At 74.7% G+C, this 56869-nt stretch carries 52 protein-coding genes and 5 pseudogenes (2 of these 57 cut by a window edge); 15 read left to right on the forward strand and 42 right to left on the reverse strand.

Annotated elements, in window-relative coordinates:
* From OKX07_RS15020 to OKX07_RS15110, 19 genes and pseudogenes are all read right to left on the reverse strand, one after another.
* Window positions 1-503 carry the 5' portion of an RDD family protein gene (locus tag OKX07_RS15020; RefSeq protein WP_265628829.1) on the reverse strand. 1033 nt of this gene lie to the left of the window's left edge, so only the first 503 of its 1536 coding nucleotides appear in the window; the start codon lies at window positions 501-503; the stop codon falls past the left edge of the window.
* A 70-nt stretch (window positions 504-573) separates the two neighbouring features.
* On the reverse strand, window positions 574-1341 hold the full coding sequence (locus OKX07_RS15025) for a PP2C family protein-serine/threonine phosphatase (RefSeq protein WP_265628784.1): 768 nt from the start codon (window positions 1339-1341) through the stop codon (window positions 574-576).
* A gap of 13 nt (window positions 1342-1354) precedes the next feature.
* Window positions 1355-2362: a polyprenyl synthetase family protein gene (locus OKX07_RS15030; RefSeq protein ID WP_265628785.1), complete on the reverse strand. Its 1008-nt coding sequence runs from the start codon at window positions 2360-2362 to the stop codon at window positions 1355-1357.
* Window positions 2363-2458: 96 nt separating this feature from the next.
* On the reverse strand, window positions 2459-4198 hold the full coding sequence (gene nuoN / locus OKX07_RS15035) for an NADH-quinone oxidoreductase subunit NuoN (RefSeq protein ID WP_265628786.1): 1740 nt from the start codon (window positions 4196-4198) through the stop codon (window positions 2459-2461).
* A pseudogene (locus OKX07_RS15040) lies at window positions 4195-5750 on the reverse strand (NADH-quinone oxidoreductase subunit M). The gene nuoN and the pseudogene OKX07_RS15040 overlap by 4 nt, the downstream one beginning before the upstream one ends.
* A gap of 30 nt (window positions 5751-5780) precedes the next feature.
* Window positions 5781-7766: an NADH-quinone oxidoreductase subunit L gene (nuoL, locus tag OKX07_RS15045; protein ID WP_265628788.1), complete on the reverse strand. Its 1986-nt coding sequence runs from the start codon at window positions 7764-7766 to the stop codon at window positions 5781-5783.
* A gap of 11 nt (window positions 7767-7777) precedes the next feature.
* On the reverse strand, window positions 7778-8077 hold the full coding sequence (gene nuoK, locus OKX07_RS15050) for an NADH-quinone oxidoreductase subunit NuoK (RefSeq protein ID WP_203671178.1): 300 nt from the start codon (window positions 8075-8077) through the stop codon (window positions 7778-7780).
* Window positions 8074-9036 (reverse strand): NADH-quinone oxidoreductase subunit J, encoded by a 963-nt coding sequence (locus tag OKX07_RS15055; RefSeq protein WP_265631934.1) that lies wholly within the window; start codon window positions 9034-9036, stop codon window positions 8074-8076. Before OKX07_RS15055 ends, nuoK begins: the two co-directional genes overlap by 4 nt.
* Window positions 9036-9719, reverse strand: a complete 684-nt coding sequence (gene nuoI / locus OKX07_RS15060; RefSeq protein WP_265631935.1) for an NADH-quinone oxidoreductase subunit NuoI — start codon at window positions 9717-9719, stop codon at window positions 9036-9038. The genes OKX07_RS15055 and nuoI overlap by 1 nt, the downstream gene beginning before the upstream one ends.
* Window positions 9720-9834: 115 nt before the next feature.
* Entirely contained in the window at window positions 9835-11211 is a 1377-nt protein-coding gene (gene nuoH / locus OKX07_RS15065; RefSeq protein WP_265628830.1) for an NADH-quinone oxidoreductase subunit NuoH, read from the reverse strand.
* On the reverse strand, window positions 11208-13865 hold the full coding sequence (locus tag OKX07_RS15070; protein WP_265628831.1) for an NADH-quinone oxidoreductase subunit G: 2658 nt from the start codon (window positions 13863-13865) through the stop codon (window positions 11208-11210). Before OKX07_RS15070 ends, nuoH begins: the two co-directional genes overlap by 4 nt.
* The gene (gene nuoF / locus OKX07_RS15075) at window positions 13862-15196 is read right to left on the reverse strand and encodes an NADH-quinone oxidoreductase subunit NuoF (RefSeq protein WP_265628790.1); all 1335 of its coding nucleotides are present in this window, start codon (window positions 15194-15196) and stop codon (window positions 13862-13864) included. The genes OKX07_RS15070 and nuoF overlap by 4 nt, the downstream gene beginning before the upstream one ends.
* Window positions 15196-16077 (reverse strand): NADH-quinone oxidoreductase subunit NuoE, encoded by an 882-nt coding sequence (gene nuoE / locus OKX07_RS15080; RefSeq protein ID WP_265628791.1) that lies wholly within the window; start codon window positions 16075-16077, stop codon window positions 15196-15198. The genes nuoF and nuoE overlap by 1 nt, the downstream gene beginning before the upstream one ends.
* A complete protein-coding gene (locus OKX07_RS15085) occupies window positions 16077-17429 on the reverse strand; it encodes an NADH-quinone oxidoreductase subunit D (RefSeq protein ID WP_265628832.1) in 1353 nt (450 codons plus the stop codon). The genes nuoE and OKX07_RS15085 overlap by 1 nt, the downstream gene beginning before the upstream one ends.
* Window positions 17429-18304: an NADH-quinone oxidoreductase subunit C gene (locus OKX07_RS15090; protein WP_265628793.1), complete on the reverse strand. Its 876-nt coding sequence runs from the start codon at window positions 18302-18304 to the stop codon at window positions 17429-17431. Before OKX07_RS15090 ends, OKX07_RS15085 begins: the two co-directional genes overlap by 1 nt.
* Entirely contained in the window at window positions 18301-18852 is a 552-nt protein-coding gene (locus OKX07_RS15095) for a NuoB/complex I 20 kDa subunit family protein (RefSeq protein WP_265628794.1), read from the reverse strand. The genes OKX07_RS15090 and OKX07_RS15095 overlap by 4 nt, the downstream gene beginning before the upstream one ends.
* A gap of 75 nt (window positions 18853-18927) precedes the next feature.
* Window positions 18928-19290, reverse strand: coding sequence for an NADH-quinone oxidoreductase subunit A (locus tag OKX07_RS15100; protein ID WP_265628795.1), 363 nt, complete (start codon window positions 19288-19290; stop codon window positions 18928-18930).
* Between the two features lie 82 nt (window positions 19291-19372).
* Window positions 19373-20673, reverse strand: a pseudogene (locus OKX07_RS15105) (geranylgeranyl reductase family protein).
* A gap of 280 nt (window positions 20674-20953) precedes the next feature.
* Window positions 20954-21645: pseudogene (locus OKX07_RS15110) on the reverse strand (demethylmenaquinone methyltransferase).
* A gap of 113 nt (window positions 21646-21758) precedes the next feature.
* Between OKX07_RS15110 and OKX07_RS15115 the strand changes: the two are divergent.
* Window positions 21759-22808, forward strand: coding sequence for a TRM11 family SAM-dependent methyltransferase (locus OKX07_RS15115; protein ID WP_265628833.1), 1050 nt, complete (start codon window positions 21759-21761; stop codon window positions 22806-22808).
* A gap of 111 nt (window positions 22809-22919) precedes the next feature.
* Window positions 22920-24197 carry an isochorismate synthase gene (locus OKX07_RS15120; RefSeq protein ID WP_322746791.1) on the forward strand — a complete coding sequence of 426 codons (1278 nt, stop codon included), beginning with the start codon at window positions 22920-22922 and terminating at the stop codon, window positions 24195-24197.
* Between the two features lie 211 nt (window positions 24198-24408).
* Here OKX07_RS15120 and OKX07_RS15125 read toward each other — a convergent pair whose 3' ends face one another.
* From OKX07_RS15125 to OKX07_RS15135, 3 genes are all read right to left on the reverse strand, one after another.
* On the reverse strand, window positions 24409-26109 hold the full coding sequence (locus tag OKX07_RS15125; protein WP_265628834.1) for a trypsin-like peptidase domain-containing protein: 1701 nt from the start codon (window positions 26107-26109) through the stop codon (window positions 24409-24411).
* A 107-nt stretch (window positions 26110-26216) separates the two neighbouring features.
* Window positions 26217-27788: a 2-succinyl-5-enolpyruvyl-6-hydroxy-3-cyclohexene-1-carboxylic-acid synthase gene (gene menD / locus OKX07_RS15130; RefSeq protein ID WP_322746792.1), complete on the reverse strand. Its 1572-nt coding sequence runs from the start codon at window positions 27786-27788 to the stop codon at window positions 26217-26219.
* A gap of 386 nt (window positions 27789-28174) precedes the next feature.
* Window positions 28175-29131 (reverse strand): o-succinylbenzoate synthase, encoded by a 957-nt coding sequence (locus tag OKX07_RS15135; RefSeq protein ID WP_265628801.1) that lies wholly within the window; start codon window positions 29129-29131, stop codon window positions 28175-28177.
* A 130-nt stretch (window positions 29132-29261) separates the two neighbouring features.
* On the opposite strand from OKX07_RS15135, the gene OKX07_RS15140 reads away from it, so the two are divergent.
* Window positions 29262-30245: a 1,4-dihydroxy-2-naphthoyl-CoA synthase gene (locus OKX07_RS15140; RefSeq protein WP_265628802.1), complete on the forward strand. Its 984-nt coding sequence runs from the start codon at window positions 29262-29264 to the stop codon at window positions 30243-30245.
* A gap of 32 nt (window positions 30246-30277) precedes the next feature.
* Here the strand turns inward: OKX07_RS15140 and OKX07_RS15145 are convergent, their stop codons facing one another.
* The 3 genes and pseudogenes from OKX07_RS15145 to OKX07_RS15155 all read right to left on the reverse strand — a co-directional run.
* Entirely contained in the window at window positions 30278-30466 is a 189-nt protein-coding gene (locus OKX07_RS15145) for a hypothetical protein (protein WP_265628803.1), read from the reverse strand.
* A gap of 157 nt (window positions 30467-30623) precedes the next feature.
* Window positions 30624-31121 carry a DUF3048 C-terminal domain-containing protein gene (locus tag OKX07_RS15150; RefSeq protein WP_265628835.1) on the reverse strand — a complete coding sequence of 166 codons (498 nt, stop codon included), beginning with the start codon at window positions 31119-31121 and terminating at the stop codon, window positions 30624-30626.
* Between the two features lie 59 nt (window positions 31122-31180).
* A pseudogene (locus tag OKX07_RS15155) lies at window positions 31181-31711 on the reverse strand (DUF3048 domain-containing protein); the annotation flags it as partial.
* A 220-nt stretch (window positions 31712-31931) separates the two neighbouring features.
* Here OKX07_RS15155 and menE point away from each other — a divergent pair.
* Window positions 31932-33089: an o-succinylbenzoate--CoA ligase gene (gene menE / locus OKX07_RS15160; RefSeq protein WP_265628806.1), complete on the forward strand. Its 1158-nt coding sequence runs from the start codon at window positions 31932-31934 to the stop codon at window positions 33087-33089.
* 29 nt (window positions 33090-33118) lie between these two features.
* Window positions 33119-33988 (forward strand): 1,4-dihydroxy-2-naphthoate polyprenyltransferase, encoded by an 870-nt coding sequence (locus tag OKX07_RS15165; protein ID WP_265628807.1) that lies wholly within the window; start codon window positions 33119-33121, stop codon window positions 33986-33988.
* A gap of 89 nt (window positions 33989-34077) precedes the next feature.
* Here the strand turns inward: OKX07_RS15165 and OKX07_RS15170 are convergent, their stop codons facing one another.
* A complete protein-coding gene (locus OKX07_RS15170) occupies window positions 34078-34371 on the reverse strand; it encodes a DUF4229 domain-containing protein (RefSeq protein WP_265628808.1) in 294 nt (97 codons plus the stop codon).
* A 41-nt stretch (window positions 34372-34412) separates the two neighbouring features.
* On the opposite strand from OKX07_RS15170, the gene OKX07_RS15175 reads away from it, so the two are divergent.
* Window positions 34413-34838, forward strand: a complete 426-nt coding sequence (locus tag OKX07_RS15175; RefSeq protein WP_265628836.1) for a PLD nuclease N-terminal domain-containing protein — start codon at window positions 34413-34415, stop codon at window positions 34836-34838.
* A gap of 53 nt (window positions 34839-34891) precedes the next feature.
* Here OKX07_RS15175 and ccsB read toward each other — a convergent pair whose 3' ends face one another.
* From ccsB to OKX07_RS15205, 6 genes are read right to left on the reverse strand one after another with little or no spacing between them, the layout of a single operon-like run.
* Window positions 34892-35917: a c-type cytochrome biogenesis protein CcsB gene (ccsB, locus tag OKX07_RS15180; protein ID WP_265628809.1), complete on the reverse strand. Its 1026-nt coding sequence runs from the start codon at window positions 35915-35917 to the stop codon at window positions 34892-34894.
* Window positions 35914-37656, reverse strand: coding sequence for a cytochrome c biogenesis protein ResB (gene resB, locus OKX07_RS15185; RefSeq protein WP_265628837.1), 1743 nt, complete (start codon window positions 37654-37656; stop codon window positions 35914-35916). The genes ccsB and resB overlap by 4 nt, the downstream gene beginning before the upstream one ends.
* Window positions 37653-38591 carry a cytochrome c biogenesis CcdA family protein gene (locus tag OKX07_RS15190; RefSeq protein WP_265628838.1) on the reverse strand — a complete coding sequence of 313 codons (939 nt, stop codon included), beginning with the start codon at window positions 38589-38591 and terminating at the stop codon, window positions 37653-37655. The genes resB and OKX07_RS15190 overlap by 4 nt, the downstream gene beginning before the upstream one ends.
* Window positions 38588-39304 carry a TlpA disulfide reductase family protein gene (locus tag OKX07_RS15195; protein ID WP_322746793.1) on the reverse strand — a complete coding sequence of 239 codons (717 nt, stop codon included), beginning with the start codon at window positions 39302-39304 and terminating at the stop codon, window positions 38588-38590. Before OKX07_RS15195 ends, OKX07_RS15190 begins: the two co-directional genes overlap by 4 nt.
* A gap of 1 nt (window position 39305) precedes the next feature.
* The gene (locus OKX07_RS15200) at window positions 39306-39962 is read right to left on the reverse strand and encodes a histidine phosphatase family protein (RefSeq protein WP_265628839.1); all 657 of its coding nucleotides are present in this window, start codon (window positions 39960-39962) and stop codon (window positions 39306-39308) included.
* 57 nt (window positions 39963-40019) lie between these two features.
* The gene (locus OKX07_RS15205; protein WP_416220792.1) at window positions 40020-40616 is read right to left on the reverse strand and encodes a MarR family winged helix-turn-helix transcriptional regulator; all 597 of its coding nucleotides are present in this window, start codon (window positions 40614-40616) and stop codon (window positions 40020-40022) included.
* Between the two features lie 113 nt (window positions 40617-40729).
* Here OKX07_RS15205 and OKX07_RS15210 point away from each other — a divergent pair, with 113 nt between their 5' ends.
* On the forward strand, window positions 40730-41275 hold the full coding sequence (locus OKX07_RS15210) for a YceI family protein (RefSeq protein ID WP_265628812.1): 546 nt from the start codon (window positions 40730-40732) through the stop codon (window positions 41273-41275).
* Between the two features lie 81 nt (window positions 41276-41356).
* Here the strand turns inward: OKX07_RS15210 and OKX07_RS15215 are convergent, their stop codons facing one another.
* Window positions 41357-42055 (reverse strand): redox-sensing transcriptional repressor Rex, encoded by a 699-nt coding sequence (locus OKX07_RS15215; RefSeq protein ID WP_265628840.1) that lies wholly within the window; start codon window positions 42053-42055, stop codon window positions 41357-41359.
* Window positions 42056-42110: 55 nt separating this feature from the next.
* Window positions 42111-42389, reverse strand: a complete 279-nt coding sequence (locus OKX07_RS15220; RefSeq protein WP_265628841.1) for a glutaredoxin family protein — start codon at window positions 42387-42389, stop codon at window positions 42111-42113.
* 81 nt (window positions 42390-42470) lie between these two features.
* On the opposite strand from OKX07_RS15220, the gene OKX07_RS15225 reads away from it, so the two are divergent.
* The gene (locus OKX07_RS15225; RefSeq protein WP_265628813.1) at window positions 42471-43334 is read left to right on the forward strand and encodes an HAD family hydrolase; all 864 of its coding nucleotides are present in this window, start codon (window positions 42471-42473) and stop codon (window positions 43332-43334) included.
* On the forward strand, window positions 43331-43882 hold the full coding sequence (locus OKX07_RS15230; RefSeq protein ID WP_265628814.1) for a GNAT family N-acetyltransferase: 552 nt from the start codon (window positions 43331-43333) through the stop codon (window positions 43880-43882). The genes OKX07_RS15225 and OKX07_RS15230 overlap by 4 nt, the downstream gene beginning before the upstream one ends.
* 58 nt (window positions 43883-43940) lie before the next feature.
* Here the strand turns inward: OKX07_RS15230 and OKX07_RS15235 are convergent, their stop codons facing one another.
* The 4 genes and pseudogenes from OKX07_RS15235 to OKX07_RS20470 all read right to left on the reverse strand — a co-directional run bounded on the left by OKX07_RS15235 (window position 43941) and on the right by OKX07_RS20470 (window position 47115).
* Window positions 43941-44963, reverse strand: a complete 1023-nt coding sequence (locus OKX07_RS15235; RefSeq protein WP_265628815.1) for a LacI family DNA-binding transcriptional regulator — start codon at window positions 44961-44963, stop codon at window positions 43941-43943.
* Window positions 44964-45155: 192 nt separating this feature from the next.
* Entirely contained in the window at window positions 45156-45254 is a 99-nt protein-coding gene (locus tag OKX07_RS15240; RefSeq protein ID WP_003792170.1) for a 30S ribosomal protein bS22, read from the reverse strand.
* Window positions 45255-45496: 242 nt separating this feature from the next.
* Window positions 45497-45733 carry a helix-turn-helix domain-containing protein gene (locus OKX07_RS15245; protein WP_265628816.1) on the reverse strand — a complete coding sequence of 79 codons (237 nt, stop codon included), beginning with the start codon at window positions 45731-45733 and terminating at the stop codon, window positions 45497-45499.
* A gap of 164 nt (window positions 45734-45897) precedes the next feature.
* Window positions 45898-47115, reverse strand: a pseudogene (locus OKX07_RS20470) (acetoin utilization protein AcuC).
* A gap of 124 nt (window positions 47116-47239) precedes the next feature.
* On the opposite strand from OKX07_RS20470, the gene OKX07_RS15265 reads away from it, so the two are divergent.
* From OKX07_RS15265 to OKX07_RS15275, 3 genes are read left to right on the forward strand one after another with little or no spacing between them, the layout of a single operon-like run.
* Window positions 47240-48613, forward strand: a complete 1374-nt coding sequence (locus OKX07_RS15265) for a TrkH family potassium uptake protein (protein WP_265628818.1) — start codon at window positions 47240-47242, stop codon at window positions 48611-48613.
* Complete coding sequence (locus OKX07_RS15270) at window positions 48606-49313, forward strand: potassium channel family protein (protein WP_265628843.1); 708 nt, start codon at window positions 48606-48608, stop codon at window positions 49311-49313. Before OKX07_RS15265 ends, OKX07_RS15270 begins: the two co-directional genes overlap by 8 nt.
* 47 nt (window positions 49314-49360) lie before the next feature.
* Window positions 49361-50422 (forward strand): PPK2 family polyphosphate kinase, encoded by a 1062-nt coding sequence (locus tag OKX07_RS15275; RefSeq protein ID WP_265628844.1) that lies wholly within the window; start codon window positions 49361-49363, stop codon window positions 50420-50422.
* Window positions 50423-50453: 31 nt separating this feature from the next.
* Here OKX07_RS15275 and OKX07_RS15280 read toward each other — a convergent pair whose 3' ends face one another.
* Together OKX07_RS15280 and OKX07_RS15285 are read right to left on the reverse strand one after the other, a co-directional pair.
* Window positions 50454-50942: a hypothetical protein gene (locus OKX07_RS15280; RefSeq protein ID WP_265628845.1), complete on the reverse strand. Its 489-nt coding sequence runs from the start codon at window positions 50940-50942 to the stop codon at window positions 50454-50456.
* Between the two features lie 76 nt (window positions 50943-51018).
* Complete coding sequence (locus tag OKX07_RS15285) at window positions 51019-52305, reverse strand: hypothetical protein (protein ID WP_265628846.1); 1287 nt, start codon at window positions 52303-52305, stop codon at window positions 51019-51021.
* Between the two features lie 148 nt (window positions 52306-52453).
* Between OKX07_RS15285 and OKX07_RS15290 the strand changes: the two genes are divergently transcribed.
* The 3 genes from OKX07_RS15290 (at window position 52454) to OKX07_RS15300 (ending at window position 55178) form a co-directional block, all read left to right on the forward strand.
* The gene (locus OKX07_RS15290; protein WP_265628847.1) at window positions 52454-53320 is read left to right on the forward strand and encodes an alpha/beta fold hydrolase; all 867 of its coding nucleotides are present in this window, start codon (window positions 52454-52456) and stop codon (window positions 53318-53320) included.
* 59 nt (window positions 53321-53379) lie between these two features.
* Window positions 53380-54354 (forward strand): hypothetical protein, encoded by a 975-nt coding sequence (locus OKX07_RS15295; protein WP_265628848.1) that lies wholly within the window; start codon window positions 53380-53382, stop codon window positions 54352-54354.
* A gap of 320 nt (window positions 54355-54674) precedes the next feature.
* Entirely contained in the window at window positions 54675-55178 is a 504-nt protein-coding gene (locus OKX07_RS15300) for a hypothetical protein (RefSeq protein ID WP_265628849.1), read from the forward strand.
* A 55-nt stretch (window positions 55179-55233) separates the two neighbouring features.
* On the opposite strand, the gene araA is transcribed toward OKX07_RS15300, so the two are convergent.
* A complete protein-coding gene (gene araA, locus OKX07_RS15305) occupies window positions 55234-56742 on the reverse strand; it encodes an L-arabinose isomerase (RefSeq protein ID WP_265628850.1) in 1509 nt (502 codons plus the stop codon).
* Window positions 56739-56869, reverse strand: the final stretch of a protein-coding gene (locus OKX07_RS15310) for an L-ribulose-5-phosphate 4-epimerase (RefSeq protein ID WP_265628851.1). Its footprint extends 622 nt past the window's final position; 131 of the gene's 753 nt are visible here — the last part of the coding sequence; its start codon lies off the right edge, out of view — the gene reads right to left on this strand; it ends in the stop codon at window positions 56739-56741. Before OKX07_RS15310 ends, araA begins: the two co-directional genes overlap by 4 nt.

Below are 56869 nucleotides of genomic sequence, written 5' to 3' on the forward strand. Positions count from 1 at the left end.
AGCGTCGCACCGCGCAGCCCCTCGGCGAGGACCTGCGCAACCCCGACGACCAGCCCGATCAGACCCGCCACGAGGGTCGCGTCGCCGCCGACCACCCCCGCAACGAGCAGACCGATGCCGGCGGCCGCGGCCGCGACGAGCACGTCGATCGCGTACGCCAGCACGCGGGTGCCGATCGGCGGCACGGCGGCCGCAGCCCGCGGGGGAGCCGCGCGCTGCGGGCGGGCGGCCGCGCGCACGTCGCGGGCAGCCGCGGCGGCGTCGAAGGCGGTGCTGCGCGCGGCGGGTGCCGCGGGCATCGGCCTGTCCGTCGCGGAGACGGCGAGGGTCGCGGCCGGGACGCCCGGCCGGACGACGGGGTCCGACGGCGGCGGCAGCGCCGACCCGGCGCCGGCCGGCTCGTCGACGTCCGGCCCGTCGTCCTCACCCGAGGTGGGACGCGCGATCAGCGGGACACGGGCCCCGCAGACGGAGCAGGACTCGGCGTCGGGGGCGAGCGGCATGCCGCACGATGCGCAGCGCGGAGCTGAGGCGCGGGTGCTCACGGGCGGTCCTCCGGGGTCGGGTGCGCGGTCATCGTGCCACGTCGGCGCGCCCGCCCGCGCCTGCGATCGGGGTGACGGCGACCGCGTCCACCACGACGACCGTCACGTTGTCCTGCGCACCCGCCGCCAGCGCCTCCCGGACCAGGCGGTCGGCCGCCGCGCGGGGGTGCCGCTCGGCGCGGAGCACCGCCTGGACGCGACCGTCGGGCAGCACGTCCGTCAGGCCGTCGGAGCACACGACCATCCGGTCCCCCACGCTCACGGGGAACATCCGCAGGTCGGGGTCGACCCACGACGCCCCGCCGCCGAGCACCCGCGTCACGACGTGCCGGCGGGGGTGCCGCGGTGCGTCCTCCACGGCCACCAGTCCCTGCTCCACCAGCTCGGCCACCTCGGAGTGGTCCCGGGTGAGCTGCTCGAGCATGCCCCCGACCATGCGGTACGTGCGCGAGTCGCCGACGTTGAGGACGAGCCAGCACGCCACGCCCGCGTGCTCGGTCACGACCACCCCCGTGAGCGTGGTCCCGGGGCGCCGCTCCCCCTCGACCGGCAGCTCGCGGACCCGCCGGTGCGCGTCCTGCACGACGCGCGTCACGTCCTCGAGCGAGGGGGCCACCCCGGCCAGGGTGCTGACGACGTCGACCGCGAGCCGCGACGCGACCTCGCCGGCCTCGTGCCCGCCCATGCCGTCGGCGACGACGAACAGCCCGTCCTGCGCCCACGCCGTGTCCTCGTTGGTCTCGCGCGCCGCCTGGTCCGTGGCGACGGCGGACCGGAGCCGAACGCCTGCGACCATCACCGCGCCCGGGTCACGAGGCCCGGTCGACCAGCGCGTCGGCGAACGCCACGAGGGCGTCCTTCACCGGGCCGGACGGCAGCGGGCCGAGCTCGGAGACGGCCTGCCGTGCGAGGTCCACGGCGCGCCGGCGCGTGAGCGCGACGACCTCGTGCTCGCGGAGCACCGCGACCGCGGCGGCCAGGTCGGCGTCGTCCGACAGGTCGGAGTCGAGCAGCGCGACGGCGGCGCGGTCGGTCGAGCCCACGGGCGTCGTCGCCGCACGGGAGCGCAGCAGCAGCGCGGGCAGCGTCGGGACGCCCTCGCGCAGGTCGGTGCCGGGCGTCTTGCCCAGCGTCGTCCCGTCGGAGGTGAGGTCGATGACGTCGTCGGCGAGCTGGAAGGCGACCCCGATGGTCTCGCCGAACTGGGTGACGGTGCGCACCTCGGCGGGTCGGCAGCCGGCCATCATGGCGCCGAACCGCGCCGAGGTCGCGATGAGCGACGCCGTCTTGTCGGACAGCACCTGCAGGTAGTGCGCGACGGGGTCCTCGTCGGGCCGCGGACCGACCGTCTCGTGCAGCTGGCCGAGGCACAGCCGCTCGAACGTCTGGGCCTGGATGCGCACGGCCTCCGGCCCCAGCCCGGAGACGATCGACGACGCCCGCGCGAACAGCAGGTCACCGGTGAGGATCGCCACCGAGTTGCCCCACACCTCGTGCGCGGAGGGTGCACCGCGGCGCAGCGGCGCGGAGTCCATGACGTCGTCGTGGTACAGCGTCGCGAGGTGCGTCAGCTCGACGACGGTGGCCGCGTCGACCACCTCGCGCCGGCCGCCGTCCCCGAGCTCGGCCGTCAGCAGGGTCAGGAGCGGGCGCAGCCGCTTGCCCCCCGCGTTGACCAGGTGGCTCGACGCGTCGTGCGCGATCGGGTCGGCGTACGTGACGGCGTCGCGCAGCAGCTCCTCGACGATCAGGAGCCGTCCCGTCAGTCGCTCGGCGAGCGCGGCGTCGTGGAGCGGGAGGGCGAGTGCGGTCGTCACGGGACGAACCTATCCGCACCGCGGCCGGACGACCGACCCGGGACCGGAGGATGTCCGGGTGATCCGGGTTCCTGCCCGCCGCCGGCCGCGGGCAGGTCACGGCAGCAGCACCGCCACCGAGGCGATCGTGTCGAGCACCGCGGAGGGCGCGACGCCCAGGACGACCGTGAGGATGGCGCAGACGGCGACGGCGACCACCGTCAGGCCCTCGCCGGCCGCCACCGTCGTCGTCGTGGCGGGCCGCTCACCATCCGCGGCGAGGACCGCGGCCGGCGCGGACCCCGCAGCGGCGCCCGGCCCGACGGCGACCTCGGACAGGGCTGCCGGGGCTCGCTGCGGACCGCGGTCCGCACCGGTCGCGACGGCCGTGCCGTCGGCGTCGTCCGCGTCGTCCGTGTCGTGCGACTCGGTGAAGAACATCAGCACGATGATCCGGACGTAGAAGAACGCCGCGGCGGCCGACGCGAGCACGCCGACCAGCGCGAGCTGCCAGGCCCCGCCCTCGACCGCGGACGAGAACACCGCGAACTTGCCCACGAACCCCGCGGTGAGCGGGATCCCGGCGAAGGACAGCAGGAACAGCGTGAACGTGACGGCGACCACGGGGTGGCTCCGGCCCAGGCCGGCCCACTGCGACAGCCGCGTGGCCTCCCCCAGGACCACGGGCGCGCCGTCGTCGTCCGTCCCCTGCTCGCGCACGAGCGCGATGAGGCCGAACGCGCCGACGGTGGCCGCGCCGTAGGCCAGCAGGTAGAACAGCACGGCGGTGATGCCGGAGTCCTGCAGGGCGACGATGCCCGTCAGGACGAAGCCCGCGTGCGCGATCGAGGAGTACGCCAGCAGCCGCTTGACGTCGGTCTGGACCAGCGCCGCGACGGTCCCGACGACCATCGTGAGGATGGCGACGACCCACAGGACCACCTCGAGGTCCCAGGCCATGCCGGGCAGCATGCCGTAGACGACACGCAGCAGCGCACCGAACGCCGCGACCTTGGTGCACGCGGCCATGAAGCCCGTCACCGGGGTCGGCGCGCCCTGGTAGACGTCGGGCGTCCACATGTGGAACGGGACCGCGCCGACCTTGAAGAACAGCCCGGCGAGCAGCATCAGCGCACCCACGACGAGCAGACCCTCGAGCCCGTTGGGCGTCGCGGTCGCGGCCGCGATGTCGGCGTACCGCAACGAGCCGGAGTAGCCGTAGAGCAGCGCGATGCCGAACAGCATGATCGCCGAGACGAAGGCCCCGAGCAGGAAGTACTTCATCGACGCCTCCTGCGACAGCAGGCGACGGCGGCGTCCCATCCCGGACAGCAGGTACAGCGGCAGGGACAGGACCTCGAGCGCGACGAACAGCGTCAGCAGGTCGGTCGTGGCCGGGAACAGCATCATCCCGCCGGTGGCGAACAGCAGGAGCGGGTACACCTCGGTCTGACGCAGACCCTTGCGGCGGGCGAGCTCCTCGTAGTCCGAGCCCGGCACCGCGGCGGCGGCGGGCGCGAACGCGTCCTCGCCCCCGGCGACGCGGTCCGCGAAGACCAGCGTCGAGAGCAGCGCGAGCAGGGCGATCGTCGCCTGCAGCACGAGCGTGGGTCCGTCGACGACGAGGGAGCCGCCCAGCACGTCCGTCCCGCCCGTGCGCTCGACGTCGGACCAGAGAGCCGCGACGGCGAGCAGGGCACCGGCGAGCGCCGCCAGCGTCAGCACGAGCTGGACGAGACGACGACGCGCGGCGGGGACGAACGCCTCGACGACGACGCCGAGGACGGCCGCGACCAGCACGACCAGCACGGGGACCGTGGGCCCCCAGGCGATCTCGGGGGCGGTGAAGCCGCTCACTGGTCACTCCCTTCCGCACCGGCGGGGGTCGCGGTGGTGGTCGTGGGCTCGACGTCGTCGACGCCGAGCTGCGCGATGCTCTCCTGCGCCGGCGGCCGGACCAGGTCGAGGGCCGGGCCGGGGACGAACCCGAGGACGAGCATCAGCGCCACGAGCGGCCCGATCACCCACCGCTCGCGTGCCCCGACGTCGGCCATGTCCGCCAGCTCGTGGCGGACGGGCCCGGTGAACACCCGCTGGTAGAGCCACAGCACGTAGATCGCGGCGAGCACCACGCCCAGCGTCGCGACGATCGCCGCCGCCGGGTGGCGCGGGTACGTGCCGACGATGACGAGGAACTCGCTGACGAACGTCGACAGGCCCGGCAGGGACAGCGCCGACAGACCGACGACCAGGAACAGGCCGGCCAGCACGGGCACGACCTTCTGCAGGCCGCCGAAGTCGACGATCTGCTGCGACCCGCGCCGCGCCGCGAGGAACCCGACGAGCAGGAACAGCGCACCCGTCGAGAGCCCGTGGTTGACCATGTAGAACGACGAGCCGGCGATCGACGTCGACGTGAACGCGAAGATCCCCAGCACGATGAACCCGAAGTGCGACACCGAGGTGTACGCGACCAGCCGCATCATGTCCTTCTGGCCGATCGCGAGCAGCGCGCCGTACAGGATCGACACCACCGCGAGCACGATGATCACGGGCGCCGCCCAGCGCGAGGCCGCGGGGAACAGCGGCAGGCACAGCGTGAGCATGCCGAACGTGCCGACCTTGTCGAGCACGCCGACGAGCAGCGTCGACGTGCCGGCGGGGCCTGCTGCGCCGCGTCGGGCAGCCACGTGTGCACCGGGAACATGGGGGCCTTGATGGCGAACGCCAGGAAGAACGACAGGAAGATCCACTTCTCGACCGTCGGGTCGAGGTCGACGCCCACGAGGTTCTCGATGAGGAAGCCCTCGGGGCCGCCCGGGCCCTGCAGGTACAGCGCGATGACGCCGACGAGCATGACGAGACCGCCGGCGAGCGAGTACAGCAGGAACTTCACCGCGGCGTAGCGCCGCTGGGCGCCGCCGAACGCGCCGATCATGAAGTACACGGGGATGAGCATCGCCTCGAAGACGACGTAGAACAGGAAGACGTCGCGGGCGGCGAACACGAGCACGATGAACGCCTCGAGCAGCAGCACGAGCGCCAGGTAGTGCCGCAGCCGGTCGGTCGGGCCGTCGGTCGAGCCCTGCTCGCGCCAGGCGGCCAGCACGACGAGCGGCACCAGGACCACGGACATGCCGATGAGCGCGAGGCCGACGCCGTCGACGCCGAGCGCCCACGACACCCCGAGCGCGGGGATCCACGGCACGGTCTCGACGAGCTGGTGCGTGGCCGCGTCGCCCGTGTCGAAGGCCGCGAAGGCCGCGACGGCGAGCACCACCTGCGCGAGGGCGAAGCCGAGCGCGACCGTGCGGGCACGCGCGCGCGCGCCGGCGGGCAGCAACCACAGCGCCGCGGCGCCGAGCAGCGGCAGCACCACCAGCGCGGTGAGCCAGGGGAAGTCAGACATCAGTTTCCAGGTCTCCTGTCGACTCTGCGATCAGCCGCGCGCGGCCAGGACGACGAACGCGAGCACGACCACGCCGATGACCATGACCGCGGCGTACGAGCGGGCGAACCCGTTCTGGGCGCGGCGCACGATGTCACCGACGGCGACGGTGGTGCGTCCCAGGCCGGTGACCGCACCGTCGACCACGGCCTTGTCGCCGTACACCAGCGACCGCGTGAGGTACTGCCCCGGTGCGACCAGGAGCGTGTCGTTGACCGCGTCCTGGTGCAGGTCCACGCGGGCGGCCCGCGTGAGCGCGGTCCCCAGCGGGGGCGTGACGGGCACGGTCGTGATCGCGTAGCGGCGCCACGCGAGGACGAGCCCGAGCGCGACGGCCGCCAGCGTGAGCCCGATGATCAGCGGCACCGCCAGCACCGGCTCCTCGTGCTCGGCGTGCCCGACGGACGGCTCGAGCCACTCGACGAACCCGACGCGCGACAGGATCAGGCCCAGGGCCACCGACCCACCCGCCAGGACGATCATCGGCCACGTCATGAGCGCCGGGGACTCGTGCGGGTGCTGGTCGGCGCCGCTCTTCGTCGCGCTCCAGCGCTTCTGCCCCTCGAACGTCATGAAGAACAGCCGCGACATGTAGAACGCGGTGATGCCCGCACCGATCAGGGCGACGCCGCCGAACACCCACGCCCGCCACGGCTGACCGTCGACCGGGACGAACGCGGCCTCGATGATCTTGTCCTTGCTGAAGAACCCGGCGAACGGCGGGATGCCGAGGATCGCGAGCCAGCCGGCCATGAACGTGAAGTACGTGATCTTCATGTACCGGCCCAGGCCGCCGAAGCGGCGCATGTCGACCTGGTCGTCCATGCCGTGCATGACGGACCCGGCGCCGAGGAACATGCCGGCCTTGAAGAAGCCGTGCGTCACCAGGTGGAAGATCGCGAACGCGTACCCGATCGGCCCGAGGCCTGCGGCCAGCACCATGTAGCCGATCTGCGACATCGTCGACGCCGCGAGGGCCTTCTTGATGTCGTCCTTGGCGCAGCCCACGATCGCACCGAACAGGAGCGTGACCGCGCCGACGATCGCGACGACGAGCTGCGCCGTCGGGGCCGCCGTGAAGACCGCACCGGACCGGATGATGAGGTAGACGCCCGCGGTGACCATCGTCGCCGCGTGGATGAGCGCCGACACCGGCGTGGGGCCGGCCATCGCGTCGCCCAGCCAGGACTGCAGCGGGAACTGCGCCGACTTGCCGCAGGCCGCGAGCAGCAGCGCCAGGCCGATCGCGGTGAGCGTGCCCTGCGACACGTCGCCGGACGCCGCACCGGTCTCGACGGTCGCGAAGTCCAGGCTGCCGAACGTCGCGAACAGCAGACCCATCGCGACGAGCAGCCCGACGTCGCCGACACGGTTGGCGACGAACGCCTTCTTGGCGGCCACCGCGTACGGCGTGTGGTGGTTCCAGAACCCGATGAGCAGGTACGACGCCAGACCGACGCCCTCCCAGCCGACGAACAGCAGCACGTACGAGTCCGCGAGGACCAGCAGCAGCATCGCCGCGACGAACAGGTTCAGGTACGCGAAGAACCGGCGGCGCGCGGCGTCGTGCTCCATGTACGCCACGGAGTAGACGTGGATGAGCGTGCCGACGAACGTCACGAGCATGACGAACGTGAGCGACAACGGGTCCACGCGCAGGCCGGCGTCAATGCTCAGCGCGCCGGCGTCCAGCCACGTCGCCAGGTGCACGTCGTGCACGCGCTGGCCCGCGGGCTGCCCGAGCACGGCCAGGAGCAGCACCACGCCGACGACGAACGCGCCGGCCGAGGCCAGGACGCCGAGCCAGTGGCCCCACCGGTCGGCACGCCGGCCGAGCAGCAGCAGGACCGCGGCCGACAGCAGGGGCAGCGCGACGAGCCAGACGGCGGCCTGCGCCCCGGCCCACTCGGGGGCGGCGACGACCGGGTCGACCGCCGGCAGCACGGCAGGGGCGGTCAGGGAGATCAGGGTGTGCACGTCGGAGCCCTTCAGCTCTTCAGCAGGTTGACGTCGTCGACCGACGCCGAGCGTCTGGTCCGGAAGATCGTGACGATGATCGCCAGGCCGACGACCACCTCGGCCGCCGCGACGACCATGACGAAGAACGCGAGCACCTGGCCGGAGAGGTTGCCGTGGATGCGCGAGAACGTCACGAGCAGCAGGTTGGTGGAGTTGAGCATGAGCTCGACGCCCATGAAGACGATGATCGCGTTGCGTCGCAGCAGCACGGTCGTCGCGCCGATCGCGAACAGGATCGCGGCCAGCACCAGGTAGTGGGTGAGGCTCACCGGCCGTCCTCCTCGTCGTGCGTCGGGGTGGTCGGCAGGTCCGCCGGGGCACCCGTCGCGCCCTCACGCTCGCGGACGGTCACCGCACCGTCGACGGGCCCGTCCTGCTCGCCCCGGTAGTCCTCGTCCGACGTGAACGTGCCCGCGCCGGAGGCCCAGCCGCCGGCGAGGACGCGGTCGATCCGCGCGGCGTACTCCCGCGCGTCCGCCTCCTGGCCGCGCACGCGCAGCACGCGCGGCACCGAGTTCTCCAGCGGCGTGCCGTCCGGTCCGAGCGCGGGGACGTCCATGGCGTTGTGCCGTGCGTACACGCCGGGGGCCGGCAGCGACACGGGGTGGCCGCCGGTCCGCAGCCTGCGCTCCGCCTGCTCGCGCTGCCCGACCTTCGGCACGAGCCGCTGGCGGTGCGTGAGGATGAGTGCGCCGAGCGCCGCGGTGACCAGCAGCGCGCCGACGACCTCCATCGCGAGCACGTGCTGCCCGAAGACGACCTCGGCGATCGCCTCGGGGTTCGACGGGGTGTTCGCCTCGACCAGCCCCGTCGGCGGCCCGTACGTCGCGCGCCCGACGACGCCGACCAGCACGACGGCCAGGCCGAGACCCGCGAGGACGCCGGTCCAGCGCTGCCCGCGGATCGTCTCGACGAGCGAGTCCGAGCGGTCGACCCCCACGAGCATGAGCACGAACAGGAAGAGCATCATCACGGCGCCGGTGTAGACGACCACCTGCACGACACCGAGGAACTCGGCGCCCTGCGCGACGTACATGAACGCCAACGAGATCATGACGAAGACGACCGCCAGCGACGCGTGCACCGCCTTGCGGGCGAAGAGCAGACCCAGCGCGGCGAGCACCATGAGCGGGCCGAGGGTCCAGAACAGGACGGCCTCGGCCGTGCTCGCACGGCCTGCCTCGTCCAGGGCGCCGGCGGCCGCCGGCAGCACGGTGTGCAGGGTGATCACCGGGCACCCCCCTGGCGGTGCGCGCCCGCCGTGATCTCGCGCTGCGCGAGCCGCGTCGCGCCGAGGTCGGGGACCGTCGCGCCCTTCGCGACGTTCTCCGGCAGCGTCGGGTCGTCGGGACGGTGCTCGGCGACCCACGCGACCTGATCGTCGGTGGTCCCGGTCACCTCGCCCCGGTAGTAGTCGGTGTCCGTGGACCCCTCGGGCATCGGGTGCGGGGCCGCGAGCTGGCCGGAGCGCAACGGTGCGAGCAGGTCCTGCTTCTCCCAGATCATGCCGGGCCGCGTGGGCCCCGCGAGCTCGTAGTCGTTGGTCATCGTGAGCGCGCGCGTCGGGCAGGCCTCGATGCACAGCCCGCAGAAGATGCAGCGCAGGTAGTTGATCTGGTAGACGCGGCCGTACCGCTCGCCCGGCGAGTACTGCGCGTCGGGGGTGTTGTTGTCACCCTCGACGTAGATCGCGTCCGCGGGGCACGCCCACGCGCACAGCTCGCAGCCGATGCACTTCTCGAGCCCGTCGGCGTACCGGTTGAGCTGGTGGCGCCCGTGGTACCGGGGCTTGGTCGGCACCTGCTCGCGCGGGTACTGCTCCGTCACCGTCGGCTTGAACATGTTGGCGAACGTCACGCCGAACCCCGCGACGGGCGCGAGCAGCTCGGCCAGGCCGGAGCGCGGCTCGATGAGCGAGCGGTAGCCCTCGACGGGACGGCCGACGTCGCCGGCGCGCGGGGTGCGCTGCACCTGCGCACCGGTCGTCGGGGTCGCCTCGTCGGGCGCGGGCCTCTTCTTGCGCTGCTCAGCCACCGCGCACCTCCAGCGGGGTCTCGGGTGCGGACGGGTCGGACGCGTCGGACGCCGCGAGACGGCGCTGCGCGCGCGGCGACGGGGGAAGGACCTGACCCGGCAGGGGCGGCACGGGGTAGCCGTGCTCGAACGGGTCGATCTCCTGCGGGCCCGTCGGCTCGGCCTCCGGCGGCGCCTTCTTGTCCGGCACCAGGAACGAGGCGACCAGGCCCACGACGACGACCCCTGCGAGGACGAACAGCAGCGTGCGCAGGTCGACGTCCCACAGCTGGCGCGCGGCCTGCACGAACGTGACCGCGACGACCCAGGCCAGGGCGGCCGGGATGAGCACCTTCCAGCCGATCTTCATGAACTGGTCGTACCGGAACCGCAGCACCGAGCCGCGGATCCACACGAACAGGAACATGAACAGCCACACCTTGGCGACGAACCACAGGACGGGCCACCAGCCGGTGTTGAACATGCCGTCGTTGATCGCGGAGATCGGCCACGGTGCACGCCACCCGCCGAAGAACAGCGTCGTGGCGACCGCCGAGACGTTGAGCATGTTGATGTACTCGGCGAGGAAGAACCACGCGAACTTCATCGAGGAGTACTCGGTGGTGTACCCGCCGACGAGCTCGCCCTCGGCCTCGGGGAGGTCGAACGGCAGGCGGTTGGTCTCGCCGACCATCGAGATGACGTAGATGACGAACGCCGGCAGCAGCGGCAGGAACCACCACACCTGCGTCTGGGAGTCGACGATCTGGGACGTCGACATCGACCCGGCCATGATGAACACGCTGACCAGGGACAGGCCCATCGCGAGCTCGTACGAGATGACCTGGGCCGTCGACCGCACGCCGCCGAGCAGCGGGTAGGTCGAGTTGGACGACCAGCCGCCCAGCACGATGCCGTACACGCCGACCGAGGCGCAGGCCAGGATGTACAGGACCGCGACGGAGAAGTCCGTGAGCTGCAGCGGCGTGATGACGCCGAAGATGTTGACCTCGGGCCCGAACGGGATGACCGCGTACACCAGCAGCGAGCAGAGCACGGCGATCATCGGCGCGAGGATGTAGACGAGCTTGTCGGCCGCCTTGACGGTGACGTCCTCCTTGACGAGGAGCTTCATCGCGTCGGCGAGCGACTGCAGCAGACCGAGCGGCCCGTGCACGTTGGGGCCGGGACGCACCTGCATGCGCCCGACGACCCGCCGCTCGAACCAGATCGCGATGAGCACGCTCGTCAGCAGGAACACGATGAGGGCGACGGCCTTGAGCAGCCACACCCAGAACACGTCCTGGCTGAAGTCCGCCGTGACCGGGGCGACGGCACCGTCGCCGACCACCGCCGGCAGCGCGGCCAGCACCCCTGGCAGCCCGCTCATGCCCGCTCCTCCTCGTCCACGCGGACGCCGGCGACGGCCTCCGCGGCGTTCCCGGTCACGGTGGCGCCGGCCTGGGCCGTCAGCCGCGCCGGGCCGTCCTCGCCGACCCGCTCGAGCCGGACGACGCTGCCGCCGACCGCCCCGAGCACGTCGCGCACGGCACCGCCGCGCGCGTTGGTCGCGAGCCAGACGACGTGGTCGGCCATCTCCGTGAGGTGCACGGGCGCGGTGATCGCGCCGCGGTCCGTCCCGACCGACACCTCGTCGCCGTCGGCCACGCCGACCGCCTGCGCGGTGGCGGGCGACAGGCGCACGACGGGGCGCTTCGCAGTCCCCGCGAGGTACGGCTCGCCGTCCTGCAGGCGTCCCGCGTCGAGCAGCTGGTGCCACGTCGCGAGCACCGCGTGACCCGCGGGCACCGCCGGCGGCTCCGCCGGGGGCGTCCGGGGCGCCGCGACGCGCGCGCCGTCCCACCCGCCCAGCTGGTCCAGCTCGCCGTGCACGGCCGCGAGGCCGGGCAGGCCCAGCTCGACGCCGAGGGCGTCGGCGAGCCGGTCGAGCACCCGGAAGTCGGGCAGCTGGGTGGACGTCAGGGCCTGCGGGAACGGGCGCGGACGCCCCTCCCACGTGACGAACGTGCCGGGCTTCTCGACCGGCGGCGCGACGGGCAGCACGACGTCGGCGCGGTCGGTCACCTCGCTGCGGCGCACCTCGAGCGACACGAGGAACGGCACCGCGTCGAGCGCGGCCCGCGCACCGGCGGGGTCGGCGTGGTCGGCCGGGTCGACACCGCCGACGACGAGCGCGCCCAGGCGCCCGTCGGCCGCGGCCGCGAGGATCTCGTCCGCGCTGCGTCCCGGCGTGGCCGGCAGCTCGTCGACGCCCCAGGCGGCGGCGAGGTCGACGCGTGCGGACGCATCGGCGACGGGCCGGCCTCCCGGCAGCAGCGACGGCAGCGTGCCCGCCTCGATCGCGCCGCGCTCGCCCGCACGGCGCGGGACCCACGCGAGGCGCGCACCCGTGCGCGTCGCGAGCCGCAGCACCGCGGTGAGCGTGCCGGGCACGGTCGCGGCGCGCTCGCCGACGAGGATGACGGCGCCCGCGGTGCTCAGCGCGGTGGCGGTCGCGCCGAGGTCCCCGTCCGCACCCACGGTGATCGCGTCGAGCACCTCGGGCTCGGTGCCGGGCGCGGCCGGCAGGAGCGTGCCGTCGAGCCGCTCGAGCCCGCGGCTCGCGAGCGCGGCGACCGACGTCACGTGCGTCCGCCCCGCGACGACCGACGCGCGCAGGCGCAGGAAGACGATGCCGCCCTCCTCCTCGGGCTCGTACGCGACGCACAGGACGGCGGGCGCGGCGACGAGGTCGCCGAACGTCACCTGCAGCGTGCGGCCCGCGACGTGGTGGCCGAGGAACTCCTCCTCCTCGCCCGAGTGCGGGCGGGCGCGGTGGTCGACGTCGTTGGTGCCCAGCGCGACGCGCGCGAACTTGGCGTACGCGTAGGCGTCCTCGAGCGTGAGGCGACCGCCCGGCAGCACGCCGACCGCGCCCGCGGCCCGCAGGCCGTCGGCGGCCGTGTCCAGCGCCTCGGTCCACGAGCAGGGCTCGAGCTCGCCGCGCGTGCCGTCGGGCAGGGTGCGCCGGACCAGCGGCGTCGTCACGCGGTCGGGTGCCGACTGCCAGTGGAACGCGAACCGGTCCTTGTCGGTGATCCACTCCTGGTTGACCGCGGGGTCGTCCCCCGCCAGCCGGCGCAGCACGACGCCGCGGCGGTGGTCGACGCGGATCGCGGAGCCGTTGGCGTCGTGCTCGGCGATCGACGGCGCCGACACCAGGTCGAAGGGCCGCGAGCGGAAGCGGTACGCGGCCGACGTGAGCGCACCCACCGGGCAGATCTGCACGGTGTTGCCGGAGAAGTAGGACGCGAACGGCCGGCCGCTGGTGTCGAGCGTCGACGCGCCCACGGGCGTGTCGCCGGCGAACCCGAGGACCTGGGTGTCGAACGTGCCGATCTGCTGGGCCGCCCCGCGCTTCTGCAGGTCGATCCAGACGTCGCCCGCGATCTCCTCGGAGAACCGCGTGCAGCGCTGGCAGAGCACGCACCGCTCACGGTCGAGCAGGACCTGCGTGGAGACGGAGATCGGCTTGGGGAACGTGCGCTTGACGTCGACGAACCGCGTCGCCGCCCGCCCGTTGCTCATCGCCTGGTTCTGCAGGGGGCACTCGCCGCCCTTGTCGCAGACCGGGCAGTCGAGCGGGTGGTTGATGAGCAGCAGCTCCATGACGCCGTGCTGGGCCTTGTCGGCCTCGGGCGACGTGTGCTGCGTCTTGACCTGCATGCCGGGCGTGGCCTCGAGCGTGCAGGAGGCCTGCGGCTTGGGCATCTTGGCGACGTTCCCGTCGCGCCCCGGCGCCCACACCTCGACGAGGCACTGCCGGCACGCGCCGGCGGGCGCGAGCAGCGGGTGGTCGCAGAACCGCGGGATCGCGATCCCCAGCTCCTCGGCGGCGCGGATGACCAGCGTGCCCTTGGGCACGGTCGTCTCGATGCCGTCGACGGTGAACGTCACGGTCGCGTCGGGCACGGGCACGACGGGCGCCGGTGCGCCCGGCACCAGCGGCGTCGCGTCGGTGGCCCTCGGGGTCGTGATCGTCATGCGTGCACCCCCGCCAGCTGCGTGCTGCCACGCGGCGTGTAGTCGAAGAGCGAGCTGCGCTCGGGCGGGAACAGCACGTCGGCGGGCGTGTGCGTGCCTGCCTCGAACTCCTCCCGGAAGTACTGGATCGCGCTCGTGACGGGGCTCGTCGCACCGTCGCCGAGCGCGCAGAACGCGCGTCCCAGGATGTTGTCGCACAGGTCGAGCAGCAGGTCGATGTCCGCGTCCGTGCCCTGCCCGGCCTCGAGCCGCGCGAGGATCTGCGCGAGCCAGAACGTGCCCTCGCGGCACGGGGTGCACTTGCCGCACGACTCGTGCTTGTAGAACTGCATCCACCGGGAGACGGCCTTCACGACGGACGTCGTCTCGTCGAAGATCTGCAGGGCGCGGGTGCCGAGCATCGAGCCCGCCGCGCCGACGGACTCGTAGTCCAGCGGCACGTCGAGGTGCTCCGCGGTGAAGATCGGCGTGGAGGACCCGCCCGGCGTCCAGAACTTCAGCTCGTGGCCGGCGCGGACTCCCCCGGCCATGTCGAGCAGCTCGCGCAGCGTGATGCCCAGCGGGGCCTCGTACTGGCCGGGCCGCGTGACGTGGCCCGACAGCGAGAACAGGCCGTGCCCGGCGGAACGCTCGGTGCCCATCGACGTGAACCAGTCGGCGCCGCCGACCAGGATGCCCGGCACCGACGCGATCGACTCGACGTTGTTGACGACGGTCGGGCGCGCGTACAGGCCCGCGACGGCGGGGAACGGCGGCTTGAGGCGCGGCTGCCCGCGCAGGCCCTCGAGCGAGTCGAGCAGCGCCGTCTCCTCGCCGCAGATGTACGCGCCGGCCCCGGCGTGCACCGTGACCTCGAGGTCGAAGCCCGAGCCCAGCACGTCCGTGCCCAGGTAGCCGGCCTCGCGGGCCTCCCGCACGGCCTCGAGCAGGCGGCGGTAGACGTGCAGGACCTCGCCGCGGACGTAGATGAACGCGTGGTGGCAGCCGATGGCGTACGACGTGATGATGACGCCCTCGAGCAGCTCCTGCGGGCTCGCCATCATCAGCGGGATGTCCTTGCAGGTGCCCGGCTCGGACTCGTCCGCGTTGACGACGAGGTACCGCGGGCCGCCGTCGGGCGCCGGCAGGAAGCCCCACTTCATGCCCGTCGGGAAGCCGGCACCGCCGCGGCCGCGCAGCCCGGAGTCCTTCACCGCGGTCACCACGTCGGCGGGCGCCATGCCCAGCGCGGTGCGCAGACCGCGGTAGCCGCCGTCGGCCACGTAGCGGTCGAGCTTCCACGAACGCTCCGCGTCCCAGTGTGCGGACAGCACGGGGGTGAGGGTCGTCATCACGACTCCTTCGCGTCGTCGGACTGCTGCTTGCGCTGCTCGCCGGCGGGCGAGGTGTCGGCGGGCGTCGTCACCGGACGGTCCGCGCTGGACTGCTCGGCGCCGACCTCGGGCTCCCCGTCGGTGACCACGGGAGCGGCAGTGCGCTCGTCGGCGTCGTAGGACGGCGCCGCCCAGCCCCGCTCGCGGGCCAGCACGGTGCCGCGCACCGTCGGCTCGCCCGCGCCGACGCCCTCGTCGACGCGCCCGTCGGGGAAGCCCGCCAGGACGCGGCTCATCTCCTTGAACGTGCAGACGGACGCCGCCCCGCGGGTCGGCGCGACGGGCGCGCCCTCGACCAGCTTGTCGACGACCTCGACGGCCGAGGCCGGCGTCTGGTTGTCGAAGAACTCCCAGTTCACCATCACGACGGGCGCGTAGTCGCAGGCCGCGTTGCACTCGATGCGCTCGAGCGTGATCGCGCCGTCGCCGGTGGTCTCGTCGTGCCCGATCCCGAGGTGCTCGCTGAGCTCCTCCCAGATCGCGTCCCCGCCCATGACCGCGCACAGCGTGTTCGTGCACACGCCGACGGTGTAGGTGCCGTTGGGGTGGCGCTTGTACTGCGTGTAGAACGTCGCGACCGCGGACACCTCAGCGGTGGACAGACCCAGCGTCGCGGCGCAGAACGCGATGCCGCGCGGGCTGACGTAGCCGTCCTGCGACTGCACCAGGTGCAGCATCGGCAGCAGCGCGGACCGGGCCTGCGGGTACCGGGCGATGATCTCGCGGGAGTCGGCCGTCAGCCGGGCGCGCGTCGCGTCGTCGTAGCCGGTCGCGTGGCGGTCGCCCGGGGCGCGGCCGTGGTCGTGGGGCGCCGGGGCGCCCGCGTGCTCGACGGACATCAGCGGTCCACCCCTCCCAGCACCGGGTCGATCGACGCGACGGCGACGACGACGTCGGCCACCTGCCCGCCCTCGCACATCATCGACACGGCCTGCAGGTTGTTGAACGACGGGTCACGGAAGTGCGCCCGGTACGGCTTGGTGCCGCCGTCGGAGACGAGGTGCACGCCCAGCTCGCCGCGCGGGTGCTCGACGGTCTGGAACACCTGCCCGGCCGGCACGCGGAAGCCCTCGGTGACGAGCTTGAAGTGGTGGATCAGGGACTCCATCGAGGTGCCCATGATCTCCCGGATGTGGTCGAGGGAGTTGCCCATGCCGTCGGTCCCGATGGCGAGCTGCGCAGGCCACGCGACCTTCTTGTCCGCGACCATGACGGGTCCCGGCTTCGCCAGCCGCTCGAGGCACTGCTCGACGATCCGCATCGACTGGTAGCACTCCTCGACGCGCACCAGCAGCCGCGCCCAGGAGTCCGCCGCGTCGTTGGTCGGCACGTCGAAGTCGTACGTCTCGTACCCGCAGTACGGGTCGGTCTTGCGCACGTCGTACGGCAGGCCCGTCGCGCGCAGCAGCGGCCCGGTGACGCCCAGGGCCATGCAGCCGGCCAGGCTCAGGACGCCGACGTCCTTCATGCGCGCGTGCAGGATCGGGTTCGCCAGCATGAGGTCCTCGAGCTGGCGGAAGTAGCCGCGCACCTTGACCAGCGCCTCGCGGACGCTGTCGATCGCGCCCGGGGGCACGTCCTGCGCGACGCCGCCGGGGCGGATGTACGCGTGGTTCATGCGCAGGCCGGAGATCATCTCGAAGATCTTGAGGATCTCCTCGCGCGCCGTGAACCCGAGGATCATGATCGTCGTCGCGCCGAGCTCGTTGCCGCCCGTGGCGAGGAAGACCAGGTGCGACGAGATGCGGTTGAGCTCCATCATCAGCACGCGGATGACCGACGCGCGCTCGGGGACGTCGTCGGTGATGCCGAGCAGCTTCTCGATCGCGAGGCAGTAGGCCGCCTCCTGGAACAGCGGGGCGACGTAGTCCATGCGGGTGCAGAACGTCACGCCCTGGGTCCAGGTGCGGTACTCCATGTTCTTCTCGATGCCCGTGTGCAGGTAGCCGATGCCGGCCCGCGCCTCGGTGACGGTCTCGCCGTCGATCTCGAGCATGAGCCGCAGGACGCCGTGCGTCGACGGGTGCTGCGGACCCATGTTGACGACGATGCGCTCCTCGCCGAGGCGCGCGGCCTCCTCGGCGATGTCGGACCAGTCGCCGCCGGACGCCTCGAACGAGGGCACGCCCTCGGTCTCGTCCAGGGGCACGTGACGGGTCGCGTGGGGGGTCCGCGAGGTGGGGGCGGTCATCAGCTGTACGACCTCCGCTGGTCCGGGGGCGGGATGCTCGCGCCCTTGTACTCGACCGGGATCCCGCCGAGGGGGTAGTCCTTGCGCTGCGGGTGGCCCGGCCAGTCGTCGGGCATCTGGATGCGCGCCAGGCTGGGGTGACCGTCGAAGACGATCCCGAAGAAGTCCCAGGCCTCGCGCTCGTGCCAGTCGTTGGCGGGGTACACGCCGGTCGTGGACGGGATGTGCGGGTCACCCTCGGGGACGGCGACCTCGAGACGCAGGCGGCGCCCGTGCGTCACCGACACGATCTGGTAGACGGCGTGCAGCTCGCGCCCGACCTCGTGCGGGTAGTGGACGCCGGACACGCCGAGCGACAGCTCGAACCGCAGGTCCGGGTCGTCGCGCAGCGCCTGCACGACCTCGACGAGGTGTGCGCGCGCGATGTTGAGCGTCAGCTCGTTGCGGTCGACGACGACCGACTCCACGGCCGCGGCGTAGCCCGTCCCCGACTCGTCGAGCACCTCGGCCAGCAGGTCGACGACCTCGTCGAACCAGCCGCCGTAGGGGCGCTCGCTGGGCCCCGGCAGCGCGATCGTCGCGACGAGCCCGCCGTAGCCCGACGTGTCCCCCGTGCCGCTCACGCCGAACATGCCGGTGCGCACGTCGATGATGTCCAGCGGCGTGCGCGGGCCGGTCGGGTCGGGTCCGGCGGGCAGGTTCTGGGAGCCCGCCTCGAGCGCGGCAGCCGTGGTGCGCTGCGTCCCGGCCGGTGCCGGCCCGCCGGGCTTGGCGGCCGCGGACGCGTCGGCCTTCTCCGCCGTGGGCTTCGTGCCCTCGGTCGGCCGGTCGGCGACCGGGGACGTCGCGTCCTCGGGCGTCTTCTCGTCGCTCATCGCAGCAGCCCCGTCATGTGCGACGTCGGCGTCGCGGCCATCGCCGCCTCCTGCGCGCGGGCCGCGGCCTCGCGGCGGTTCACGCCGAGCGGCTCGTCCTGGATCTGCTGGTGCAGCGCGAGGATCGCGTGGAGCAGCATCTCCGGGCGCGGCGGGCAGCCGGGCAGGTAGATGTCGACGGGCACGATGTGGTCCACGCCCTGCACGATCGCGTAGTTGTTGAACATGCCGCCCGACGACGCGCACACGCCCATCGACAGCACCCACTTGGGCTCGGCCATCTGGTCGTAGACCTGCCGCACCACGGGCGCCATCTTCTGGCTGACGCGCCCGGCGACGATCATGAGGTCCGACTGGCGCGGCGACGCGCGGAAGACCTCCATGCCGAAGCGCGAGATGTCGTACCGGCTCGTCCCGGCCGCCATCATCTCGATCGCGCAGCACGCCAGGCCGAACGTCACGGGCCACAGGGAGGCCTTGCGGAAGTAGCCGACGAGGTCCTCGACCGTCGTCAGCAGGAAGCCCGAGGGCGCTTCTTCGATACCCATGTCAGCCCCTCCTCGGGGTCGGTCGGCTGCGCGTGGTGGCACGTGTCGGGCAGGCGAGGGCCGGCCCGTGCATGGTCAGTCCCACTCGAGGCCGCCGCGCTTCCACTCGTACGCGAACGGGACGGTGATGATCAGCAGGAACACCATCATCGCGACCAGCCCGAACGTCGCGAGCTCCACGAAGCTCACCGCCCACGGGTAGAGGAAGACGACCTCGATGTCGAAGATGATGAAGGTCATGGCGACCAGGTAGTACTTGATCGGGAAGCGCCCGCCGCCGATGGCGTGGGGCGTCGGCTCGATGCCGCACTCGTAGGCGTCGAGCTTGGCGCGGTTGTACCGCTTGGGACCGAGGATCGCGCTCGCGCCGACCCCACCCAGGGCGAGGACCGCCGCGATCCCGATCATCACCAGGAGCGGGACGTACGGGTTGCTCATCGAGCGGTCCTCCTCGTCGGGGACGTCGTGCCGGGGGTCCGGCCGTGGGGTGCTGCCGTGCCGTCGCTGCCCGTGCGCCGGCTCATGCGTCCGGCGCCAGTCGGGTGAGCGCGGCGATCACGCGGTCGACCACGTCACCCCCGCGCGGCTCGTAGCAGTCGGCCAGCAGCTTGAGCACGAACTTCATGAGCAGGGGCCGCGGCAGACCGTACCGCGTGCACAGGTGCATGACCTGCGGGTGCTCGATCAGCGCCACGAAGATCCGCCCCAGCGTGTAGTACCCGCCGAGGTCGTCCTTCATGCGGTGCTGGTACGTCGCCAGGGCGCGCTCGCGTCCCGCGGCCGACCCGCGGGCCAGCCCTGCGCGATGGCGTCGGCCGCGACCCGGCCCGCCTGCAGGCCGTACGCGATGCCCTCGCCGTTGAACGGGCTGACCATGCCGGCGGCGTCGCCCGCGAGCATCAGCCCGTCCGCGTAGAGCGGGCCGCGGTTGAAGCCCATCGGGAGGGCCGCACCGCGCACGGGACCCATCTGGTTGTCGGGGGTGAACTCCCACTCGGCGGGCGCGTTGGCCATCCAGCGGGCGAACAGGTCCTTGTAGTCGACCTTGGTCGCCGCGGCCGTCGAGCTCACCGACCCGAGCCCGACGTTGGCGGTCCCGTCGCCGAGCGAGAAGATCCAGCCGTACCCGGGCATGAGGTTCGAGCGGCCCGGGGCGCCGTCCCACAGCTCGAGGTGCGACTCCATCCACGGGTCGTCGTGCCGCGGGGTGCGGAAGTAGGTGCGGACCGCCACGCCCATCGGGCGGTCGTCGCGCTTGGCGCGGCCGACGGCGGTCGCGAGGCGTGCCGACACCCCGTCGGCGGCGATGACGACGGGGGCGCGGTACGTGGCCTCGTCGCCGGCGTCGCCCGTGCGGCGGCCGTCGGCGTCGACCGACCGTGCCCGGACGCCGACGACCCGGCCCGTGCGCTCGTCACGCACCGGTCCCGTGACGGACGTGCCCTCGAGCAGCTTGGCACCCGCGGCGCGGGCGTACTCGGCCAGCGTCTGGTCGAACGACACGCGCGACTTCGCGAGCCCGTAGGAGGGGTAGCTCGACAGCTCGGGCCATGGCAGCTCGAGGCGGTGGCCGCCGCCGATGACACGCAGACCGGCGTTGCGGATCCAGCCGTCCTGCTCGCGGATCGGGACGCCCATGCGGACGAGCTCGGCCACCGCGCGCGGGGTGAGGCCGTCGCCGCAGATCTTGTCGCGCGGGAAGGTCGCCTTCTCCAGCAGGAGGACGTCGAGCCCCGCGGCGGCGCAGTGGTAGGCCGCCGAGGCCCCGGTCGGACCGGCGCCGACGACGATGACGTCGGCGTCATCGGTCGTTCCGTCCACCTGGTCACCCCACTTGTGACGATGTTCACGTGCAGCTTCGGCGAGTGTATCCAGCGCCTCCGGACCTGTCTGCGAAGGGTTGGCTTACCTCAGCAGCAGGACCGGACCATGGTCCCCCACGGCGGCGCCGAACAGGCGTCACACGCACCGGGAGCGCCCGGGCGCGCCCGTGCTCCCGCGCCCTCGCGGGCGGCCGACCCTCATCGTCCACCACGCGGCCGCAGCCCGCAGGACGGGCGCGCGCACCGCACACCCGCGCCGCAGGACGCGGGCGAACGGCTCAGGGTCGACGGGCGCGGTGCAGCGCGACGACCCCGCCCGTGAGGTTCCGGAACGCGACCTGGTCCCAGCCCGCGCCACGCACCAGCAGGCCCAGCTCGCGCTGGTCCGGCCACTCGCGGATCGACTCGGCGAGGTACACGTACGCGTCCGGCTCCTTCGACACCGCGCGGGCGACCGGCGGCAGGGCACGCATGAGGTAGTTCGTGTAGACGGTGCGGAACGGCGCAAACGTCGGCCGGGAGAACTCGCACACGACCATGCGTCCACCCGGACGGGTCACGCGCAGCAGCTCGCGCAGCGCCGCGTCCACGTCGGACACGTTGCGCAGGCCGAACGACATCGTCACCGCGTCGAACGACGCGTCGGCGAACGGCAGGTGCAGCGCGTCGCCCGCGACGAACGGCAGGTCGGGCGCCGGCGGCGGCCGACCCGCAGCATCCCGGTCGACAGGTCGCACGGCACGACGTGCACGCCCGCGTCGGCGAGCGGCTCGCTCGACGTGCCGGTGCCCGCCGCGAGGTCCAGGACCGTCTCGCCGCGCTGGGCGTCCAGGGCGGAGAGCGTCGCCCTGCGCCACGCACGGTCCTGGCCCAGGGAGATGACGTCGTTGGTGATGTCGTACCGGTGCGCGACCGCGTCGAACATGGCGGCGACGTCGCGAGGGTCCTTGTCGAGGGCGGCGCGTGGCATGCGCCCATCGTCGCAGGTCCGCGTGGTCGGCTGCGCACCCGGCTCGGGTAGCGTGCGGCGGGACGGCGCCGGTGGGCGTCGTCGTCGCACCGACCTCGGGGGCCCGTCCACCCATGCCGCAGTACGCGATCCTCGTCCAGCCCTCGGCGAACCGGGTGTACTCGCAGCACGCTGCGCGCCTCACGCGCAACGAGCTCCTCGCCCTCGACGGGCTGCTCCTCGACGGCCGCCTGGCCGCGGCGGGCGAGCCCGAGGAGCGCACGATGGGCGGGGTCCCGTACCTCGTCCTGCCGACGCCGGCCCTGACCGCGGACGACCTGGCCGTGCTGGCCAACCTGTCCTCGCTGTTCGCCCTGTTCGAGCTGAACGACGACGGCACGCTTCGCCCGCTGGAGCTGGCCCGCCTCGACCGCTATGACGACGACCTGCTGACGATCCTCAAGTACATCGGCAAGACCAACGAGCAGCTCACGCGCCTGCTGCTCAACCTCACGGCGGCCGCGGCGCTGCCCGTCCAGGACTTCCTGCACTCCCGCGTGCGGGTGCTCGACCCCGTGTGCGGGCGCGGCACCACGCTGAACCAGGCCCTGATGTACGGCTGGGACGCGTACGGCGTCGACACGGACCGGCGCGACGTCGAGGCGTACACCGCGTTCGCGGACCGCTGGCTGCAGGACAAGCGCCTCAAGCACCGGTCGCGCAGCACGCGCGTGCGCGTGGCCGGCAAGAACCTGGGCCGACGCACGACGTTCGAGCTCGCCCCGACCAAGGAGCTCTACCGCGCCGGCGACGTGCAGACGCTCGAGATCACGCAGGGCGACACGCTCGACGCCGACCGGATGTACCGGGCCGGGTCCTTCGACCTCGTCGTCGCCGACGCGCCGTACGGCATCCAGCACGGGTCCGTGACCGGCCCGCGCACCCCGTCCCGGTCGCCGCAGGCTCTGCTGACGGACGCGATCCCGGTGTGGGCGGGCCTGCTGCGCCGCGGCGGCGCCATGGGCCTGTCCTGGAACACCAAGGTCCTGCCGCGCGCGGACCTGCTCGCGATGCTCACCGACGCGGGGCTCGAGCCGCTCGACGACGCGCCGCTGCTGGACCTCGCGCACCGCGTCGACCACGCGATCGAGCGCGACCTCGTGGTGGCGCGCAAGCCCGGGTGAGACGGACGTCGCACCCCCACGACAGGGGGCGGGACGTCGTGAGGACCTACCCTGGACGGCGATGAGCACGTCGCCCAGCGCCCCCGCGACCGGGGGCATCCCCGGCCCCTCGTGGTGCGCACGGTCGAGTGCGCCGACCTGCCCACCGGCGGGTCCCCCGACCCGGCCGACCTGCTCGACCTGCTCGGACCCGACGCACCCCTCGCCTGGGTGCGGCGCGGTGACGGGCTCGTCGCGTGGGGCGAGGCCGTGCGCGTCGAGGTGCACGGCGCCGACCGGTTCGCCGCCGCCGAGCGCGCGTGGCGGGAGGTGCTCGCGCACGCGATCGTCCGCGACGAGGTGCAGCTGCCCGGCAGCGGGCCCGTCGCGTTCGGCTCCTTCGCGTTCGACGACGACTCCGCCGCGGGCGGCGTGATCGTCGTGCCGCGCGTCGTCGTCGGACGCCGCGACGGGCGCACGTGGCTCACCACCGTGAGCACGGTCGGCGAGCTCGGCCCCGCGCCGCGGCTGCGCGACGTCGTGCCCGCGCGCACCCCCGCCCACCCGCCCGGCGAGGTGACGTACACCGACGGCGCCGTCGACGCCGAGGCGTGGCTCGAGGTCGTCGCCCGCGGGGTCTGCGCGATCCGTGAGGGCGAGGTGGAGAAGGTCGTCCTCGCACGCGACGTGCACGCCCGCACCGAGCACCCGCTCGACGTCCGGTGGGCGCTGCAGCGCCTCGCGGACCGGTACCGGTCGTGCTGGACGTTCAGCGTCGACGGCATGATCGGTGCCACGCCCGAGCTGCTGGTGCGCTCCGAGCGCGGCCTCGTCACGTCGCGCGTGCTCGCGGGCACGATCCGGCGCACGGGCGACGACGACGCGGACATGGGCCGCGCCGCGATCCTCGCGCACTCCTCCAAGGACCTCGAGGAGCACGAGTACGCGGTCTCGTCCGTCGCGCGCGCGCTCGCCCCCTTCTGCTCGTCGTCGAACGTCCCCGACGTGCCGTTCGTGCTGTCCCTGCCGAACGTGCTCCACCTCGCGTCCGACGTCACCGGCGTGCTGAGCGCCCCCCGCGGCGACGACGCGCACCCCTCGTCGCTCGCGCTCGCCGCCGCGCTGCACCCCTCGGCCGCCGTGTGCGGCACGCCGACGCAGGCGGCACGCGCCCTCATCACCCGCATCGAGGGCATGGACCGCGGCCGCTACGCCGGTCCCGTCGGCTGGTTCGGCGCCGACGGCGACGGCGAGTGGGGCATCGCGCTGCGCTCCGCCGAGGTGGACCGGGACGACCCGCGCCGGCTGCGGCTGTTCGCCGGGTGCGGCGTCGTCGCCGCGTCCGACCCGGCCGCCGAGCTCGCCGAGTCCCGCGCCAAGCTCGTCCCCATGCGCCACGCCCTGTCCTGAGCCGCCGCCCCGCAGGGCTGGATCGACCTCTCGCCGGGGGTGGGACGCACGAGGGCCCGCCGCGAGAGGGGATGCCCACGGCGGGCCCAGCGGTGCGTGCCGGCCCCTGCGGGCGCACGCACGGGCACGACCCTGCGGGCCTGCCCCGGTCTCTGTTGCCAGGTCGGACGACGGTCGGTCCCCGGCGCGGTGGCCGGGGACCGACCGGGACTCAGCCCTGGCCCTCCTGCTGCTGCTGCTCCTGCAGCCACTCCCAGAACTGCTCGGGAGTCATGCCACCGGGCATGGTGCCCTCGTCACCCGGGTCCGGCGCAGGCTGCTCGCCCTCGCCCTCGCCCTGGTCGTCCGGGGCCTGCTCGCCCTGACCCTCGTCGCCCTGACCCGGCTGCGACTGACCGAAGTCGTCGGGGCGCGTCGCGAGCGTGACGTCGAGCTCGACGGCGCGGCCGTCGCGGACGACGGTGAGCGTGACGTCGTCGCCGGACGTCAGCGAGCGGACGAACGCCGTGAGCGACTCGGCACCGCCGACCGGGTCGTCCCCGATCGCGACGATGACGTCACCGTCCTGCACGGCGGCCTCGGCGGCCGGCGAGCCCTCGCTGACCGACTCCACGACCGCGCCGCGGCGCGTGACGCCGTCGGCGGTCGCCGTGCCGTCGGACAGCGTGACGCCGAGGAACGCGTGCTCCGCCTGCCCGTCCTCGATGAGCTGCGCCGCGATGTTCCGGGCCAGGTCCACCGGGATCGCGAACCCGAGGCCGATCGACCCTGACTGCTGGCTGAGCGTCGCGATCGACGACGTGATGCCGATGACCCGGCCCGTCGCGTCGAACAGCGGACCGCCGGAGTTGCCGGGGTTGATCGCGGCGTCGATCTGGACCGCGTTCGTCACGGCGGCCTCGCCGCCGACCTCCTGCGTCGAGACGGGGCGGTTCAGGGCCGAGACGATGCCCGTGGTCACCGTGTTGGCCAGACCCAGCGGGTTGCCGACCGCCATGACCGGGTCGCCGACCGTGACGTCGTCGGAGTCCCCGAACGCAGCCGCCTGGAGGTCGTCGGGGGCGTCGACGACCTGCAGGACCGCGAGGTCCGTGCTCGCGTCGGTGCCCACGACCTCGGCCTCGAGCATGCGGCCGTCGGTCAGCGTGACCTGGACGTTGCCCTGGGCGCCGGCGACGACGTGGTTGTTGGTCACGACGTGACCGTCGTCGTCGATGATGACGCCGGAGCCCTGACCGCCGCCCGACTGCGTCTGCACGTCGATCGCGACGACGGACGCCTGCACGGCGGACGCGACGGCCTGCCAGTTGGGGTTCTCGGTGCTCGAGCCGGACACGGGGACCTGGTCGGTCTCCGTGCGGCCGACGTCGGCGAGCGACGCGGAGCGCACCGGGTCGCTCGCCCCGGCCAGGACGTCGAGGCCGCCGAGGCTCGCGACGGAGCCACCGCCGACCAGGAGGCCGACGGCCGCGGCCGACGCGATCCACACCCAGGCGCGCGACCGGCGCCGCGGTGCGGGGTCGGCGGGTGCGGCCCACGGGTCGGTGGGCGGTGGTACGGCGCCCGGGGGCACCTGGCCGGGTGCGGCCGCCGTGCCCGGCGACCAGGGGTTCGTCCCGGGCGCGCCGGCGACAGGGTGGTCGGTGGCGGGGTGGTCGACGACCGGGTGGTCGGTGGCGGGGTGGTCGGTGGCGGGTGCGCCACCGCCCACGGTCACGGGCCGCCGGGCGGCGCGCTGTGCGGCCTCGTACCGCGCCCAGTGCTGCGCGGGCGTCAGCCGGGCGGCGGGGTCGTCGGCGGGTGCCGGAGGCGGCTGGACCGCGAGCGGCTGCGTCGCGTCGTGCGCCGGCAGCGGCTGGGTCGGGTGGTCCTGCGGGTGGCTGCCCGGTTGCGGCTGAGGTGTGGTGGTCATGGGTGCCTCCTTGTCGGACTCCATGAGACACCCGGGTCCTGGGATCGCGCTCGCTGCCACCTGGACGTTTGCTGTGAGATCCCGCGGACGACCCCGCGCGACCGAGGTCAGGCCAGCGGCGACAGGGCCTTGTCGACGGCGGCGGCGACCTCGGCCTGGAGGCGCTCGACGAGCGACCGTCGGTGCGTGCGGTCCACCCGCACCTCGACGACGCTCGTCCCGGTGCCCGGCGCCGCGAGGGCGGGCAGCAGCCCCTCGGTGTCCACGACGCGCGTGTGCCGCACCCCGTACCCCGCGCACAGCGCCGCGACGTCCACGCCGTGCGGCGTCGCGAACACCCGCTCGAACACGTCGGCCCGGTCCGGCTCACCGGGCTCGAGCGTCGTGAACACCGAGCCGCCGTCGTCGTTCGCGACCACGATCTGCAGGTCCACGGTCGGCTCCGCGGGCCCACGCAGCAGCCCTCCGACGTCGTGCAGGAACGTCAGGTCGCCCAGGTAGGCGCGCACCCGGCGGTGCGGCAGGGCGAGCGCGACTCCGGTGGCCGTGGCGATCGTGCCGTCGATCCCGGCCAGCCCGCGGTTGGCGAGCACGAGGGGCGCGAGGTCCCAGCGCGCGACGAGGTCGAGGTCCCGCACCGGGTTCGACGACCCCACGACGAGCACGTCGTCCGGTGCGCTCGCCCGTGCCACGGCGCGCGCGAGCGCCCAGCCGCTGACCCGGGGGCCGCTGCGGGACCGGCGCGCGTCCTCCGGCGTGTCGAGCAGCCCCGCCAGGACGTCCTGCGCGGCCGCGTCCGCGGTGCGCCACGCGTCGAGCCAGCCCGCGGGCGCGCCGACGCGTCCCTGCCGCATGCGCGGCGGCACCTCGAGCAGCACCTGGGACGCGTTGCGCGCCGCGTCGGGCCAGTCCGTGCCGCGCGGCGCGACGACGAGCACCTCGACGTCCGGGCGGGCCAGCAGCTGCTGCACGGGCCGCGTGAGCGTCGGGCGCCCCAGCACGACGACGCGCCCGACCCGGCCGCCGAGGCGGTCGTCGGCGAGCAGCAGCCGGTAGGCCGCGACGGCGCTGGGTCCCTGCCGCGCCCCCGACGACGGCTCCGCGAGCAGCGGCCAGCCGTTGGCCTCGGCGAGCCGCGCCGCGCCGGGACCGGCGCCGTCGCCCGCCACGACGACGGTCGGGACGGCGCCGCGCGCCCGCCGCGAGGGGCGCGCGCGGTCGTCGGCGAGGTCGTCGGTCGCCTCGACCACGAGCGGCTGGGCGTCCGTGAGGGCCGCCGCCGGCTCGGCGGGCTGGGCGCGACCGGCGACGTGCGTGAGCCCCGCGACCGACGGCGCGGGCCAGGGCTCGTCGCCCGGCACGAGCGGCTCACGGAACGCGAGGTTGAGGTGCACCGGGCCGGGGTCGCCCGTGCGGGCGCCGGTCGCGGCGGCGAGCGCACGCGAGACCGTGCGGCGCAGGTCGCGGTCCTCACCGGTCCGCCCCGTGGGGGCGGGCACGTCGACCGCGAGGCGGACCGAGGACGTGAACAGCTGGGCCTGCTCCGTCGTCTGGTTGGCGCCCGTGCCGCGCAGCTCGTGCGGGCGGTCGGCCGTGAGGAGCACGAGGGGCAGGCCCGCGTGGTGCGCCTCGAGGACCGCCGGGTGCAGGTTCGCGACCGCCGTCCCCGACGTCGTCACGACGGCGACCGGCCGGGCAGGGCCGGGGCCGCGCGCCCGCGTGCGCGGACGCCTTCGCCAGCCCGAGGGCGAGGAACCCGGCGTCGCGCTCGTCGACGCGGACGTGCAGGCGCAGCGCGGGGGCGCCGGCGGGACGCTCGTCGTCGGGGCGGGCCGCGTCGGCGAACGCGTACGCCAGCGGGGCGCTGCGCGAGCCGGGCGCGAGCACGACGTCGCGCACCCCGAGCGACGCGAGCGCCTGCACGAGGACCCGAGCCGCGGCGACGGCCGGCACCGGCTCGCCGGACGCGCCGGCCGGCGCGAGGGGCCGGAGGTGCGCCGGCGGCGGCGCGGCGCAGGCGGGTCCTCGGGGACGGGGGTCACGTCGCCATCATGCCCGAGCGCCATCATGCCCGAGCGCGCACGGCGGCGAGGCGCGCGCCCCAGCGTGCGGCGAGCGCCGGCTCGGCTGCCGCGGCCGCCAGCAGGTCCGCCGTCGGCAGCGGCCGCCGCACCTCGATCCGGCCGTCGCGCGGCAGCAGGGGGTCGGCCACGAGGTCCTGCGCGAGCAGCGCCGCCGTGGCCAGGCCGCACGCGTACGGCAGCTCGGGCAGGGCGGCGGCCAGCGCGAGCCCGGCGGCGAGCCCGACGGACGACTCGAGCGCGGACGACACCACCACCGGCAGCCCGACCTGCTCGGCGAGCCGCAGGCACGCGCGCACGCCGCCGAGCGGCTGCACCTTGAGCACGACGACGTCGGCGGCGTGCTGCCGCACGACCGCGAGCGGGTCGTCGCCGAGGCGGATCGCCTCGTCGGCGGCGATCGGCACGCGCGTGCGGCGGCGCAGCGCGGCGAGCGCCTCGACGCCCGGCACGGGCTGCTCGGCGTACTCGAGCCCGCCCGCGGCGTGGTCGAGGGCGTCCAGGCGCGTCGCCGCGGTGTCGACGTCCCAGGCGGCGTTCGCGTCCACCCGGATCGCGCCGTCGGGGCCGAGGGCGTCGCGCACCGCCTCGAGCCGGGCCTCGTCGGCGCCCGCGGGCTGCCCGGGCTCCGCGACCTTGACCTTGGCGGTGCGGCAGCCACCGGAGCCCGTGACGATGCGGTGCGCGTGCTCGGGGTCGACGGCCGGGACGGTCACGTTGACGGGCACGTGCGTGCGCACGGCGGGGGGCCAGCCCTCGTCGGCGGCCTCGCGCGCCGCGCGCCACCAGCGCGCCGCTGTCGCGTCGTCGTAGTCCCAGAAGGGGCTGAACTCGCCCCACCCGGCGTCGCCGCGCACGAGCACGCCGTCGCGGCGCGTCAGCCCGCGGAACCGGGTGCGCAGCGGCACGTCCCACACGACGAGACCCGGCAGCGCACCCACCCCCCCAGGCTAAGCCGCCGCCCCCACCCCTCCGCCCCCACCCCGGCGACCGGAACCCGGGTCACCGCAACGGCCGCCGGACGGTGACCCCGGTTCCGGTCGGCGGGGGGCGGGCGCCTACCCTGGGGCGGTGAGTGAGAGCGGCACGTCTGCCCCCCTGCCCGCGCGCGTCTCGGAGACGTTCGACCCGACCCGGTGGCGCGACGTCGCGGGGTTCGAGCACCTCACGGACGTCACCTACCACCGGGGGCGGGCGCGGCCCACGGCCGAGCAGGCCGCCGCGGGTGCGGTCGAGCGCGACCTGCCCGTGGTCCGGGTCGCGTTCCACCGTCCCGAGGTCCGCAACGCGTTCCGGCCGGGCACGGTCGACGAGCTGTACGCCGTGCTCGACCACGCCCGCACGACGTCCGACGTGGGCACGGTGCTGCTCACCGGCAACGGGCCGTCCCCCAAGGACGGCGGGTGGGCGTTCTGCTCCGGCGGCGACCAGCGCATCCGCGGCCGTGACGGCTACCGGTACGCCGACGGTGACACGGCCGACGCCGTCGACCCGGCGCGCGCGGGCCGGCTGCACATCCTCGAGGTGCAGCGGCTGATGCGGACGATGCCGAAGGTCGTCGTCGCGCTCGTCAACGGGTGGGCGGCCGGCGGCGGGCACTCGCTGCACGTCGTCGCGGACCTGACGATCGCCAGCCGCGAGCATGCGCGCTTCAAGCAGACCGACGCGAACGTCGGGTCGTTCGACGGCGGGTACGGCTCGGCGCTGCTGGCGCGGCAGGTGGGGCAGAAGCGGGCGCGGGAGATCTTCTTCCTGGCGCGGGAGTACTCGGCGGACGACGCCCACGCGTGGGGTGCCGTGAACGACGTCGTCGACCACGCGGACCTCGAGGACGCCGGGCTCGAGTACGCGCGGATCATCGCGACCAAGTCCCCGCAGGCGGTGCGGATGCTGAAGTTCGCGTTCAACCTGGCCGACGACGGGCTGGCCGGGCAGCAGGTCTTCGCGGGCGAGGCGACGCGCCTGGCGTACATGACGGACGAGGCCGTCGAGGGGCGCGACGCGTTCCTGCAGCGGCGCGACCCGGACTGGTCCGGGTTCCCGTACGCCTACTGACCGACGAGGTCAGGGGTCGCCGGGGCTCGACGTCAGGCGGCTCCCGCCCACGACGCGAGGTCGACGACGGTGGCGAGCATCGCCCCGCCGCCGACGAGCAGCGCGACGAGGACGATGCCGGCGAGCACGACGGCGACCGCCGAGCGGACCGAGTGGTCCTCGGGGCCGCGCGCCGGGCGGGCGGGACGGACGGTGACGGGGAACGACGTGTGAGCGGCCATGGCTCCAGCGTGGTCCGCACCGGCACCCCGCCGCGTCGCCCTGCGGGCCCGGCGTGCGCACCGCGCCGTCCACCCCGCGACGGCCCCTCGTACGTCGCCAGGACGACGGCGCGGCGTCCGACGTCCTCCCGGGGTATCGACCCGGACGGACGCGCGATCAGGACGTGGTCAGCGACCCGCTGCCCGCGGGCACGAGCTCGACCCAGGTGTTGCCCGGTGCGAGCGTCGCCTCGGACCCGTCGGCCAGGAACAGCCGCATCGGCTGGTCCTGCGCGTCCTTCTGCCAGCGCGCGGCGACGACCTTGCCGCCGGTCGCCACGACGGCGTCCCCGGACCCGACGAGCTCGTACGTCGGGACAGCCGCGCCGCCCTGCGCACCGAACCCGGTGGCCGGGTGACCCGCGGTGATCGAGACGACGTTGACGGCCGAGAGCCGCGCACCGCTCGCACCCGTGGCCGGCGACCCGCCCTCCGAGCGCAGCCACGTGCCGCTGCCCGCGTCCCAGCTCCACACCGGGTTCGACTGGCCCGACAGGCGGAAGTCCAGCGTGCCGGCCGGGGCACCCGCGACGACGGCGGCCGCGCGGTCCGCGGACCGCGCGAACGCGAACTGCTCGCCCGGTGCCGTCCGGCCCGCCTCGGCGATCCCCACCACTCGCGCAGCGAGCCGTAGACGTTGTGCGGCGCGGACCGGCCGCGGACGCGGTACAGCCCCGGTGCGCCGGCGTCGTGCGAGACCATCTGGACCCCGGAGGCGGTGACGAGGTCGAGGATGCCCGGCTGGCCGCCGGAGAACGCGAGGAGCCCGCCCAGGGGCGCCACGATCAGGGGGTCCATCGGACGGACCGACCGGATCGGCCCGACCTCCTCGGGAGCCTGGGAGTGGAACACGGCCACGAACCGGGAGACCTCGAACTCGACGATGGTCTCCCAGACCACGTCCGCCTGCTCCAGGCCGGACTGCGGGCGGGCCGACGACGTGTTCTCGATCTTCACCGCGATCGCCGGGCGCGGGTCGGGGGCGCCTGCGACACCCGTCAGCGGCCACGTCGGAGGCACCTCGGGGACGGGGACGGCCTGCTTGTCGACGGCGACGTCCGCACGGGACGTCACCGTCGGCCCGGGCTGCACCGTCGCGGGCGATCCGCACGCGGCGAGCGCGAGCAGCGCACCGACCGCCACCAGCCCACCGGACCGGTCACGCCACCTGCGCGTCGCACCCCTGCCTGCCGACCTCGCTGCCATCCGTCTCTCTCCGTCCCCCGCCGCGGCGGCGATCTCGCACTCGCGCGTCGGCGGGCGCCCCTGGGGCACCCGCCCGGGCGCGCCGGACCGCGCGCCACTCTACGGGTCGCGGCCCCACCTCCGGTTGCGCCACCCCGGGGGACGTGCTTGCACCGCCGGGGCGCGCCCTGGCGGCTCGCCTCCCGGCGCGCACGCCGCACGGACGACCTACGCTGTGCGGGTGGACCGGCCGCTGCGCGACGTGCCCGCGCAGGCGCGGGACCTCGTCACCGCGCTGGTCGCGGCGCTGGACGGCACCGGCCCGGCGGTGCGGGCCCTCGACGAGCCCGTCCCCGGGCCGGCGTCCCGCGTGCCCGCGGACGTCGCGGTGGTGGTGCGGACGTCCGGGTCGACCGGTCACCCGCGGGACGTGATGCTGTCCGCGGCGGCGTTGCGCGCCTCCGCCGACGCGACCGCGGCCCGGCTCGCGGGCCCGGGCTCGTGGCTGCTGGCGCTGCCCGTGCACCACGTCGCGGGTCTCCAGGTCCTCCTGCGGGCGCTGCTGGCCGGTCGGGAGCCGACGACGCTGCCCGCGGGTCCGTTCCGCGCCCCCGTCTTCACGGGCGCCGCGCTCGCCGCGACCGACGGGCCCGGTCCGCACTACACCTCGCTCGTGCCGACGCAGGTGGTGCGCGTGCTCGACGACCCGGACGCGACCGCCGCGGCCCTCGCGTTCGACGCGATCCTCGTGGGCGGTGCCGCCTGCCCCCCGCCGCTGCTCGCCCGCGCCCGCGCCGCGGGGCTGCGCCTCGTCACCACCTACGGCATGACGGAGACCTGCGGCGGCTGCGTGTACGACGGGCGCCCGCTGGACGGTGTCGAGGTGGCCGTCGACGCGGAGCACCGCATCGCGCTCACCGGCCCCACGCTCGCGACCGGCTACCTGCACCGGCCCGACCTCGACGCGACGACGTTCGTCACGACGGGCGGTCGGCGCTGGCTGCGCACCGCCGACCGCGGCCGCCTCGACGACGGCCTGCTGCACGTCCTCGGCCGGCTCGACGACGTGCTCGTGTCGGGCGGCGTGAAGGTCGACCCGCTGGCGGTCGAGGAGGTCGTCGCGGGCTTCGCGGACGTGCGCGAGGTGTGCGTCGTCGGTGTGCCGGACCAGCACTGGGGGCAGTCCGTGGTGGCGGTCGTCGTGACGCGGGACGGTGCGGTGCCGCCGCTGACGGCGCTGCGCACGGCCGTCGCGTCGGCCCTCGGGCCGGCCAGCGCACCACGGCAGGTCGTCGTCGTCGACGAGCTGCCGATGCGGGGCCCCGGCAAGCCGGACCGCCGGGCCGTCGCGCGGCTCGCCACGCAGCGCATGACGTCGCCCCCGCCGACCGCCCCTTGAACGACCACACCCCCACCGACAGGAGCACGATGGCCACCGCCACCGACTGGGTCGCCGGTGCGCGACCCCGCACCCTGCCCGCCGCAGTCGCGCCCGTGCTCGTCGGGACGGGCGCCGCGGCGCAGGCCGGTGACGCGCACGTGGGGCGGGCGCTGCTGGCGGCGGGCGTCGCGCTCGCGCTGCAGGTGGCCGTCAACTTCGCCAACGACTACTCCGACGGCGTGCGGGGGACGGACGTCGACCGGGTCGGGCCGATGCGGCTCACGGCCTCGGGCGCCGCCCCGCCGCGGCAGGTCCGGGGGGCCGCGTTCGCCGCGTTCGCCGTGGCCGGCGTGCTCGGGCTGTGGCTCGTCGCGCTGTCCGGGTCGTGGTGGCTGCTGGCCGTGGGCGCGCTGGCCGTGGTCGCCGCGTGGACGTACACGGGCGGACGTCGTCCCTACGGGTACCTGGGACTCGGCGAGGTCGGCGTGTTCCTGTTCTTCGGCCTCGTCGCGGTGCTCGGCACCACGTACACGCAGGTCGCAGGGGTGACGTGGCCGTCGGTGGTCGGCGCCGTCGCGATCGGGATGCTCGCGTGCGCGCTGCTCATGGCCAACAACCTGCGCGACGTGCCGACGGACGTGCTGGTCGGCAAGCGGACCCTCGCGGTGCGCCTCGGTGAGCACCGCGCGCGCCGCGTGTACGCCGTGACGGTCGTCGCCCCCGTGCTGCTCGGGGCGGTGTGCGCGATCGTCGCACCGTGGTCGCTGCTCGTGCTGCTGCTGCTCGCCCCCGCCGTGGTGCTGGCCGTCGCGGTGCTCGCCGGGGCGCGCGGCATCGCGCTGGTCCCCGTGCTCGGCGGGACGGGTCTGCTCGAGCTGGCGTTCGGCGTGCTGCTGGGGCTCGGCCTGGCCCTGTGACGCCGCCGGCCCGCGAGCCGGGCGCACGTGCTCGTGGTGCCCGATGAGCGACCTGAGCCCGGCCTCGCAGCGTCCGGGTCGTCCAGGGGCTACGCGTCGCTGTCGTGCGGCGAGGGCGAGCGGTGGATCTCGGCGTCCTCTGCGTCCGCGTCCGCGCGGGCACGCGCCCCCAGGCCCGCGCCGGCGCGGCGTCGCTCGGCGCGCGTCGCGAGGTGCAGCGCGGCGGCGTCGCGCTGCCGGGTGAGCAGGACGTACGACAGCGCGAAGGCGAGCAGGGCGCCCAGCACGGGGGCGAGCCACGACCGCATCCCGGCCCACCACAGGACGCCGGTCACGGCGAGGAAGAGGGCGAGGCGCAGCACGGAGTAGACGACGACAGGCACGTGACCAGGATAGGCGGGGCGCGCGCGTCTAAGGTGGACGAGTGCTCAGGTACCTGCCCCTCGTCGCCGTCGTCGCGTTCACGGTCTACTGCGCGTTCGACGTGCTGGGGAGCGATGCGCACCGGCGGCGCGGCCTGCCCGCCGTCGCGTGGCTCCTGATCGTGCTGGTCCCCGTCCTCGGGGGCGTGGCCTGGCTCGTCGCCGGCCGCGGCGCCTCGCCGGCGGGCGGACCGGGTCCGCGTCGCAGCGGACCGGTCGCCCCCGACGACGACCCGGAGTTCCTGTTCCGCCTGGAGCAGGAGCAGCGCCGCCGCGAGAAGACAGCCGGCCCCGCGCCGACCGGGCAGCAGTCCGGTGAGCAGGACGTGCGTGAGCAGGGCGGGCCTCCGCAGGACGACCGCCCGCAGGACGGGCGCACCGACGACCGAGGAGCCACGGGCAGCGCCGACGGCGCACCGTCGACCTGACCGGCGCCTGTCGACCTGACCGGAGCCTGTCGACCTGGCCGGAGCCTGCGGGCTCAGAGCCCCGAGTACGAGTGCTTGCCGTCGATGAACAGGTTGACGACCGTGAAGTTGGCGATCACGGCCGCGTAGCCGACGAAGGCGATGAACGCCGCCCGGCGCCCGGCCCAGCCGCGCGTGGTGCGGGCGTGCAGGTACGCGGCGTAGACGACCCAGGCGACGAACGTGCCGACCTCCTTGGGGTCCCAGCCCCAGTACCGGCCCCAGGCCTCCTCGGCCCAGATCGCGCCGCCGATGAGCGTGAACGTCCACAGCACGAAGCCGACCGCGTGCAGCCGGAACGACATCGCCTCGAGGCGGCGCGCGTCGGGGACCTGCTCGAGCCACGCGAACGCGGGACCCGTGACGCGCACGCCGCGGAACGCCTGGCGGACGCCGTCGAGCCGGCTCCACGGCTGCGCCAGGCGTGACCGTCCCGCCGCGCGGCCGTCCCGCAGGACCTGCAGCACGGCCGTCGCGAACGCGACGGTGAAGATGCCGGTCGCGATGATCGCGACGCCGACGTGGATGACGAGCCAGTACCGCTGCAGCGCGGGCTGCACGGCGTCGGCCTGCACGTGCAGCGTGTTCAGCGCGAGCACGAGCGCGAGGACGGCGATGCCCGTCACGACGACGCCGACGAACGCGATGGGCCGGCGGCGCTGCACGACGACCAGCGCGGTCGTGGCGCAGAACGTGCCGACGACCGTGAACTCGTACATGTTGGCGGTCGGCCAGCGCCCCGCGGCGATCCCGCGCAGCACGATCGCGACGAGCAGCAGGAGCGTGCCGAGCACGAGCGTCGAGCGCGCGATGCCCGCCGCGCGGCCCCGTGCCGGGGCGTCGGCCCGCGACGTCGTCGGTCCCGACGGCGCGGCGGGTGCGGACGCGCCGGCACCGACGGCGACGTGCGTGCGCGCCTCGCTCGCCGCGCGCGCCACGTCGGTGATGCGCGCGAGCTCGACGGCGTACGCGACCAGCGCGATCGTCAGCGCGGTCGCGGCCGACCACACGAACAGGTCGCTCAGCTCGGCGACGGTCATGTCCTGTCCTCCTGCGGGGGTGGGGCCCGGGGGTGTCGTGCGACGGGCCGGGGCGCACCGAGCACGTCGGCGAGGACGCGGTCGAGCTCGGGCTGCAGGCCGACGTCGTCGCCGCGGGCGAGCCCGGCGGCCGTGATCACTGTAGCTCCGCCGGTGGTCCCGTCCTCGGCCGGGGCCGCCCGCAGCCACAGGCGCCGCCGCGGGGCGAACAGCGACGTCGTGAGGCCGCCGAGCGCGAGCAGCGCGAACGCCAGCACCCACGCCAGCGACGGGTCGTGCCGCAGGTCCAGCGCGACGAAGCGGGGCAGCTCGTCGAACGTCAGGGTGCCGAGCCCGTCGGGGAGGTCGACCGTCTCGCCCGGGCGGACGTACAGGGTCACGACGTCGCCCGCGTCGTCGACGGCCTGCTCCATGCGGGACTCGTCGAGGCGGAACGCGTTCTGCGGCACGCCGGTGTCCAGGCCGAGGTTGCCGCTCCACACGGACAGCACGAGCAGCGGGTCCGCCGGCTGCGGGTGCACCGAGCGCCACAGGCCTGCGACGGGCTCCTCGGCCGTGGGCAGCAGGAACCCGACGAGCCCGATCTGCGGCTGGTCGTCTGACACGTCGGGCACCTTGATGACACCGCGCGACGTGTAGACGTCGTCCTGCGGCAGGAACGGCACGGCGCCGGAGAACGCGACCTCGCCCGCGGCGTCGCGCACCGTCACGGCGGGTGCGTAGCCGTTGCCCTGCAGGTACACCTTGGCGCCGCCCGCGACGATCGGGTAGTTGACCTTCACGGTGCGCTCGTCCGGCTCGCCCCCGGGCTCGGTGACGGTCACGTACGCGGTGAAGTCGCGCGACTGCAGCGTCTCGGGGTCGAAGCGCGCCTCGAACTCGTCGAGGCGCATGGTGAACGGCACGAGGTCCGCGGGGTCGAAGGCGGACCCGCGCTCGAACGTGTCGTACGACGCCTGCACGTTGGCGAATCCCGTGCCCTGCACGACGATCGCCTGCCCGCGGTAGTGCAGCAGCTGCCCGGTCGCCACCGCGACGAGCAGGCCCACCAGCGCCAGGTGGAACACCAGGTTGCCCGTCTCGCGCAGGTAGCCGCGCTCGGCGGACGCCGACCACGTGCCGGCGCCCTCGTCGCGCACGTCGACGCGGTAGGCGGGGACGGCGAGCCGGCGGCGGCGCAGCACTGCCGCCGCACGCTCGACGACGTCCCGCGGCGCGTCGTCGGACGTGCCCGCGCCCTGCGCGGGGAACCGGCCGAACCGTCGGGGCGTGCGCGGCGGCCGACCGCGCACCGCCGCGAGGTGCACCCGCGTCCGGGGCAGGATGCACCCGACCAGCGACACGAACAGCAGCAGGTAGATCGCCGAGAACCAGACCGACGCGTAGACGTCGAAGAAGCCCAGCCGGTCGAGCCACGGCCCGGCGGTCGCGTGCTCCGTGAGGTACGCGGAGACCGCCGCAGGGTCCTGCGGGCGCTGCGGGAACATCGTGCCGGGCACGGCCGCGACGGCGAGCAGCACGAGCAGCAGGAGCGCGACGCGCATGCTCGTGAGCTGGCGCCACGCCCAGCGCAGCCACCCGACGACGCCCAGCGCGGGCAGCGACGGGTCGGTCCCGGACGGGGTGGCCCGGGTCCGGTCCGCGCCGTCGGGGCCGGGGCCGTCGGTGAACGCGTCGTCGAGGCCCTCGGGGCGGTACCCGGCGGTCGCGTCCGCGGGGCGTGCCGTGTCGTCGCTCACAGCGCGGGCACGAACGGGTCGCCGCCGGTCAGCACGCCCTGGAGCCAGGCCGCCCAGGTGCCCCACGCGCCGGTGAGCAGCGCGACTCCCAGCACCACGAGGACGGCACCGCCGGTGCGCTGCACCGCGCGGCGGTGCCGGCGCAGCCACGCCAGAGCGCGCTGCGAGCGCTGCAGGCCCAGGCCGACGAGCACGAACGGCAGGCCGAGGCCGACGCAGAACGCGACCGCGAGCAGGGCGCCGCGCCCGGCCGAGCCGCCCGTGAGGGACAGCGTGAGGATCGCGGCGAGCGTCGGGCCGATGCACGGCGTCCAGCCGAGGCCGAACGCGACGCCGAGCAGCGGCGCACCCCACACGCCCGCGCGCGGCGCAAGGCGCACCCGCCGCTCGCCCTGGAGGAACGGGACGGCGCCGAGGAACGCCAGGCCGAGCACGACCGTCAGGGCGCCGAGCACGCGGCTCACCGGGTCCTGCCACTGCCACAGCGCGGCCCCGAGGGTCCCGGCGAGCGCGCCGAACGCGACGAACACCGCGGAGAACCCGAGGACGAAGAGCGTGATCCCGAGCACGAGCGTGCGCCGGCCGGCGGGTGCGGGCAGCGGCACGGCGGCGCCGGGCGTCGGCAGGGCGACGGTGCCCGCACCCGGCACCGGGGCCGCAGCAGCGGGACGCGCCTCGGCGCCCGCCCGCGCGGGCGCGACACCGAAACGCACGACGTCGGTCGCGTCGACCAGGCCGAGCCGCGCACCCGGCCCCGGGCGCTCCCCTCCCCCGACCAGGCCGCCGAGCAGCCCCAGGTAGCCGGGCACGAGCGGCAGGACGCACGGCGACGCGAACGACACGAGACCCGCGAGCAGCGCGACGGGCACGGCGAGCAGCAGCGAGCCGTCGGCGACGGTCGAACCGACGCCGAGCACGACCGCGCCTCCGGTCACCGGGCGGCGCCCCTGAGGGCCGCGCGAGCCGGCAGCGCGGTCGGGTCGGCGGCGGTCGGGTCGGCGGCGGTCGGGTCGGCGGCGGTCGGGTCGGCGGCGGACGGGTCGGGCCCCGACGCCTCCTCGGCGAGCAGCTCCTCGACCAGTGCGCGCAGCGTGGCCCCGTCGACGAGGCCGAGGACCCGCGCCGCGACCGTGCCGTCGCGGTCGAGCAGGATGGTCGTCGGCACCGCGTTCACGGGGACCACGCCCTGCAGGGACGCGATCGCCGACCCTCCGCGGTCGTCGAGCGAGGGGTAGGGCACCTCGAGCCGGCGCTGGAACGCCTGCGCGGCGCCGGCCGCGTCGCGGCTGTTGATGCCGAGCACGCGCAGGCCCTGGTCGGCGTACTCGGTCGCGACGGCCGCGAGGTCCGGGGCCTCGGCCCGGCACGGCGGGCACGCGGCGTACCAGGTGTTGAGCAGCACGACGTCGCCGCGCCACTGCGCCAGGTCGTGGGACGTGCCCTCGTAGTCGGTGCCGGTGATCTCGACCGGTCCGACCCGCTCGCCGGCGGGCCACGTGGTCGTCGACCCGTCACCCGACTGGTAGCCCTGGTCGACGACGTCCGGCGCGGCGCCGCTGCCGCCGTCGGCGGCGCACCCGGCGACCGCGAGCAGGAGGGTCGCCGCGGCCGCGAGGGCGGCGCGGCGACGTCGGGGCGCGGCGTGCACGTCAGGCCCCGGGGACCGGTGACGCGCCGGGGAGCAGCGCCGCGGCCGGCTCGCTGTAGCCGACACCGACGAGGGTGTCCCCCTCGAACCGCAGGGTCGTCAGGGAGGCGAGCGCGCACTGCCGGCGGCGCGGGTCGTGCCACAGCCGGCGGTTCTCGAGCGCGAGGCGCGTGACCCAGATCGGCAGCTGGTGGCTGACGAGGACCGCCTCGTGGCCGCGCGCGGCGATGCGGGCCGACTCGACCGCGGCGAGCACCCGGTCGACCTGCTCGGCGTACGCCTCGCCCCACGACGGCCGGATCGGGTTGCGCAGGTGCGGCCAGTGCCCGGGGTGGCGCAGGGAGCCGTCGCCGACGCCGAACGTCATGCCCTGGAAGTGGTTGGCGGCCTCGATGATCCGGTCGTCCGTGCCGACCGCGAGCCCGAAGGCGGCGGCGATCGGTGCCGCCGTCTCCTGCGCCCGCTGCAGGGGGGACGCGGTCACGACCACCACGTCGCGCCGGGGCGCGTCGTGGTCGCCCGCGAGCGTGCCCGCGACGAGCTCGGCCATCTGCTGCCCGCGCTCGGACAGCCGGTAGCCGGGGAGCCTGCCGTAGAGCACGCCGTCGGGGTTGTGGACCTCACCGTGCCGCAGCAGGTGGACCGTGGTGGCGACCATGTGCACAGTGTCGCAAAGTCTCCTGGGTACCCCGGACCGCTGCGGCTCGGCGGCCGGTCACGGTCCGGCCGGACCGGCGTCGTCGCCCGCGGGCGGCGCGCACGCGGGGCCGCGCAGGTGGTCGACGACGACCTGCATGGCGACGCCCAGCGCGGCGAGCTGCTCGTCGTCGAGCACGTCGACGAGGTGGGCGCGCACCGAGGCGACGTGCCCGGGCGCCGCGGCGACCAGCACGCCCCACCCGCGCTCGGTCAGGACGCAGTTGACCCCGCGCGCGTCGTCCAGCGCGGGTTCGCGCCGCACGATGCCGTCGCGCTCCATGCGGGCCACGGTGTGCGTCAGGCGGCTGCGGGAGTGGGCGAGGTCGTCGGCCAGCTCCGACATGCGCAGCGTGCGTCCGGGCGACTCGGAGAGGCGGACCAGGACCTCGTACTCCCCCAGCGACATGCCGCTCGTGTCGTCGAGCTCACGTGCCAGGACGTCGAAGAGGAGCGCGGTGCCGTCGCGGAAGGCACGCCAGTGCTCCTGCTGCGTCGCGGAGAGCCAGCGCACCTCGGGCGGCGCATCGGGCGTACCGGCGCCGGGCGGGGCGGGCTGCGGGCCGGGGGCGGCGCCCGCGGTCGACCGCTCGGCGATCGGGCTGCGGCTCGGCACGTCGTCCTCCAGGGGTGGGGGTTGCAATGACGTCCTCACTGTAGTAGAAAGATCAACAACAGATACTTGTCGAGTCAACGAATCCGTTCGGCCCCGAGCTGCAGAGGACCATCATGACCGCGCTTCCCACCGGCCTCACCACCGGCACCTGGACCATCGACCCGTCCCACACCGAGGCGTCGTTCACCGTCCGGCACGCCGGCATCTCCAAGGTCCGCGGCACCGTCGCGGTGACCTCCGGCGCCCTGACGATCGGCGAGGACCTCGAGACGTCGTCCGTCACCGTCACGCTGGACCCCTCCACCGTCACGACCGGTGACGCCGGCCGCGACGGCCACCTCCAGAGCGGCGAGTTCTTCGACGTCGAGCAGTTCGGCCAGTGGACCTTCGTCTCCACCGGCGTCCGGGAGTCCGGCTCCGCCCACGTCGTCCACGGCGACCTGACGATCCACGGCGTGACCCGCCCCGTCGAGCTCGAGACCGAGTTCAACGGCACCGCGGTCGACCCGTTCGGCAACACCCGCGCCGGCTTCGAGGCGACCGTCACCATCTCGCGCAAGGACTTCGGCCTGACGTGGAACGCCGCGCTCGAGGCCGGCGGCGTGCTCGTCGCCGACAAGGTGCGCATCGACCTCGACGTCTCGGCCATCAGGGCCTGAGCCGTCCCGCCGGCCGACGCCGGCACGCACGTCCCCGCGAGGGCGCGACCGCACCGGTCGCGCCCTCGCGGCGTCCCGCCGTCACGACGCCCCACCCCCCACGCTGCGCGCACGGTCGTGGAACGCGAGGATCTGCAGCTCGGAGGCCACGTCCACCGCGCGGACGTCGACGTGGGGCGGCACCCGCAGCGCACGCGGCGCGAACGTGAGGATCCCCACCACGCCCGCCGCCACGAGCTCGTCGCACACGGCCTGCGCGACGCCCGCGGGCGTCGTCAGCACCGCGATCGTCGCCCCCGTGCGCGCCACGACGGCCGCCAGGTCGGCGGCGGGCTCCACCACCAGGCCGGCCACGGTCGTGCCCACGACCGCGGGGTCCGCGTCGAGGAGACCCACGAGCACGAAGCCGCGCTCCGCGATGCCCGCGTAGTTCGCGAGCGCGTGGCCCAGGTTGCCCACGCCCACCAGCAGCACGCGGCGCACGTCCGCCAGGCCCAGCACGACGGTGATCTGCTCGCGCAGGTGGCCCACGTCGTAGCCGACGCCGCGGCGGCCGTACGAGCCGAGGAACGACAGGTCCTTGCGCAGCTGCGCCGGCGTCACGCCCGCACGCGCCGCAAGCTCGTCGGACGAGGTCAGGACCGCGCCCGTGGCCGCCGTGGCCTCCAGCGCGCGCAGGTAGCCCGGCAGCCGGGCCACCGTCGCCGGCGGCACGGGCTGGCCGTCGCGCGCGGCTCGCCGGTCGCCGTCCCGCCGCCCTGCCGTGCGCCGTTCGTCCACGCGACCCCCTGTGCCCGCGGCACCGCAGGAAGGCCCCGGTGCCAGGGGTCTCACGCTAGGCCCTGGCGCCCCCCGTCGCGAGAGCCCGTCGCAGGCGTGTCTCGTCGATCCGCCAGTACCCGCGCCGCACGCCGTCGACGTCGACCACCGGCACCAGCTCCCCCAGCTCGTCCGCGAGCACGTGCCCGTCGGCCGCCGGCGCGTCGACGTCGACCTCCGCCCACGTCGCGCCGACCTCCGCGCACACCCGCGCCACGAGGGAGCGTGCCACGTCGCACAGGTGGCACCCCGCGCGCCCGTACAGCACGACCCGGGCCGTCGTCGCCTCGTCCACGAGGGCCACGCTAGCCCGGGCGGGCCCAGCCCGCGGGAGACGACCGCCCCACCCGCGGCCCGCGCTCGTTACAGTGGCCCGATGCACGCGGGCGACGGCACGGACCAGCGCATCGTCGCCGCCACGGTCGAGACGCCCCTGGCCGCGCTCGTGCCCGACGGCACCCGCGTCGCGGCCTTCTTCGACGTCGACAACACCATCATCCGCGGGGCCAGCTCCTTCCACCTCGCCGTCGGGCTGTACCGGCGGGGCTTCTTCCGCAAGCGCGACCTCGTGAACTTCGCCGGGCAGCAGGCGCGGTACCGCGTGTTCGGTGAGGACCGCCGCCAGATCGACGAGCTGCGCGCCCGCGCGCTGGACATCATGCGCGGCCACTCGGTCGCCGAGGTCACGGCAATCGCCGAGGACGTCTACGACGAGGTGCTGAGCCTGCGCATCTACCCCGGCACCCAGGCCCTGCTCGACGCGCACCTGGCCGACGGGCACGCCGTGTGGCTGGTGACCGCCACGCCCGTCGAGATCGGTGAGCTCATCGCGCGCAGGCTCGGAGCCACCGGTGCGCTCGGCACGGTCGCCGAGCACGAGGACGGCTACTACACCGGGCGGCTCGTGGGCGACCTGGTGCACGGCGAGGCCAAGGCGAGCGCCGTCCGCGCGCTCGCCGCCCGGGAGGGGTACGAGCTCGACCGGTGCCACGCCTACGGGGACTCGACCAACGACGTCCCGATCCTGTCCACGGTCGGCCACCCGTGCGCCATCAACCCCGACGGCCGGCTGCGCCGGCACGCCGCCGAGGTGGGCTGGCCCGTGCGGGAGTTCCGCACCCGGCGCAGGCAGGCGCGACGCGGCGTCAACGCCGCGAGCCTCGCCGGGGTCGTCTGGGCGCTCGCGGTCGTCGGACGCGCCCTGCGGCGCTCGATCCGGGGCCGGATGGGGGCACCATGACGGCGACGACCAACTGGGCCGTGCGGACCGCGCAGCCGCGGGACTCCACCGCACTGGCGGAGCTGGCCGCGCTGACGTTCCCGCTGGCGTGCCCGCCCGGGTCGACCGCCGCCGACCAGGGGCTGTTCCTCGACGCGCACCTGCGCGCCGAGCACTTCGCGGCGTACGCGGCCGACGCGGGGCACGTCGTGCTCGTCGCCGCGACGCCCGGCGACGACGGCGTGCTGCTCGGGTACACGATGCTCGTCGCCGGGGAGCCGACGGACGAGGACGCCCGCGCGGCCGTGCACATCCGCCCGACGGTCGAGCTGTCCAAGTGCTACGTGCACCCGGACCAGCACGGCGCCGGCGTCGCAGCCACCCTGCTGCGCACCTCCTTCGACCACGCCCGCGCCCTCGGCGGCGGCGGGATGTGGCTGGGCGTCAACCAGCACAACGCGCGCGCCCAGGCGTTCTACGCGCGCGAGGGGTTCGCGGTCGTCGGCGTCAAGCACTTCCGCGTCGGCGAGCGGGTCGAGGACGACTACGTGCTGGAGCGTCCGCTCTAGGGTCCCGACGCGGACCGGCAGGTGTCGGCAGCAACGTGCCGGCCGACCTGCGCGCGTCTCAGTGTGGCGGCGTGGTCCCGCGCTCGACGATCCGCATGCTCGCCAGGTGCGTCACCGGCTCGTGCGGCGCGCCGGAACGCTGCAGGCGGTCCCACAGCAGGTCGAACGCGACCCGCGCGATCTCCCCGCGTCCGGGGTCGACGGTCGTCAGCGGCGGGTCCGTGAACCTGGCCTCGTCGGTGTCGTCGAAGCCGATGACCGCCACGTCGTCCGGGACGGACAGGCCCCGTGCACGCAGCTCGGACAGCACGCCGATCGCCAGGGAGTCGTTCAGGGCGACGACGCCGTCGGGCTCCGCACCCGAGTCGAGGACCGCCGCCATGCCGGCGGCACCGTCCGCGCGGCGCCAGGTCGGCGGCGCCCAGCCGACCAGGCGCGGGTCGAACGCGATCCCGCACGCCTCCAGCGCGGCGAGGTAGCCCGCGTACCGCAGGCGGGCTGTGGCGAAGGGGTGCTCGCGCTGCATCCCGACGACGGCGACGCGCCGACGGCCGCGCTCGACGAGCAGCCGCGTCGCCGCCTCGACCGCCTCGCTGTCGCGCATCGACACGTGGTCCACCCCGGCCGCGGCGCCGGCGACCTGCTCGCCGAGCAGCACGAGGGGGACGTGCGGTGCCACCGCCGCGACGTCGGCGACGTCGACCGCGACCGGGATGAACAGCAGGCCGTCGGTGAGCTTGCGTCCCGGGCCGTTGAGCACCTGCAGCTCCTGCTCCCGCGTGCCGCCCGTCGGCTCGATGATGACGGTGACCCCCCGCTCGCGGCCGATGCGCAGGACCTCGTCCGCAAGCTCACCGAAGTACGCCTGGCGCAGCTCCGGGACCGCGAGCCCGATCATGCCCGTGCGCCCCAGGCGCAGGTTGCGGGCCGCGAGGTTCACCTCGTACCCGAGCTGGTCGATGGCGGCGACCACCCGCGCGCGCGTCTCGGCGCGCACGTACGGGTAGTCGTTGATGACGTTGGAGACCGTCTTCACCGAGACACCCGCGACCCGCGCCACGTCGGCCATCGTCGTCGGCATGGCCGACCTCCTCGGATCCGTGCCCGTGGGTCCGACGACAGGCGGACGCACGCGTGGCAGACGAGACGGCAGCAGCGCCGTCGCCCGGGCAGCCTATCGAGGACGCTGCGCCGGGTGGTCCCGGACACACGTCGGGCCCGGTCGTGGCGACCGGGCCCGGGGTGCACGACGCGCCGACGAGCGGCGCTCAGCTCACTTCTTGTTGCGGCGCTGGTGACGCGTCTTGCGCAGCAGCTTGCGGTGCTTCTTCTTCGCCATACGCTTGCGGCGCTTCTTGATGACGGATCCCATGCGGTCCTCACTCGTGTCCGGTCACGACCCGTCAGGGCCGCGAGTGGTGGTCGATCGACGCGCGGTGCGCATCGGGCCCACCCGAATCACCCACGCACGCAAAGTCCGAGCGCCCACCTTACGCGATGGCGTACCGCGACCGCGAACTCCCGGCCGTGCGGGGTGCTCACCGGGCGCTCGTCGGGTGCCTGCCGTGTGCCTGCCGTGCGCCTGCCCGTGCCGCACGGCCGGCACCGGTGTCCTCAGGAGGTCCGGCGGTCCTCGCCGAGCATCCCGGGGTCGACCGTCGCCGACGACCTCAGGTACGCGTCGAGCGCGTCCTGCGGCACGCGGAACGACCGTCCGACGCGCACGGCGGGCAGCTCACCCGCGTGCACCAGCCGGTACACGGTCATCCGCGAGACCCGCATGAGGTCCGCGACCTCGACGACCGTGAGGAACCGCACGCGACCCTGGGGTCCGCCCTGCTCCTCGCCCATGCCTCGGCCCTCCAGCTGACCGGGCCGCGCCGGCGTCGCGCACCCGGGCGCCCGGGTGCGCGGCCCACAGTAGTGGCGCGTGTGACAGGTGGGATAGGGGTGACACCCGCCCGGCCCACCGCAGTGACGGTCCTCCCGTCGTGACGGTCCTCCCGTCGTGACGGTCAGTCGAGGTCCGGGTCGAGACCCAGCGACGGGAACACGGCCGCGCGGGTCGCGCGGATCGCGCGGTCCACGTCGTTCGCCGGGTCGTAGCCCGCGGACCAGGGCCGGTACCAGGCCGTCGCGTGGTCCGTCATCACCGGCACCGCGGCACGCCCGTAGCGCTGCTGCACGAGGTCGAGCCACTCCTGCGGCACCGGGGTCGCCGGGTCCACCGGGCGGTGCGACGCGACGCCCAGCAGGTGCGACCACGTCCGCGGGACGACGTCGAGGATCGCGTACCCGCCGCCGCCGAGCGCGACCCACCGCCCGTCGCAGACCTCGTGCGCCAGGTCGTGCAGCAGGGACGCCGCGACCTTCTGCGCGTCCACCGACACCCGCAGCGTCGCGAGCGGGTCCATGAGGTGGGTGTCGCAGCCGTGCTGGGTGACGAGCAGGTCGGGCGCGAACTCGCGGACCACCGCGGGCACGACCGCCTCGATCGCGCGCAGCCAGCCCGCGTCGTCCGTCCGGGAGGGCAGCGCCACGTTGACGGCCGTGCCGTCCGCGCGGGGCCCCCGTCTCCGTCGGGTACCCCGTTCCGGGGAACAGCGCGTGCCCCGTCTCGTGGATCGACACGGTCAGCACCCGCGGGTCGTCCCAGAAGACGTCCTGGACGCCGTCGCCGTGGTGCGCGTCCACGTCGACGTACGCGACCCGCTGCGCGCCGGCGTCCAGCAGCGCCCGGATCGCGACGGCCGCGTCGTTGTAGACGCAGAAGCCCGACGCGGCGCCCGGCCGCGCGTGGTGCAGGCCACCGCCCACGTTCAGCGCGTGCTCCGCCCGGCCCTCCACACCGCCATCGCCGCGTCGACCGTGCCGGCCACGACGCGGGCGGCGGCGTCGTGCATCTGCGGGAACAGCGGGTCGTCCCGCGTCCCCAGGCCGCGCACCAGGTCCGGGACGCCGTGCTCGGCCGCCGCGTGCACCGCCGCGACGTACGCGGGCTCGTGCACGGTCGCCAGCAGCGCGTCGGACGCCGGCTCCGCCCCCACCACCTCGACGCCCGCCGCGTCGAGCAGGCCGAGCTGGGCGGCGAGCGCGATCGTCAGGTCGATCCGGTCGGACGTCATGGGGTGACCGAAGCCGAAGTCGTACGCGAGGAGCTCGGTCGCCCAGACGACCCGCAGCGTCGGTGCCCCGGTGACGCGCGCGGCGGGGTGCGCGTCGGAGGCCGTCATGGGCTCACCGTCCCACCGTCACACGGCGTGTGTCGACCCGACGTGCAGGCCGCGCCAGTGCGTGGGGAGGGGCGGCACGTGCCAGAGTGTGGGGTCTGCGACCAGGTGGACAGCGGGAGGTGGGATGGCAGCGGGGCCCGGCCTGCTGTGGAGCGCGCGCGAGTACGTCGACCGGTCGGCCCGGCAGTCCCCCGCACGACTCGCGCTCGGCGTCTTCGCCCTCGTCATCGCCGTCATCACCGTGCTGCTGTCCGCACCGTGGGCGACGGCCGGTGGCGAGCGCGCGCCGCTCGTCGACGCCCTGTTCACCGCGACGTCCGCGACCACCGTCACGGGGCTGGTCGTCGTGCCCACCGGGGAGTACTGGTCCGCGTGGGGCCTGGTGGTCATCCTCGTGGCGATCAAGATCGGCGGGCTGGGCGTCATGACGCTCGCGTCGCTGCTCGGCATGGCCGTGTCGCGGCGCATCGGCCTGACGCAGCGTCTGCTGGTGTCGTCCGAGACCAAGGTGACCCGCCTGGGCGAGGTGGGGTCGCTGGTCCGCACCGTCATCGTGACGTCGACGGTCCTGGAGGTCGCGATCGCCCTGGTGCTGTTCCCGCGGCTGCTCGTGCACGGGGAGTCCACGGGGACGGCCGCGTGGCACGCGGTGTTCTACTCCGTCTCGGCGTTCAACAACGCGGGCTTCGTGCCGACCCCCGAGGGGCTGGACCCGTTCGTCTCCGACTGGTGGATGCTGCTGCCGATCATCATCGGCGTGTTCATCGGGTCCCTGGGCTTCCCCGTCATCCTCAACGTCGCCAACCACCTGCGCGAGCCGCGCCGCTGGAGCCTGCACTCCAAGCTGACGATCACGACGAGCCTCGCCCTGGTGCTGTTCGGGTCCGTGGTGGTCGCGGCGTTCGAGTGGACCAACCCGGACACGTTCCGGCCGCTCGACGCCCCGGGGACCATCCTCGCGTCGCTGTTCGCGGGCGTCATGCCCCGCTCGGGCGGGTTCTCGACGGTCGACGTGGGGCAGATGCACGAGGGCACGTGGCTCCTGCTCGACGCCCTGATGTTCGTCGGCGGGGGCTCGGCGTCGACCGCGGGCGGCATCAAGGTCACCACCCTGGCCGTCATGCTGCTCGCGATCGTCGCCGAGGGCCGCGGCGACCGTGACGTCGAGGCGTTCGGCCGGCGCATCCCGCGCGAGACGCTGCAGGTCGCCATCGCCGTCAGCTTCGTCTCCGCGACGATCGTGCTGATCGCCACCCTCCTGCTGCTGGCCATCACCGGGCTGACGCTCGACCGCGTGCTCTTCGAGGTCATCTCGGCGTTCGCGACGGCCGGGCTGTCGACCGGCATCACCGCCGACCTGCCGACACCGGCGAAGTACGTGCTCGTCGTGCTCATGTTCATCGGCCGGACCGGCACCATGACGCTTGCGGCGGCGCTCGCGCTGCGCAACCGTCGACGTGTCATCCGCTACCCGGAGGAGAGGCCCATCGTTGGCTGAGAGCCTGCGTTCAGGCGGCGGCGAGCCGCGCAACGCACCCCGCACCCCGAAGAAGGACTCGGGCGTCCTGGTCATCGGCCTCGGGCGGTTCGGGTCCGCCATCGCCTCGACCCTCGACCGCCTCGGCCAGGACGTCCTGGCCGTCGAGCGCAACCCCGAGCTGGTCGCCCAGTGGTCCGGGCGCATCCCGCTGGTCGAGGCCGACGCGGTGAACCCCGACGCGCTCGAGCAGCTGGGCGCACGCGAGTTCCCCGTCGCGGTCGTCGGCGTCGGGTCGTACCTCGAGGCGTCCGTGCTGATCACGGGCAACCTGGTCGACATCGGTGTCCCGCAGATCTGGGCCAAGGCGATCAGCTCCGAGCACGCGCGCATCCTGCAGCGCATCGGCGCGCACCACGTCGTCCTGCCCGAGGCCGACGCCGGGTCGCGCGTCGCGCACCTCGTCAGCGGCAAGATGCTCGACTACATCGAGGTCGAGGACGGGTTCACGGTCGTGAAGATGCGGCCCCCGAAGGAGGCGCAGGGGTTCACCCTCGCGCAGTCCAAGGTGCGCGAGCGGTACGGGGTCACGATCATCGGGGTGAAGTCACCCGGGATCGACTTCCAGTACGCCACACCCGAGACGCGCATCTCGGCCAACGACCTCATCATCGTCGGCGGTCACGCCGACCTGCTCGAACGCTTCGCCTCACGACCCTGAGGCGAGGTCCACCGCCCACGCACGGCTCGTCCGACGAGGAGACCTTCATGGCGAAGGGCAGCAAGAAGTCCGGCAAGAAGTCCGGCAAGAAGTCCGGCAAGAAGTCCGAGAAGAAGTCCGGCAAGAAGTCCGAGGCGAAGGCCATCGAGAAGGCCCTCGAGAAGTCGCGCAAGAAGGCGGACGAGAGCGAGGTCACCGCTCCCACCGCAGTGCTGGACCGCGCGGAGACGCAGCTGCCCGCCGAGCCCACGACCGACGACGTCGCCGAGCGCCGCGACGTCGCGATCGACGCGCTGCGGGTCGGGCCCGGGTTCCGGATCGCCGACCTCGACGCGTCCTCGAAGCCCGGGTTCGGCGGGTCGCGCTCCGAGGGCGAGCGGGCCCTGGACCTCATGGGAGAGGAGCTCTCCGAGCTGCAGGAACGGCTGTTCGCGCACGGCCGCACCGGCGGCACGCGCTCGGTGCTGCTCGTCCTGCAGGGGCTGGACACGGCGGGCAAGGGCGGCATCGTCCGCCACGTGCTCGGCCGCGTCGACCCCCAGGGCGTCGCGCTGCGCTCGTTCGGCGTCCCGACGGCCGAGGAGCGCCGCCACCACTACCTGTGGCGCATCCGCCGCGCGCTGCCCCCGGGCGGGCTGATCGGCGTGTTCGACCGGTCGCACTACGAGGACGTCCTGGTCGCCCGCGTCGACGAGCTGGTCGCACCCGAGGTGTGGCAGGGCCGGTTCGACGAGATCAACCGGTTCGAGGCCCAGGTCGCGGCGGCGGGCACGACGATCGTCAAGGTCGCGCTGTGGGTGTCGCGTGACGAGCAGTACGCGCGACTGCACGAGCGGCTGGAGCGCCCCGACAAGCTGTGGAAGTACAACCCCTCGGACGTGGACGTCCGGCTGCGACGGCCCGCGTACGAGGAGGCCTACCAGGACGTCCTCGACCGCACGAGCACCGACGTCGCGCCCTGGTACGTCGTGCCGGCCGACAGCAAGTGGTACGCCCGGCTGGCCGTCAGCGCCCTGCTGCACGGTGCGCTGAGCGACCTCGACCTCGGCTGGCCCGCGGCCGACTACGACGTGGCCGCCGAGCTGGCCCGCCTCGAGGCGACGCGCTGAGACGACGCCGGACGCCCGTCCGTCGTGAAGGTCAGGAGCCGTCCGCCGCCCGTCGCTGGTGCGGCAGCTCGCCGTTCCGCAGCGAGCCATGAGGGCGCACGCAGTGGCGCAGGCCCGCACCCTGCGTGCCCGGGCGTGCGACGTCCCGCCACGTGGGCAGGCTGCGGAGGGGACCGGCGGCGTGGCCGTGCAGCGGCGCACCGAGCGCCGGGTGCTCGACGTACGTCGTGCGGGGCTCCGGGGCGCCCTGCCAGGGCGACGGGGTGTCGTGGCCGAGGGCCGCGCGCTGCGTCGGGACCCGGACCACCCGGCGGGCCGGCGACAGGACGACGCGGGGCGCGGGCACCGCGAGCCGCGGACGGTTGAGGTGCTGGTAGAGCTGGGCTGCCGCGCCGCCGATGACCATCAGGAGTGCACCCGGGAGCATCTGCTCCCCGGCGGCGGTCAGGCCGGTGGCCGCGAGCGTGAGCCCACCGCCCACGAGCATGCCGGGCAGTGCCTGGCGAAGATAGGTGTGCATGTCCGAGCTCCTTGCCTGGTAGACCGGAGCGCCCCTCGGGGCGCGGGACGTCACGCGCTGTGCGCGGGACGTCCGGTCAGGCAGGGCTCTGAAGGACGTCGCGCGCGGGGGCCGTCGGGCAGGTGTCGTGCGACGCCGTGAGCGTCGCGACGAGCACGAGGTCGACCGGCCGCGGCCAGTGCGCCGGGACGGCTCTCGGCCCGGCTCGCGGGGTCACGGACCCGGCACCCGGCGTCCCGAGCCCGGCCTCCGGGGTCAGGGGCGCAGGTGCGGTCGGGCGCTGCACGGTCACGGCGGGGGCCACGGTCGCCGCGGTCTCCGCGACCGGGCTCGCAGCGACGTGGGAGGTGACGGTGACGACGGCGGGCGCCTCGGGCAGCGGGGCGCCCGGGCTCTGCGACGGGAACCACGGCGTCCGCTGGGCCGGTGGCGTCGCGGCGGGCGGCGGTGCCACGACGGCCTGCACGACCACGGGAGGCGGTGGTGGGACGGGCAGGGCCGCGGGCGACGCGGGCAACAGGTGCGGGGCGCGGGCCCAGGTGGGTCCGTGCTCGCTCGGCGGCTCGCACAGCTCGCGCAGCGGGACGGTCTCGGCGTCGTCAGCGGCGTCCGTGGCCCGGACGACGCCGGGCGCCCCGTCGAGCGCCGTCGCCGTGACGACGTCGACCACCGCGGGGACGAGGGACACGGCGGGCGCGACCGTCACGAGGACGACCGGCACGGCCCGCGGGGCGCCGGACGCCGCGGGGACGTCCTGGGTCGGGTCGCCGACCGGGACAGGGTCGGTGTCCGGCGGACTGACGGGCTCGGTCGGCTCGACGGGCTCGGTCGGCTCCGTGGGCTCGGTCGGCTCCGTCGCGGGGTCCGTGGGCTCGGTCGGGGGGTCCGTCGGCTCGACGACCGGGTCGCCGGGCTCCACGACGGGATCGACCGGCTCCACCGGCGGGTCCGTCGGCTCGACGGGGGGGTCGGCGGGCTCCACGACGGGGTCGACCGGCTCGTCGACGGGGGTGGCCGGGTCGCCGTCCGGCTCGGTGGCCTCGAGCGGCGTCTCGGCGATCTCGGCCAGGTGCGGGGTCGCGGCCTCGGGCAGCTCGGCCCAGGTCACGTCGACGTGCTCGCCACCGACCGCCCAGGGCGCACCGGGTCGCGCGGCGGCGCCGTCGGACCGTTCGAGTCCGGCGGGCGAGGCGTGGGGGGCTGCCGAGGCACCGGCGGGGCTGCCGACGGCGGCGTCGAGCAGCAGCAGCAGCAGGCCGGCGACGACGGTGACGAGGGCGCGCAGCACCCAGGTCTCCGCTCGTGCCTGCCGGTACGCCCGCATGCTCGATCCTCCCCCGAGCACGTCAACTCTGACGCGCACGGATCCAGTATGCGGGCTGATGCGCACAAACGCCCACGATTCGGCCATCCGGGGGAACAGGACCCCGACCGATGAGTTCCGGTCGCCCGGACGGTCGACCCCCACGGGTGCACGACGCACCCGTCGCCGCCACCCCGCAGGAGCGATCATGACCGTCTCGACCCGCACCCTCGACGTCCCCGGGGCCGTCCTCACGTACGACGTCGCCAACCCCGCGACCCCGTCGGCGGCGCCCGCGCTGCTGCTCATCGGCTCGCCGATGGGTGCCGGCGGGTTCGGCACGCTGCGCTCGTCCTTCGACGACCGCGTCGTGGTCACCTACGACCCGCGGGGCGTGGAGCGCAGCACGCTCGCACCCGGCGCCGCGCCGACGGCGCCGGGCACGCACGGCGACGACCTGCACCGGCTCGTCGAGGCGCTCGGCGGCGGCCCGGTCGACGTCTTCGCGTCCAGCGGCGGCGCGGTGAACGCGCTCGCCTGGGTGGCCGCGCACCCCGAGGACGTCGGGACGCTCGTCGCGCACGAGCCTCCCCTGCCCTCGGCGCTCCCCGACGCGGCGGAGGCGTCCGCCGCGATGCTGGCGCTGCACGAGACCTACCTGCGCCAGGGCTGGGGTCACGCGATGGCCGGGTTCATCGCCCTCGTCTCGCACGAGGGGCCCGTCCCGGCGGACTGGGCGCAGCGACCCGCACCCGACCCGGCGGCGTTCGGCCTGCCCACGCAGGACGACGGGACCCGCGAGGACCCGATGTTCGCCGCCAACATGGTCACGCTGAACACGTACGCGGTCGACGTCGACGCCGTGCGAGCGGCCCCGACGCGGGTGGTCGTCGCGGTCGGCGCCGAGTCGGGCGAGACCCTCGCCGCCCGCGGCGCGCGGGCCGTCGCCGCGGCGCTGGGGGGCGAGGCCGTCGTGATGCCGGGCGACCACGGGGCGTTCCTCGGCGGGGAGTACGGGCAGACGGGCGTGCCGGACCAGTTCGCTCCCGCACTGCGTACGCTCCTGGCGGGCTGATCCGTCCACCGGGGGCACCTGCGCGCGCCGTCCGGGGGCGCGTCGGGCAGGATCGGCGCGTGCGCAGACGGTCGCGGCTCGTCGTCCCCCTGGTCCTGGTCGCGCTCGCGCTCACCCCGGTGGCCCTGGTCGGCACGTGGGCGCGCGCGACGCTCTTCGACACGGAGGACTGGCAGCGGCTGGTCGAGCCGCTCGCCTCCGACCCGCAGGTCCAGGACGCGGTGTCCGCCCGCGTCGAGGACGGCGTCCTCGCGGCGCTGCCCGTCGACGACCTCGTCGGGCTGCTGCCCGGCACGCTGGGCGACGACGCCGCCGCGGAGGTCGAGCGCCGCATCGGGGAGGTCGCGCGGGACGGCTCGGCGAGCGCCGTCGGGTCGGACGCGTTCGCGTCGGCCTGGGTGACCGTCAACCGCACGTTCCACTCCCAGCTCGTCGGGACGCTGCGCGACGACCCGGACGCGATGGGTCGGGTCGACGACGAGGGCCGGCTCACGTTCGACCTGTCGGGGGTCACGGACACCGTGCGCGCGGCCGTGGTCACGGCGGGCGTCCCGGAGCAGCTCGTGCCCCGCATCACGGTCGTCGTCCCGGTGCTCGACGGCGGGACGACCGAGCGGCTGCAGCAGACCGTGGGCAACGCCGACCGCGCCGCGGGCTGGGCGCCGTGGGTCGGCGTGCTCGCCGCGATCGGCGCGGTCGCCCTGGCGCGGCGCCGTGCGCGCGCGCTCGCGTGGGTCGCCGGTGCCGTGGCGCTCGGCGCGCTGGCGGTGGTCGTGGGCGTGCGCGTGACGCGCGCCGCCGTCCTCGCCGGGCCGGCCGCGGCGTTCCTCGGTGACCGCGTCGTCGCGCTCGTCGTGGACCACGTCACCGCGAACCTGCTGACCACCACCTGGTGGGCGGGGGGCGTCGCGCTCGTCGTGCTGCTGGCCGCGGCCGTCGTCGACGCGACCGGGGGCCGGACGTCAGGGGCTGCTGAGCACCGCGTCCACGATCACGATCAGCATCGCGCCCGTCGAGGCCAGAAGACCCCGTAGCGCCCAGACCAGCGTCCGCGTGTGGACCCGCACGGCGACGCTCCCTCCCGCGCGTCACCGTTGACGCGCTGAGCAGAAAGTTACGACGACCGGAGCGTGAACACCGAACGACGCGAGGGTGAATTCGCACGTCAGCAGGCGTTCGGGCCGGTTCAGGGCTCCTGGCCCCGCGTGCTGCGGCCGCGTCGCCTGCCGCCTCCTCGTGCGAGCGTCGTCATGCTCGATGCTCGACGCGTCGCCGTCTCCTCCCTTGACGCCGGCCCGCCAGGCCCGGGATCGTCTCCGCAGCGTGCGAGTCGGAGCAGACAGCAGGGGGTGTGGTGACCAGCTGGCGCAGGGCCCTGTCCATGGGCGGCAGCGTGGCGGCCGTGGTGCTGCTGACGTCGTGCGCCGCGCCGGTGCCGACGGCAGAGTCGGACGTGTTCGACGGCCTGGACCCGTCGGTGGTCCAGGAGGTGATGGACAACCCGGTGGCGTGGGGGAAGGTGCTCGACGAGGACGAGGCGACCCGCGCGAGCATGGCGCAGGGCATCGTCCGCAACTTCGTGCAGTGCCGCGGTGCCTACGAGGCGTACCTGTCGTGGGTCACCGACGGTGAGACGCCCGACGTGCCGGAGCCATCCGCACCGACCCGTCCGATCGAGCCGGCGCACACCGCGATCGAGCAGTCGCAGGCCGTCATCGAGGCTGCGATCGCGTCAGGTGACCCCGCCCGGCTCCGCGACGTACTCGTGGGGGAGGCGCGGTGCGGGATGTGGATCCCGCTCGAGGCGGGCGACCCCGACGGACCGAAGATCGCCGACGCCGTGCGGGCGCTGACGTGACGAGGGCGGGTGCCCGGCCGCAGCCGGGCACCCGCCGCACGATCGAGGCCAGGGCTCAGAAGCCCTGCGCGACCCGGTAGTACACCTGGTTCCACCGCACCTGGTCGGCGAACCCGCGGCGGGTGGTCGCCTCGTCGATGACGAGCAGCTCGGTGCGAGCCAGGTCGGCGAAGATCTCCCACGCCTCGATGCCCACGGCCGTGCTCATCACCGTGTGGTGCGAGCCGCCGGCGGTCAGCCAGCACTCGGACGACGTCGCGAAGTCCGGGCGAGGCTCCCAGACGGCGCGCGCGACGGGCAGGTGCGGCAGGTCGGCCGTCGGCGGGACGACGTCGACGACGTTGGCCGTCAGGCGGAACCGGTCGCGCATGTCCGCCAGCGACACCACGACGCCCGGGCCGGCGTCGGCGCTGAAGACCATGCGGACCGGGTCCTCCTTGCCGCCGATGCCCAGCGGGTGGATCTCCACGCGCGGCGTCGACGTGGTCAGCGACGGGCAGACCTCGAGCATGTGCGCGCCGAGGATCTTCTCGGCGCCCGGCGTCAGGTCGTACGTATAGTCCTCCATGAGCGACGCGCCGCCGGGCAGCCCGGCGCCCATCACCTTGGCGACGCGGACCAGCACGGCCGTCTTCCAGTCGCCCTCGGCACCGAAGCCGTAGCCCTTGCCCATGAGCCGCTGCACGGCCAGGCCGGGCAGCTGGCGCAGGTCGCCCAGGTCCTCGAAGTTCGTGGTGAACGCGATCGCGCCGCGCTCGGTGAGGAAGCCCTCGATCGCGATCTCCTGGCGGGCCGCGTACCGCAGCGACTCGTGGCGGTCGCCCCCGGCGCGCAGCTCCGGGACGACGTCGTACAGGTCCTCGTACTCGGCGACCAGCGCGTCGACCGCAGCGTCGTCGACGGCCGCCACCGCCACGACCAGGTCGTTCACGGCCCACGTGTTGACCGACACGCCCAGGCGGATCTCCGCCTCGGTCTTGTCGCCCTCGGTGACCGCGACGTTGCGCATGTTGTCGCCGAACCGCACGAGGCGCAGGTCCTGCGACGCCTGCCAGCCCGCGGCCGCGCGCACCCACGTGCCGATGCGTGCGGTGACGGCCGGGTTCGACACGTGGCCCGACACCGTGGTCCGGGCCAGGCCCAGGCGCGTCGCGATGTACGCGTACTCGCGGTCGCCGTGCGCGGCCTGGTTGAGGTTCATGAAGTCGAAGTCGATGGTGTCCCACGGCAGCTCGACGTTGGCCTGCGTGTGCAGGTGCAGCAGCGGCTTGCGCAGCAGGTCCAGGCCCGTGATCCACATCTTCGCCGGGCTGAACGTGTGCATCCACGTGATCACGCCGAGGACCCGGTCGTCGGCGTTGGCGTCGAGCATCGCGCGGCGGATGGACTCGGAGTCCTTCAGGACGGGCTTCCAGACGACCGTCGCCGGGACGTCGCCGGACGCGTCGAGCGCCGCCGCGACCTCCTGCGACTGCGCGGCGACCTGCGCCAGCGTCTCCTCGCCGTAGAGGTCCTGCGAGCCGGTGAGGAACCAGATCTCCTGGTCGGGGTAGGCCTTGCTCATCGTGCGTCTCCTTCGACGGGCTCTGCGGCGCTGGTCTGCTGGCCGTAGACGTTCTGGTACCGGGCGTACAGCGAGTCGATGTCGTCCTGCGCGATCGGCAGCGGCTCACCGAGCTGCCGGCTGATGT

Origin of the sequence: Cellulomonas sp. S1-8, assembly GCF_026184235.1 — a bacterium.
Lineage (GTDB): Bacteria > Actinomycetota > Actinomycetes > Actinomycetales > Cellulomonadaceae > Cellulomonas.

Excerpts from the sequence above, each read along its gene's own strand:
- OKX07_RS15025 (WP_265628784.1), bottom strand. The coding sequence starts at position 1,341 with ATGGTCGCAGGCGTTCGGCTCCGGTCCGCCGTCGCCACGGACCAGGCG.
- nuoH (WP_265628830.1), bottom strand. The coding sequence starts at position 11,211 with ATGAGCGGGCTGCCAGGGGTGCTGGCCGCGCTGCCGGCGGTGGTCGGC.
- OKX07_RS15070 (WP_265628831.1), bottom strand. The coding sequence starts at position 13,865 with ATGACGATCACGACCCCGAGGGCCACCGACGCGACGCCGCTGGTGCCG.
- nuoF (WP_265628790.1), bottom strand. The coding sequence starts at position 15,196 with ATGACGACCCTCACCCCCGTGCTGTCCGCACACTGGGACGCGGAGCGT.
- nuoE (WP_265628791.1), bottom strand. The coding sequence starts at position 16,077 with ATGTCCGTCGAGCACGCGGGCGCCCCGGCGCCCCACGACCACGGCCGC.
- OKX07_RS15085 (WP_265628832.1), bottom strand. The coding sequence starts at position 17,429 with ATGACCGCCCCCACCTCGCGGACCCCCCACGCGACCCGTCACGTGCCC.
- OKX07_RS15090 (WP_265628793.1), bottom strand. The coding sequence starts at position 18,304 with ATGAGCGACGAGAAGACGCCCGAGGACGCGACGTCCCCGGTCGCCGAC.
- OKX07_RS15095 (WP_265628794.1), bottom strand. The coding sequence starts at position 18,852 with ATGGGTATCGAAGAAGCGCCCTCGGGCTTCCTGCTGACGACGGTCGAG.
- OKX07_RS15100 (WP_265628795.1), bottom strand. The coding sequence starts at position 19,290 with ATGAGCAACCCGTACGTCCCGCTCCTGGTGATGATCGGGATCGCGGCG.
- OKX07_RS15115 (WP_265628833.1), top strand. The coding sequence starts at position 21,759 with ATGCCGCAGTACGCGATCCTCGTCCAGCCCTCGGCGAACCGGGTGTAC.
- OKX07_RS15125 (WP_265628834.1), bottom strand. The coding sequence starts at position 26,109 with ATGACCACCACACCTCAGCCGCAACCGGGCAGCCACCCGCAGGACCAC.
- OKX07_RS15145 (WP_265628803.1), bottom strand. The coding sequence starts at position 30,466 with ATGGCCGCTCACACGTCGTTCCCCGTCACCGTCCGTCCCGCCCGCCCG.
- OKX07_RS15165 (WP_265628807.1), top strand. The coding sequence starts at position 33,119 with ATGGCCACCGCCACCGACTGGGTCGCCGGTGCGCGACCCCGCACCCTG.
- ccsB (WP_265628809.1), bottom strand. The coding sequence starts at position 35,917 with ATGACCGTCGCCGAGCTGAGCGACCTGTTCGTGTGGTCGGCCGCGACC.
- OKX07_RS15200 (WP_265628839.1), bottom strand. The coding sequence starts at position 39,962 with ATGGTCGCCACCACGGTCCACCTGCTGCGGCACGGTGAGGTCCACAAC.
- OKX07_RS15210 (WP_265628812.1), top strand. The coding sequence starts at position 40,730 with ATGACCGCGCTTCCCACCGGCCTCACCACCGGCACCTGGACCATCGAC.
- OKX07_RS15225 (WP_265628813.1), top strand. The coding sequence starts at position 42,471 with ATGCACGCGGGCGACGGCACGGACCAGCGCATCGTCGCCGCCACGGTC.
- OKX07_RS15230 (WP_265628814.1), top strand. The coding sequence starts at position 43,331 with ATGACGGCGACGACCAACTGGGCCGTGCGGACCGCGCAGCCGCGGGAC.
- OKX07_RS15235 (WP_265628815.1), bottom strand. The coding sequence starts at position 44,963 with ATGCCGACGACGATGGCCGACGTGGCGCGGGTCGCGGGTGTCTCGGTG.
- OKX07_RS15240 (WP_003792170.1), bottom strand. The coding sequence starts at position 45,254 with ATGGGATCCGTCATCAAGAAGCGCCGCAAGCGTATGGCGAAGAAGAAG.
- OKX07_RS15245 (WP_265628816.1), bottom strand. The coding sequence starts at position 45,733 with ATGGGCGAGGAGCAGGGCGGACCCCAGGGTCGCGTGCGGTTCCTCACG.
- OKX07_RS15265 (WP_265628818.1), top strand. The coding sequence starts at position 47,240 with ATGGCAGCGGGGCCCGGCCTGCTGTGGAGCGCGCGCGAGTACGTCGAC.
- OKX07_RS15275 (WP_265628844.1), top strand. The coding sequence starts at position 49,361 with ATGGCGAAGGGCAGCAAGAAGTCCGGCAAGAAGTCCGGCAAGAAGTCC.
- OKX07_RS15280 (WP_265628845.1), bottom strand. The coding sequence starts at position 50,942 with ATGCACACCTATCTTCGCCAGGCACTGCCCGGCATGCTCGTGGGCGGT.
- OKX07_RS15290 (WP_265628847.1), top strand. The coding sequence starts at position 52,454 with ATGACCGTCTCGACCCGCACCCTCGACGTCCCCGGGGCCGTCCTCACG.
- araA (WP_265628850.1), bottom strand. The coding sequence starts at position 56,742 with ATGAGCAAGGCCTACCCCGACCAGGAGATCTGGTTCCTCACCGGCTCG.